This is a genomic window from Schinkia azotoformans LMG 9581 (assembly GCF_000307855.1).
GTDB lineage: Bacteria > Bacillota > Bacilli > Bacillales > Bacillaceae_J > Schinkia > Schinkia azotoformans.
Map to the genome: position 1 here is coordinate 1 of NZ_AJLR01000093.1, position 42,140 is coordinate 42,140.

A 42,140-nucleotide genomic window follows, 5' to 3' on the forward strand; every position below is an offset into this window, starting at 1 on the left:
GCCCGTCGCACAAAAAGCCAACACATGGTTGACTCTATTTGTTATATGCTATGCTATTCCCTTTTTTCTACCTTTTTAATCCTATTTCAGGCTATCTTATTTTCACCCACGCCCTCTCATTAATATTTTTCCAAATTACAATTACACAAAAAATGGCTGTCAAATTTATAATCGGTATAACAATGATCGCCGGACCGACTTCAGTTCCAAGAATGGACATTCCTATTATTTTTGCACTAAGTGCCGTCATTAATAAGGCTAAAAAATGCATATAGACCGGGACTAGCAAATACCCTAATAGTCTATCTTTCAACAACAAAACGCCCGCTACAAATGCAATTGGTAATAATAGTGCTAAATCCACGGCTTGCACAACAAGAGTTGTATAATGTTCTACTTGTAACGGTATGCTGCCATTCAAAAGTGGTGGAACGACTACACCTAGCCAAAGCAATCCCATGATTGTAGCATTGAAAATCAAAAAGCCGCTGACCCCCTTCATTGCCCTACCTTTGTTAAAACAAGTACGCAACATATCTAAATCAAAAGAAAATAATGTTAGTGATAAGGCAAAAAAACTTAGTGAAGTAAGAATGACGTATATTAGAAAAAAATTATTAAACATACACATTAGCATATATAATAGGTAAGTTACGAAAAAGTAGCCCAGTGTACCAGCAAGTAAGATTCTACCTCTTAGCCACCCTCTCCTCGTTAAGTAAAGAGCGATTAACAGGATCGGAACACCGATAAATAATGTTACCACATCCTGAGCTATCCCTTGTGGGGCAACCTCCAGAGACATATGCTGATATATTCCTTTTCCATAAATCATAACAGTCTCTCCACGGATCGTTTCATATTCGAATGGACCTGGACCTTCGGAAGAAAATATACCAGCTATTGTTGCCGCCGTTGATAGGACAACAATGAAGAAAACAAGAATAGATACTGTCCCTTTTGCTTTCATTACTTTAGCACCCCCATTTTCGCTCAAAGGAGTTATACATCACAAAGAATTTCCGAGTTAAATTGTCTAGCAAATTCCTTAATTAAATCTACATCAAGCTTCGATACATCATCAGTTTCACCGCTTACTTTTTTAACAATCATTTTTTCTAGGAAGTTCATTTTGGAGAATAGGAATTCTCCTCCAAACAAGCCACTTGTTAAGGCTTTGTCTCTTAATTTTTTCGGAAATGCATGTTCAAATTGTTCCACAGCGTCTTCCCCTTCCCGCATGCAGCAAAGGTAAAGACCGATTTTCTTTGAAGCTAACATGTCAATATTTTGAGAAATAAATTTTTTCTCTTTACGAGAAATGAAACCACCATGAATCGAAGCGCCGATAATAACACCGTCATACGGGGTTAAATCCGGGTGTGCATTCATATTCAAATCTAAAATTTTCACATTGCCTTCTAAGAAGTCAGATAACATGTGTGCAGCCTTTTCTGTAGTCCCATGAGAAGAAACAAAAACTATTAAAATCTTCATTCAAATTCTCCTCTCACACATTAATATCAAATGCAATATTACTTACTTCTATTTTACTACTGCTCTTTTCCATATTCTGTGATTTTTTTACGAAAAATTGAATGAATTGTGAATTTCACATTGTCAATGATATTTAAGTCCCAAATATTCGGAAATTATTAAAGTTTGGTGAATATTTACATTCAACTGTATCCTTGATGATATAATTATACATAATTTTACATAAATGGTTTTGTTTTAGGAAGGTGAGATAAAATGAACCGTAATATTAAGTTAATGATTTTGGATAATCACCCTTTCGTTGTGTGTGCAATTTGTGATTATCTTGATAAGGTAGATGACTTTGAAGTAATTGAAAAAACGAATGATGGTCAAAAAGTACTAACATCCATTGAAAAATGTAAACCTGATGTTATAATCATGGATCCTTTCTTAAAAAATGGAAAAGGGATAGAGTTAGTCAAAACTATTAAAAATACATACAAAGATTCTATAAAAATAATAATATTCACAGATTATAACTGTAATGAGTTTATTAAAATTGCTTATCAATTGGGCATCCACGCCTATTTATTGAAAGAAGAACCATTCAAAAAAGTAATTAATGCTATTCGACAAAGTTACCTTGGAAATGTGTTACTACCCCACCATTTAATAATGGCTGATAGTGCACCACACAATTTAACTATGACTGAAATAGAAATTTTACATCTTATTTCTAAAGAAAAAAATAATCAGGAGATCGCTAAAGACCTGCATATCAGCAAACGGACAGTGGAATATCATATCACTTCCATATACCAGAAGATGGGTGTTTATACACGGGTTGGCGCAATCATGAGAGGTATGGAGAAAGGCATTCTTTATCTATAAAATTATCAATATAAAGCAAAAGAGGCTGACAATTTCGGCCTCTTTTTTCAACAATTTTCTGCGTGATTCCGCAACTAAAATTGTGTGATTCTTCACTTATATTGTCGATATATACGGTTATTTAGAACAGCAAAATTGATTATGATTAATTTGTAGATTTCAATAAAACACTTTGTTAGGGTAGGAGGTGAACAATTTGATTAATTTAGGTTTAGCTCTAGGTTTATCTGTTGATGTATTATCAGGTCTTGGTAACTTACTAGGTGGCGTAGTTGGAGTTGTTGGCGGTCTTTTAGGCGGATTACTTTAATATGGAATTATAATATTTTTTTGAAAAAAGCTGTTGGGTAATCAACAGCTTTTTTATATATTATTTTTTATTTAACTTTAATAATGGCCTCGCAATAATCGGCGCAATAATAGCTGCAAGTACCGCTTCCGCTATTCCATTTGTTACAAGTATGTATAGAATAGCCGGCAATACTTCACTTACATCCATGTCCATTGCATTCGCATAGGGCTCTTTATAAAAAAGATAGGTTAATCCGAGTACTAATATCGTATTCGTCATTGTCCCCAATAATGCAGCGATTCTCATCGACCCGGCAGAACGTAGCTTCGTTTTTGAAAAAGCAATGAAAGCATAGCCGGCAATCACACCAATTAATATTCTCGGTACTACGGATATTAATGGATTCGTAAAAATAAGCGGTGCCAGTGGACTAGTCGGAGCTATAAACGCTCTGATAAAAGTGATCAAACCCCAAATTCCACCAACAATGGCTCCATTTTTAGGACCAAATACAAATGCTGTCACGATTACGGTAATGGGAATAATCGTTAAACTAAGCGGGCCAACTGGGATGTAACCGAGAAAAGGAATAAACGTTTGGATAATAACAATTGCAGTAAGTACACCTAATATCGCAAGTTTAAATGTTTTGTTTTCATTACGGGAACTCATCGAAATCTCCTAACTCAGTTTTTCTTTTAAATATAGCTAATTCGATTATACAAAAAAGATGCCCAAAAGCTAAACTTTTTTGGGCATCTTTGGGAACCTTTTTTATTTTTATCGATTCAACAAACTTCCAACATAACGTAATAACTCATTTGCAGATGTTGAATTATAGCCGTATTCATCAATAAGTGTTGCCACAACCTCATTGATTTTCTTAAGTTGCTGCTCATCCGGTGTCTTGGAGGAAGTTGTGATTTTAACAATATCTTTCAAGTCAGCAAATAGCTTTTTCTGGATTGCTTCACGCAATCTTTCGTGTGAATTGTAATCAAAGCGCTTTCCTTTACGAGCGTAGGCTGAAATTCTAATCAAAATTTCTTCACGGAATGCTTTTTTCGCATTTTCAGAGATTCCGATTTGCTCTTCAATGGAACGCATTAATTTTTCATCTGGATTCATTTCTTCACCCGTTAATGGGTCGCGAAGCTTATTCTTATTGCAGAATGCCTCGACATTATCAAGGTAATTATCCATTAACGTTTTAGCTGATTCCTCATATGAATAAACGAATGCTTTTTGTACTTCTTTCTTAGCGATTTCGTCATATTCTCTGCGGGCAACAGAAATGAAATTCATGAATCGTTCCCGATCCTCATTAGAAATGGAAGCATGCTGATCTAAACCATCCTTCAATGATCGCAATACATCCAGAGCATTAATCGATGGTGAATCCTTACGAATGATAGCTGAAGAAATCCGGTTGATAACATAACGCGGATCAATTCCTTTCATTCCTTCATCAATATGCTCCCTTCTCATTTCTTCCACATCAACATCATTAAAGCCTTCAAGAATTTCCCCGTCATACAGCCTCATCTTCTTCACATGGTCGACTCCCGCTTTTTTAGAATCTTTTAAACGGGTTAAAATGGTGAACATAGCCGCAACCTTTAGCGTGTGCGGCGCAATATGAACATGAGCCATCTCACTTTCATTGATCATCTTCTCGTAAATCCGCTCTTCCTCACTATAGCTTAAGTTGTAAGGAACAGGCATAACAATGATCCGAGAGTGCAATGCTTCGTTTTTCTTATTGGAAATAAACGATCGATATTCCGCTTCATTCGTATGGGCGATGATTAATTCATCTGCACTAATTAAAGCAAAGCGACCAGCTTTGAAATTGCCTTCTTGCGTTAAGGAAAGTAAATGCCATAGGAATTTCTCATCACATTTCAGCATTTCCTGGAATTCCATCATTCCACGGTTTGCTTTATTTAACTCACCGTCAAAGCGATAAGCACGAGGGTCAGATTCAGAGCCGAATTCGGCAATGGTTGAAAAGTCGATACTTCCTGTTAAATCAGCAATATCCTGTGATTTGGGATCAGATGGACTAAATGTTCCAATACCAACCCGCTTATTTTCCGAAAAGAAGATCCTTTCAACTATAACATCCTCAATCCGACCGCCATATTCTTCTTCAAGCCTCATCATATTTAATGGTGAAAGATTTCCTTCAATCCGGATTCCATATTCCTTATGAAAATCTTCGCGAAGATTGGGCGGAATCATGTGGAGGGGATCTTCATGCATTGGACAACCCTTGATTGCATAAACAGCACCTTTGTCAGTTCGTGAATATGCTTCCAAGCCTCTTTTGAGCATTGTAACAAGTGTAGATTTACCACCACTAACAGGTCCCATTAATAATAAAATTCGTTTTTTTACATCAAGCCTTTTAGCTGCAGGATGAAAGTATTCCTCTACTAACCGCTCAATGGCATCATCAATCCCAAACATTTGATTACGGAAAAATGAATATTTTTTTTCTCCTTCAATTTCCTCGACTCCAGCATCTTTAATCATATTATATACTCGGGAATGAGCTGTTTGCGCCACATACGGTCTTTCTTTCACAATGTCCAAATATTCAGCGAAGGTACCTTCCCACGCCAAACGTTCCTCTTCCTCACGGTGCATTTGAATCTTTTTTAAGATGTCCATAAGTACCTCCCTCTAAGTTGAGATTCAATTTAGTGGTTTATATCACTTTATGCTGTATTGTTGCTTAACATGTCTTTTATTCTTAAACAACTATTTAAAATAAATAGAATGCTTCCTACAGCCTATGCATCTAAAGTCATTTTGTCATTGATTCGTTGTACATAATAAAGTTAAATTTTCTTCATACTTTTCATTCACAGTTAGGACAAGTTGGGCTATAATAAAGCTATATTGTGTCTTAAGGAACTCTTACATAAGGGAGGAATTTCCATGGGTTTTATTTTAATAATGGTCGTTATCCTTGCATTCTTAACAGCTATTTTCACTTCTGGATACAATGATAAGCCGAACCAAAATTAATTCGAAAAGCGGAAGCGACCGTTTAGCGACGTAAGGACTGGAGCACATCGACTGAGATAAAGGAAACACGAAGAGCGCTAGCGATTCGATGTTGACTTATCGTAGGGAGGTGGGCGAAGTCCACTAGTCGCTGGTCGCTGGAGCTAGACACTGCTTCTTTTTTTAAAAATGACCTTAGCAAAGGAGTTGCTCCTAACTAAGGTCATTTTTTATGCTAAACCAGGGTAATTTTGTTGTCTTAGTGCTTCATAGACTATGATCGCAGCCGTATTCGATAAATTAAGCGATCTAACATTTTCAGTCATCGGCAGGCGTAAACAGTTTTCAGGATGCGCGGCGATCAAGTCCTTCGGCAATCCCGTTGTTTCTTTCCCGAATATAAAATATATTTCTTCCTCTATATTGCTTAAATCAAAATCTGTATGTTTGTTCTTTCCAAATTTCGTTATGAAATAATATTTTCCGCCTTTGTTTTGTTCAAAAAAAACATCCAATGAATCATAATTATGAATTTTTACAAACTCCCAATAATCCAGACCGGCTCTTTTTAAATATTTATCTTCAGTGGAAAATCCAAGTGGATGGATTAAGTGCAATGGTGTATTTGTAGCTGCACAAGTTCTCGCTATATTCCCCGTATTAGCTGGAATTTCTGGTTGATATAGTACGACATGTATCCCCATACTTTCACCCTCTAATTCTTTAAAAATTGAATTCAACCTTTATATTATAGCATACATCTATTTTCTATCTAGAATATGAAAAAACTTGTATTTAATATTGGGGGTATACGCACTGGAATCTTCATATGCCCAGTAGCGCATCCGACTATTATAGGTGTGGGCATTTACTAGCGGCTCATTATTTACATCCTTGGCTACAACAATAGTATTATGATTCCATCTCCCGTCACCTTCAAAATCATAACAAATTAAATCACCAATATTTAAGTGGCTGGGAGAAGGAACCTCTTGTGCTATAATTCCTTGTTTCGCACCACTTAAATGCCAACGAAAGGAATTAGCAACAGTCCAGCTATAGCTCCAAGAATGACCGCTAAACCACCATCCTTTATTTCGATTTCCAAATCCCACCATCGGAATCCCGCCCTCGTGTACGCATTGCGAAATAAAGTTTGTACAATCGTCTTTAAATTGTTTATATTTCGGATTGTAGCTATTCCACCATCTTTCAGCATATTGCACAGCTGCTCTTCGGTCATAATAATAGCTTTGCCTTGGGATGTCCTCGGAATGTTTATATTCTTCAAGCCTGATCGGTCCCTCTGTTTCCTCAATAGCGGTCGGTTCTTTCTTTATTGTGGAATCCATCATAATTTGGTTATTTTTAATGATTGCTTGTCTCTGTTCAATATTTTCTTCTATATAAAATTTATCTTTCGGTTGCTTAACCAAATACTGATGATGAAGTACATAATCTATATAGCGTACATCATCGATATTTTTTTCACTAATAATTTGGGCATTAGTAGTCGCTTTAACGATTTGAGATTTACGTTTTCTAAATTGATTTATTGTTTTTTCTATTAAAAGTTGATCGTCTTCATTAAGTTGAAGTGCGTTTCTATAGCCCACTTTGTTCCCAATTAACATATTAAGCCGGTGATTTACAAGCTGTTCTAGTTCCTCTAACCATGATGCCATATTTTCTCATCCTTTCTTCAGGAGGACATTCATGGTTATATGTATATGTATTAAAAAAGAATAAAGTGCCTATATGGGCTATAGGCACTTCATCTTTTCTAATTCTAACAGTTTTATTTTTTTATCAAGACCGCCGGTAAATCCCCCTAGTTTTCCGTTGGTATTAATAACACGGTGACACGGGATAATGATAGGTACCGGATTCTGCCCAATCGCGGTGCCAATCGCCCGAACTGCTTTCGGTGCAGAGATGGCTTCAGCAATGTCTTTATAGGATTTCGTTGAACCATATTCTATATTTAAAAGCTCGTTCCAGACTTTCTTTTGGAATGGAGTTCCGTGCAGCTTGATTGGTAAGTCAAAATTCTTTTGGTGATTTCCTTTAAAATAGTCGTCCAACGCTTGTACTACTGGGAGAAGTTCTTCATTACTGTATTTTAACTCGCCATCCGGCACGTGCTTTTTAAGCCAAGCCATAAGCTTGTCCCGGGCGTCCCCGATTGAACCGAATTCAATATTGCATAAACCGTTTTCTTTTGTCCCGATAATCGTTAACGGGCCAACAGGGCTGTCCATTTCTGTATAAAAAATTTCTCTTGCCATCCTCATCATGACCTTTCAATTGAAGTTTCCAATAATTTTAGACCCTTATCAATCTCATGTAAAACCTGTTCATCCTTCTCCTTTTCCTTAGCACGTTCCAATATAGACTTGCCTTCAGGAGCTCCAATTTTTCCAATCGCCCAAGCAGCTGTACCTCTTAAAACTGGACGTGTATCTTCAGACAAGACCTTCGCAAGATCATTGATAGCTGTTTCATCCTTATAATGGGCTAAGCCAATAATTGCATTTCTTTGGATTGGCTTCTTCCCTCTCCACGATCCAGCAAGCGGACCGAACTTTTCTTTAAACTCTTTATTGCTGATAAAAAGAAGTGATTTTAACTTAGGCTTCACAACCTCTGGATCCGGATCCATCTCAACATGGAAGTCGAAATTTTTCCCCTTATTATGAGGACAAACCATTTGACATGTATCGCAGCCATATACACGGTTCCCGATCTTGACCCGATATTCGTCCTCTATAAACCCTTTTGTTTGTGTTAAAAACCCAATACATTTCGTTGCATTTATTTGTCCCCCCTGCACTAACGCACCTGTTGGACAGGCTTCCAAACACTTCGTACATGTACCGCACATATCTTCAATTGGCTGATCTGATGGAAAGGGAATGGTTGTAATCATTTCACCTAAGTAGACATAGGAACCAAATTCCGGTGTTATGACCGCACAATTCTTTCCACTCCAACCTATTCCTGCTCTTTCAGCAACGGCCCGATCGGATAACTCACCTGTATCCACCATCGATTTAATTTGGGCATCAGGGATTTTTTCTAAAATAAACTCTTCTAATTTATTTAAACGATCTCGTAATATATGATGATAATCCGTACCCCATGAAGCACGGCAAAAAAGTCCACGCCGCTCTTCTCGTATACTTCGCGGAGCATCTTTCAATTTGGAAGGATAGGCAAGTGCTATCGAAATGATAGACTCGGCACCTGACAAAAGGAGTTTAGGATTTGTTCTTTTTTCGATATCACTTTCTTCAAAACCTGACTGGTAATTTAATTTTTGTTGGGTATATAAGCGTTGTTTCAACTCAACAAATGGATCTGCACTTGTAAAACCGACTTTTTCTATTCCAATTTCTTTACTATAGGCAATGATTTCATCTTTTAATTTTGCAATATCCATCTTTTCATTTCACCTCTTCCAAGAGGAAGTATTAAAAAACGCAATGCCTCGTTTATCTAAGAAACGAAACACTGCGTTGATAACAATTTTCAAAAAAATCTGAGGCATCCGCCGGAGGCTTTAACTTTATTCAGATGAATAAAGTTTTTTGCTCGATGTTTCACATTATATCATCGAGTTATCGTTCAATCAATAGTTTTATTGTAAAAAACATGTCGAAATTTCTCAGAAAAATATGTTGACAAATTAATTTTATTATTCCTTATTTGTAAAAATTCTATATTCAAGTTTCCCCTTCTTTTTCGCATCGTACAAGGCCTTATCTGCATATTTAACCAAAAGGCTTTTGTCAATTGCATGATCAGGATAAAAGGATACTCCTATTCCAACACCAAGCTGCAATTCATGCTCATTAATATAAAAAGGTGCTTCAAAAGATTCTAATACACGATTTGCAATAACCTCTGCCATCTCATTGGAATCTATATTAGCTATAATAATTCCCATTTCATCGCCGCCAAACCTTGCCACCGTATCGTTTTGTCTAACACAGCCTTTTATCCGAAAAGCCATTTCTTTAATAGCCATATCTCCTGCATCATGTCCATATTTATCATTGATCTTCTTTATGTTATAACCATCCAGCATCATGACCGCAATCTTCTTGTTTGTACGAGCCGCCTGATTAATAGCCTTAGTTAATCTATCCTCAAATGTACGTCGATTCGGCAACCCTGTTAAATAATCATAAAAAGCCATGTTGGCCAACTCAATCCGATGTCTTTCCCGCTCCGTTACATCTCTTACAATAGCTAAGATGTATTGACAGTCTCCTTCTTTATTTAAAATAGGATTTAATGAAGTCTCGCCGATAAATTCACGATTTGAGGGAAATAGGTTTGATTCAAACTCCAATGATTTTCCAGTTGTTACAACCTCTTTGTACTTACTAATTAAAAATGTGGACATTTCTTTTGGTAGAACGTATTGCATTTCTTTACCAATAATGTCTTGCTTTAAATCCATAACTTCGTATGCCGATTTATTCATATATAAATAACGAAAAGATTGATCACTAACTTCCATAACAAATACTAAATCTTTGATCAAATCAAAGATTCTTGCAAAGGATTTAGCATCCTGTCCAATATTTTTCAAAAAACGATCCATACAAATCTACCTCATACACCTTTGATATAAATATGGTTCACCTAAGAAATTAGTTTTAAACAAAATTTGTTCAACAATTATTCTTAAATTTCATAAAAATAAAATGCTAAAATATTATCAAAGGAAAAAAATGGCTTCACCTTCCAGAGGGGATGGTAACAATGGCAGGTAACGATTCCGTAAGACAAATTGACAAACAATTTATATCAAGCATTAAACCGTCTTCGGCTTTTGAATACTTGAACACAAAGGAATGCGGTCTATCTAACGTCGATGTGAAAGAAAGGGCTACTATCTACGGAAAAAATACTATTAAAACAAAAAAAGCCTTTCACCCTGTTCGTCGTTTTACAAAACAACTGTTCAATCTTTTAGCGATTATGCTATGGATTGCTAGCATTTTGGCAATTATTGCTGGCACCCCGTTGTTAAGTTATGTAATGTGGACAATCATCATTATTAATACCATTTTTTCATTTATACAAGAAAGAAAAGCAGATCAGGCTCTGCAAGCTTTAGAAAAGATGATCCCAAACAATGTGAAGGTTTACCGGGATGGAGAGCTGTCCGTGCTACCAGCTGACGAATTGGTACCCGGAGATGTTATTTCTTTAATGGCAGGCGATAAGGTCCCAGCTGATGTCCGAATTGTCTCCGCTGCCGGGCTATTCGTTGATAATTCGATGTTAACCGGGGAGTCAATACCTGTTGACCGCGACGGGGAGGGCGATCCGCTCGAAGGCAAATCAATCGTAAATAGTCGTAATCTATTATTTGCTGGAACAACTATTACGGGGGGCGAGGCAACAGCAATCGTCTATGCAACCGGAAAAAATACGCAAATTGGAAATATCACACAATCCACCGCCCAAATCAAAAGAAGAAAAAGTACATTGGAATATCAAATTCAAAAAATCACTAAAACACTTATCATCATTGCTCTTATTCTTGGATTATTGGCCTTTGTAATTTCAACATTCGTTACTGGTATCCATATTAATGCGGCACTAATTTTTGCCATCGGTATTATTGTTGCCAATATTCCTGAAGGTCTCATGCCTACAGTAAGTCTTTCATTGGCAATGGGAATGCAGCGCTTAGCTAAGAAAAATGCCCTCGTCAAAAAACAATCCGCAGTAGAAACACTAAGCAGTACCTCTGTCATCTGTACTGATAAAACCGGAACATTGACACAAAATATTATTTTTGCCAAAAAAATTTGGACGGCCAATGGTGTTGTTGACATTAGTGGTGAAGGATATGGAAAACAAGGAGAACTGATATCCGTTACTGATCAGAATAAACAAACACTGGAGCGGCTTTTTACAGCTTCAACGATTTGTGCCGATACTGTTCTCCATAGTGATGAAACTGAACCTAATAAATGGAAGGTTATCGGTGACCCAACTGAGGCTGCTATTTTAATTGCAGCACAGAAATTCGGCATTTGCGTTGATGATTTGGAAAAACAATTTGAACGAACGATTGTTATTCCTTTTAGTTCCGCTACAAAAACAATGTCTGTTTTGGCACGTAATAAACAAAATTCTTCTTTTGAAATAAATCATTTGCTGCAATTTACTAAAGGAGATCCCGCTAAAGTCATTGATCATTGTCGTTATATTTTTAAGGAGGGTCAAGCTGTTACGTTAACTCAAGAGGAAAAGTTACAAATAAATGCATACAAAGATGAAATGGCTGGAGAAGGATACCGGATAATAGCCATTGCTTATTCGGATCATATTGGTGATGTTGAAGCCATTTTCGGTGATTTGGTTCTTCTTGGATTGGTTATCATGTATGACCCGCCAAAGGAACGTGTAGCCGCTGCAATCGCCGATTGTTATCGGGCTGGTATCAAAGTAACAGTTGTAACTGGGGATTATAGTCTAACAGCCGCAGCTATTGCAAAACAAATTGGTATTATTAGAGATCAATATATTGCAATAACTGGGGCGGAGCTTGAGAAGATGAGCAAAGAAGAGCTAGGGAAAAAAATTGATACGGATATTCCCGTTATTTTTGCCCGTACGACCCCCAAGGATAAATTAAAGATTGTCGATGCTTATCAAAGTTTAGGTCATATTGTAGCAGCAACTGGGGATGGAATTAATGATGTTCTTGCGCTTCGAAAAGCTGATATCGGCATATCAATGGGGAAAAATGGATCAGACGCCGCCATTGAGTCATCGGATGTTGTCCTTTTAGATGATAATTTTGCCACAATCGTCGAAGCAGTAAAAGAAGGTCGAGCTATCTATAGCAATATCCAAAAATTTATTACGTATATACTAGCTTCTAACATACCGGAAGTGCTTCCTTTTTTAGCGATGGGAATTTTTAATATCCCGCTGGCCTTAACGGTTTTACTTGTCTTGGCCATTGATATTGGAACTGATTTGATACCAGCCATCTCCCTTGGACAAGAAATTCCGGATGATGACGTACTTGATCATCCGCCAAGAGATCCACATAAAAATATTTTAGATAAAAATGTATTGCTCCGTGCCTATGGTTTCCTTGGTGTCATTGAAGCTGGCATGTTATTTGTAATGTATTTGTTAACCTGGAACCACTTTGGCTTTACAGTAAGTGAACTTCGCTCATTCACAGCAGCGCTTGCAGACGGAACAGCCAGTGAACACATCATGTATGTTTATAAATATGCGATCACTTTATCATTTGGAGCCGTTGTCGCCTGTCAAATCGGCAATATTCTAGTATGTCGTTCAGCGCGGCAACCATTCTATAAATCTATGAAAAAGAAAAACCACTTAATGATTTGGGGGATTGTCATCGAAATCGGGCTTTTCTTATTGATTGCTTATACTCCGTTGTTTCAATTATTATTCGGCACAATCGCACCAAAAGTTGAGCATCTTTTAGTATTGTTGGTATGTCCAATTGTGCTTATTGGTGTTGAAGAGCTTCGGAAGTGGGCCGTTCGTAGGACAAGGAAGAGATTCGTTTAATATAGGCACGATAAAGTAGTTATCGTGCCCGTCATCCTTGTTTTTTTATTAATTTTCATTAGAAGCTGTTGGTAGTTCTTTTCTTTCTTCAACTGGAACAGTTGCCTCTATTAATGCATTTTCTAAAGCCCATGTGTACTTTTGTAATTCCTTTTCATCCCAGCTAAATTCGTCTTTCATATATTGAATAACCTTGTGGCTCCACTGTTTTACCGTTTTAATATCAAACAGAATGGCTCCAGTTCGGCGGTTGAAAAAGTCGATTGGTGTGACAGTCATTTCGTTTTGAATCGCATAGACAAGTTTAGCGAATAGTGGAAGCGGTAAACCATATTTTAATGCATCCATCTTCTTACTTTTCAAAAGCTCAAAGACTTCGGAAACGTTAGAACCATATCGTCTCGCAAGGTCTTTTGCTTCTTCTTTTGTTAAGCCGATAGCTACACCGGCCTTCACTTGTGAATTAACAAAAGCTTCAAGTTTACTTGATCCGCCCAAATCGCCGCCAGAAATTGGCATATGTTTTGTGTTACATGCTTTGAGATTTCGACCTTCACTTTCTTGGAATTTTTTAGCTAATAGGTCAACAATGGTTTCCGCCATTTTCCGGTAGCCTGTTAATTTTCCTCCTGCAATGGTTATAAGTCCTGATTGGGATTCCCAAATTTCATCCTTACGGGAAATTTCAGAAGCATTTTTCCCTTCTTCATAAATAAGCGGACGAACACCGGCCCAGCTTGATTCAATATCTTTTTCGGTAATCTTTACATCCGGGAACATGTAGTGAATCGCATTTATGATGTAGCTTCGGTCACTTAAAGTCACATTGGGATTGGCTTTATCTTGATCGTAAAATGTATCCGTTGTTCCCACATAGGCTTTGCCTTCACGTGGAATCGCAAACACCATTCGTCCATCTGGTGTGTCAAAGTAGACAGCTTGCTTTAATGGGAACTTAGATTGATCAATAACAAGATGGACACCCTTTGTTAATTGAAGCACTTTCCCGTTCTTTGATTTATCAAGATCACGAATTTCATCAACCCATGGGCCGGATGCATTAACGACCAATTTCGCATGAATTTCATATTGTTCACCTGTTAACTGGTCTTCGACTAAAGCACCAACCACTTTTCCGTTTTCATAGCTTAGCTTGATCACTTTTGTATAGTTACAAGCAACGGCACCTTTTTCGTGAGCTGCCTTCATGACTTCAATTGTAAGTCTGGCATCGTCGGTACGATATTCAACATAATAGCCGCCGCCTTTAAGACCTTCTTTCTTTACAAGCGGTGCTTTCTCGAGTGTTTGATCAGCAGAAAGCATGGAACGGCGCTCGCTTTTCTTTACACCAGCTAAATAATCATAAACTCGGAGCCCTATTGATGTACTAAATTTCCCGAACGTACCACCTTTATGCATCGGAAGCAACATCCACTCAGGTGTTGTTACATGTGGTCCGTTTTCATAAACAATAGCGCGTTCCTTCCCAACTTCAGCTACCATTTTTACTTCAAATTGTTTTAAATAACGAAGTCCGCCATGAACTAATTTCGTTGAACGACTTGATGTACCTGCTGCAAAATCCTGCATTTCAACAAGAGCTGTTTTTATTCCACGAGTTTGGGCGTCTAAGGCGATTCCCGCACCGGTAATCCCACCGCCAATAACTAAGACATCATATGTTTCATTTTTTAATTGTCCGATCATTTCTTTTCTATTTAGAGCTGAAAATTTCATAACAATATCCTCCTTTTAATATAAAAAGAGACCACAAAGACACTATCCCCAAAAGATAATGCTTTGTGGTCTCTCCAATTCTCCAACCAGTTTTATTAACTTAATATTATTTTACCATAACCTGCTTGACCTATGCTATAGAAAAAATTTACTTAAATGCCATTGTAGCTTGGATCGCTTTTTTCCAGCCATTATATAAATCTGTACGACGGTCTTCAACCATTTTTGGAACAAACTTTTTATCTATTGCCCATTGTGTTGAAATCTCATCAGGGCTTTCCCAAAACCCAACCGCAAGACCTGCTAAATAAGCAGCCCCAAGTGCCGTTGTTTCATTTATCGTTGGTCTCTCTACCGGAACATTAAGAATATCACTTTGGAATTCCATTAAGAAATTGTTCTTAACTGCACCACCGTCAACCCGCAATGTTTTCAGTTTAATACCGGAGTCCGCCTCCATTGCCGATAAAACATCCTTCGTTTGGTAAGCTAAAGACTCAAGTGTAGCGCGAATAAAATGTTCTTTTGAAGTACCCCGTGTTAGGCCAAAAACGGCACCACGGACATCACTATCCCAATATGGAGTTCCAAGTCCTACAAAGGCTGGTACGACATAGACGCCATCTGTAGAAGGGACCCTTGCTGCATATTCTTCACTATCTTTTGCATCTTTTAACATCCGAAGACCGTCCCTTAGCCATTGAATCGCTGATCCAGCAACAAAGATACTACCCTCTAGTGCATAGTTAACCTTTCCATTGATTCCCCATGCTATGGTAGTTAACAATCCATTTTCGGAACGCACAGCCTTTTCCCCTGTATTCATCAGCATAAAGCAGCCGGTGCCATATGTGTTTTTAGCCATTCCTTCACCAAAACATGCCTGACCAAACAACGCTGCCTGCTGGTCTCCAGCCACTCCCGCAATCGGAACCTCTTTACCAAAGAAGTGGTAATCAATCGTATTAGCATAAATTTCGGAGGAAGGACGAACTTCTGGCAGCATTGATTTTGGTACGCCTAAAATTCCTAAAAGCTCATCATCCCATTTTAGTTCATGAATATTATACAGTAACGTCCTTGAAGCATTAGAATAATCTGTGACATGGGCTCTTCCACCAGAAAGCTTCCAGATTAACCACGTATCCACTGTACCGAATAATAATTTCCCTTGTTCAGCCTTCTCATGGGCACCTTCGACATTTTCCAAAATCCATTTTACTTTGGTCCCTGAAAAATACGGATCAAGTAGCAATCCCGTCTTTTCTCGAAATAGTTCATTGTATCCTTTTTCTCTAAGCTCATCACATATTTCGCTTGTTTGACGAGATTGCCATACGATCGCATTGTAAATAGGCAATCCTGTTTCCTTATCCCAAACGACCGTTGTTTCCCGCTGGTTTGTGATGCCAATTCCAGCAATTTGCTCGGCCTTTGTACCAGAATCAGACAATACCTCAGCAATTACTGATAAAACAGAACCCCATATTTCATTGGCATTATGTTCGACCCATCCGGCTTTCGGAAAATATTGTGTAAATTCTTTTTGTGCAACATGAACGATTTCACCTTTTTTATTAAAAAGAATGGCGCGTGAACTTGTTGTTCCTTGATCTAAAGATAAAATATATTTTTCCATTCTAATCTCTCCCCATATACATGTAATCTAAAACTATATATGAACTGCCAGACTTTAGTTGATAAAATGCGGTCATTTTCCTAAGCAGCCTTTTCGACATCATCTACTGCATGTGATATTTTTTTGCTAAAAGAATAAGCAAGGATAAGAGCTATCAGATTTATAATAACGACTCCCCACAATGTTCCTGTCATTTCCCCTAGAAAAACAGCTCTATAAAATACTGCTCCTAAAGAACCTCCTAAAAACGGTCCAACAACCGGTATCCATGAATAACCCCAGTTGGAGCTGCCCTTTCCAGGAATCGGTAGCAAGAAATGGGCAATACGTGGTCCAAGGTCACGAGCCGGGTTAATCGCATAGCCCGTTGTTCCACCTAAAGACATCCCAATTACAACAATTAATAGCCCAACCGCTAATGGATTTAAACCTTCCGTAAACTCATTTGCTCCTATAAATAGTAACCCAAGTACAAGGACAAATGTACCAATCATTTCACTTAATAAATTAGAAAATGTATGTGGAATCGCAGGTGATGTTGCAAAAACTCCAAGCTTTGTTGCCGGGTCCTCAGTCACTGCCCAATGCGGTAAATATTGCAAGTAAACAATGGCAGCCCCTAACATAGCGCCTATCAATTGTGCAATAATATAGCCTGGAACCTGCGCCCATGGAAAACTTCCATTAATCGCAAGCGCTAACGTAACTGCCGGATTTAAGTGTGCACCACTAATCGAACCAACCGCAAACACCCCCATCGTTACAGCAAGTCCCCACGCAAGCGTAGTTACAATCCAGCCGGCATTTTGAGCATATGACTTTTTCAGTGAAGATCCTGCTCCAATCCCTGCTCCAAAAACAATCAAAATCATAGTTCCAATCATTTCTCCGATAAAAGGTGTCATAGTGTATCCCCTTTCTTATTAAAAAACATTAAAAGGCTTCTGACGAAAAAACAAAAAGAGATCACAACAGATAACCCTTTTAAACCCGGTTACTGTGTGATCTCCATTTCTCCGTCACAATTTATTAACTTACTTATATAATAAAACCCTTTGAAAACGTTGTCAACTAAAAATTTTATCCTTAATCTACTTATTTATTTCCAAATGCTTCCCAAAGCTCTCTACTTGATGTCGTTATGGCCGTTGCACCTGCATCTAGAGCATTACGAACATCTTCTGGAGTACGAATTAACCCACCAGCAAAAATAGGAACTTTTACCCGGTCCTTCACTTCCTTAATCAATGGGGGCATTGCCCCCGGTAGAACTTCAATAAAATCTGGCTGAGTTTTTTCTATCAGTTGATAACTCTTCTCAAGAGCATGAGAATCAATAAGGAATATCCTTTGTACAGCTATGACTCTTTTTTGCTTCGCTTTTAAAATCACACTCGACTTCGTAGAAATTAACCCATACGGTTTATATTCCTGACATATATACTCTGTTCCGTATTCATCATTTTTAAGACCATGAATCAAATCAACATGATAAATCATTTTTTTTCCATGCTCCTTTGCAAGCATATAAACATTTTTCAATTGACTAATATGCATATCTAGAAATACACCGATTTCATAGGAGCTTTTTAAAAAACGCTCAAATTCCTTCATATTTGTTGAAGCAGGTAGTATTTTCTGGTCCATTTATATATTTTCCTTTCTCAATATAGAGGGTTTACTGTTTTTTCTTGAAAATGGTTCGCCATACCTCTTCTATATTTTCAACAATTTTCAATTATTACCTTCTCTTTCCATCCATATTAATATAAATGATATTTATAAAAAAATAAAAAATCACCTTTCAAAAACTAACGAAAGGTGATTTTCTATTTTATAGTATGTTAGCTAATTTTTTTACCCGCCATTGGTCCTGGCTTTAAGCTATGGATTTCTTCGATATGTATTAATACTACAGCCTTTGGAGGACGCATTCCATTTTTTTCAGATAGAGCTGCGGCTTTGTCATAAATTTCGCCACTAGTTTGAACCTCAGGTTTGCCAATGAAACGGAAACCATCTGGTAGATCCCTATTTACAACAGCAATAACAACATTAGAGCCATCTAAAATATTTTGGTAAGTAGTGCCACCAGTGCCCTCATTAAAAATTAATGTCTCGTCATCTAAAACTCTTGTAGAACGTTTTGGTCCAATGTTTTGAACACCATCTTTACTGACAGTACCAATAAAGCATTGGAAATTAGCGACCATATCCTTCATTTCATTAGTAAGAATTGCCATGTTATTTGCCCCTCTCTTCTATTATTCTTTAATATTGCATACTTTATCAATTTATCGATTCAAGAAATGGACGTCAAAGAACTTTGTCACACTTTTGAAAATTTTTTGAGTCGCCGCAGACTGGGGTCGGTGTGGGACGTGGGGTCGGGAACTGTGGCTTACTGCTGTCCATTCAGTTATACTGAAATAAGCAAAAAGCGAAACGCGATTTATAGGAGGAAATTTTATGCATTGCCCTTGAGTAGTTAAAAGTGGACAGATCGTGTACGGTCTAACGGATGAACGATGGATAAAAAATAATAACCAAATTTGTAATTCTGAGAAGAAGGTACTATTAACTTTTGACGACGGTCCCAGCCGACAGCTTTCAAAGATTTTAGATATTTTAAATGAAAAAAATATTCCTGCCATGTTTTTCTGGCATTCAAATTTACTTTTCAAGGAAAGACCATGGAAAAGGGTGTTGGAGGAAGGACATATCATTGGGTCACATGCCGTTAATCATAAAAATCTTGCTAAGTTAACTAAAGACCAGCAATATAAACAGATTAAATACAGCATTGATAAAATAGAAGAGATTACGAGGACAAAGGTTCGTTATTTCCGCCCGCCATTCGGTCAATACAATGAAGATACGATATCAATCCTTTATGAACTCGACTTAGTCCCTGTTATGTGGGAAATAACATCTTTTGATTGGGAAAACAAAAGCACTCCTGAAAATATCATCAATAATGTTGTTGAACATGTTCAAGACGGCTCAATCATTTTGTTGCATGAATTAAAACAAACAGTTACAGTACTACCACAAATTATTGATGGTATTAGGGAAAAAGGATATGAATTTACACTATTGTAGTTTGGACATTTGCTAACCAAGAGATCATTCTTACTCAATGATTCCCGTTTTTGTGGATTCACCCCCATTCCGGGAATCAAACAATCACTCAACCCTATTATTCTTTGGATTCACTTTTTCCTATTCTGTTCAAAAGCTCATACGGTCGCACCTTAAATGCTTCATACGGAACGCAATTCCCTTCCATCGCATCTAATACTCGAGAAAAGAACTTTCCACGACGGATAAAGCAGTTCAAATTTGTTTTATCGATTTTTACAAAACGAACATCCTTCGTTTCATCCGAAACACTCAATTCACCGCCAGCACATGAACCCCGGAAAACAATCGAAATTGTGCTTCCATTGGAATAAACACCTGTTACCCCCTGAAGTTTAACTTTTATCCCTGTCTCTTCATAAATCTCCCGATAAAGCGCAGCGTCTAATGTTTCCCCCTCGTCAACTCTACCTCCAGGCAACTCCCAAGTATCTGCCCGCCAATACGTTTGTACTAAAAGAACCTCGCCTTTTTCATTTGTTATATAGCCGCTCACTGTCACAGATTGCATTGGTGAATTATAGATTCCTGTTGATTTTAAAAAGGCCTGAGAAAAGTCTTCAAATAGCGGTCCTATTTTCCGGAGTTGTTCTTCTGCCTGCTTATACATATCATCTTTTAAAACCCGCTCCTCAATCTTGAAGTACTCTTCAAAACTTGGATACTCCCACATTACTACAACCTCATCATTGCCCTCAGTTACCCACCGTCCAACAAGCCTTGCACCATTTTTCACCTGATTAGGTAGTACAAACTCACGGAAATATTTATTGAACCCATTCAATTTTTCCGGCCAAACACGGTACATTTCTCTTCTGTAAAACATTCTGATCCCCGTTTCTTTTCATTCTCAAATGTATTTTCCCTATTTTACGCTTAGACATTTAAGAATGTTCTGTCTACCCCTTTTCTTATCAAAAGTAATTTGCTACAATAAAAACAAACAAACGTTCTGTTATTCGAGGTGATCACTATGATTGAGATGAAGGATAAAGATTTGGTATGTCAGTTCATTGTATTAGACAACACATTAAAGCTTTTAACGAAAGAACTTGAAGCGGTTGAAAACTCAAAAATTAAAATCAAGAATCCTCATATTAATTTTATCCTTTTGAAAATAGACAACGCCCATAAAGAATTGCGGAATTTGCACAAACAATTAAAATGTAGGGGCATTCATATTCAAGAGATGAAAAGAGATGAGCTTAACGTAGAATATCCATTTACTTGCCGGGGTTACTTTGATATTCAAATCATGAAGAAGAATGTGCTGAAGAATAATGTTATCACTAAAATAATTGAATTATACAAATTAGGGTACTGAGTAACAAATATTCCCGTTGCTAACCAAAAATTCTGTTTAAGAAAGGGCTACGGATTATAGTGGCACACGAAATTTGAATGTAACTTTTATTAAATCCTTAAAAGTAAGGGATATTAACTATTAAAAGGTCGAAGTGCTTCACCTTCGACCTTTTGGTTACTATTTATCTTCCCTCAATATATATTCGTTTCCATCCTGATCATAGAAAGTGAACATAGTTCCAAACGGCATTCTTTGCATTTCCTCCACTTTTACTCCATTTCCCTTCATTTTCTCATAGGCCGATTCAATATCGGTTGTTCCAACTTTAAAACAAACCCCATTTTATTTATCCAAAAATCTTTTGCCTGCTCTTGGTCTTGAACGTATATCGTAATTTTTCCAATTTTATTTATCATTTTATATATCTCCTTTTAACCTAAAGGCTCTATTTTGCGTTCTCATCTGGTTGATGAATACCAAAAATATTTCCTTCGGTATCAATATAATATCCTTGCCATGCCATGCCTGGTAGAGCATGTTTTGACAACGCAACCTTGCCTCCATTATTAATAATTTTAGCCTCAATAGAATCGTAATCTTCCACTCCCATTGTACAGGCATAGCCATTTAAAGCTTGGTTTTTTTCCGGAGGAGGACCTTGACGTTGCATTAGAGCACCGTTGATTCCCGGCTCGCTTTCATCGCCAGTCACAGCGCCAAAATAAGGCATTCCAGCATAATCGCTCCAATCTTGAAACGTCCAGCCAAACACCTCCCCATAAAATCTCTTAGCCCGCTCCATGTCATCCACATGAATCTCGAAATGAATTAATCTTCCCATAAGTAACCTCCTGTTCTTTTACAAATAATTGCTTTCCCTTAAAACCAACATCTAGTATGTATTGACCTTTAATAGTCTTTGGTATTACCTCTTCATTATTGCATTAAAGATGGAAGTTTAATACAAAAAAGCAGGAGTATTCATCAACAAATTTTCCTGCTTATACTCTTTAAACTTTAAAAAACATACTTAATCACAAAATTACTAATAAACAGGATAGCAATCATATAGAGTGCAGGGTGAACTTCTCTCCCTTTCCCCATTAAAAGCTTCATCAATGGGTATAAAATAAAGCCGATCGCCATGCCATCTGCTATGCTATACGTTAAAGGAATTAATACAATAATTAATAGTGCCGGAAAGCTTTCCGTTAAGTCGTCCATTGAAATATGAACTATGTTTTGTAGCATAAGGACCCCGATTAAAATTAGAATGGGGGATACCGCACTTGCGGGAACCACTTTAATAACAGGAATAAACAATAATGAAATAAGAAACAGAAACCCGGTTACAATGCTCGTTAATCCAGTTCGTCCACCTGCGGTAATGCCTGCCGCTGTTTCCACTGATGCAACGGTTGGACTTGTTCCAAAAATCCCGGAAGATAACACTGATACCGCTGTAGCTTGAAGTGATTTCTTGCTAGTATCCGGGCGTTTTAACATATTGCTATGTCCATGAATTAAACCGATATTTTCAAATACAACCACCATCGCTAAAGAAATTGAAGTGAGCCAGAAGACGCTATTACCCGCTTGTGCCCATGAAACCTTCCCAAACACGCCAAGGTACTCTTGAAAAGATGGCATTGAAAGAGAAATTCCCTCGAAGGTATCTCCCCCGAACCAAATCGATAACAACGATGTAATCAAAATACTTAATAAAAGATTTCCAGGTACATTTTTAACAAATAATAACACCGTAATAATCAGACCAATAAATGTTGTGAGAGCACGGGGGCTGCTTAAATCACCGATTGCAAGCAACGTGTGCTCTGAACTTGTAATAATACCCGCATTGTCAAATCCAATTAAAATCAATAAGATTCCAATCCCAATCGTTATAGCTTCCTTTAAGGAATCAGGAATGGAGGTCGTTATCATTTTCGCTAGTGGCGTAAAAGTGATACAAACAAAGATCAGTCCCGAAACGAAAACCATCGCCAGCGCTTCCTGCCAACTAAATCCACCAGATTGCACGATGGTATAAGTAAACATCGCATTAATACCCATTCCAGGAATAAGCAGAATAGGTGTATTACTCCATAAACCGATGATTAAACATCCAAAAAAACTAGTTAAAATAGTCGCAATAATTCCCGCTTCCAACGGAATTCCTGCAACTGCCAAAATCGTAGCATTAACAATAATAATATAAACCACAGTTATATATGAAATAAAACCCGCAGATAATTCTTTTGCAATTGTTGTACCATGTTGTTCTAATTTAAAAAAACGTTCCATATTGTTCACCTTTTCTATCTGCTGTTTAAAAACGATACTTATCATAACATGGACTTCTATTATATGAAAAATATATAATTTATATCTGTCTCGGGATTTTCCGAAATGCTTCAGTCCTTCACAAAAAATTTCCATTAGTTTCTTTGAAAATGATATGCATGTATTAATGGAGATGGTAAAAGGCGGAATGGACGCAACAATCGTGCCAAAATCTGTTCTAGACGTCTATGGGAACAAAAGTCTCTATTCGACACCGATTAGGGACGCCAATATGATCTCTTCTTTAGGAATTGTTTGGCTTGAGCATCATTTTTTAACTACACCTGCTAAAAATTTCATAAAGTTAGTTACGGAAATTTCTCATCTGCTTAATAAAAATATTTTCCCTATAATTCTTGGTGGAGGACATGAAACCTTTTTTGGACATTACCTTGGTGTTAGACATCATATTGGTTCAGAAGCAAGGTTAGGAATTATAAATATGGATGCACATTTTGATATGAGACCCTATGATAGTGGCATCTTTACTGAATGATGCTCTCCTGCATATGAATTAAACATCAAAAAAGGCAACAAACCATATGGAGTGTTGCCTTTTTTTAGATCCTATTACTGTTTGGACTGTTTCACAAAATCAATAAACCCGTCTACTTTACTATCTAAGAATTTAAGTGTTTCTTCGTCAACCAACTGACCTGTTGGTTCTTCAAACTTCTGATTCGCAAAATTAATCAGAACCTCATTGCCGGCCCCTGGTGGAAGAATCTTGGCTTGAATACCAGAGGATGCAAGTATTTCACGTAAATGGGCTTGGGCACGAATCGTACCGAGCATTCCAAGCGTAACGCCTAGAGGCATAACCGGTTTACCGATAAACACCTTATCCACCCGTGATGCCCAATCTAAGGCATTCTTTAAGACGCCTGGTACTGACCAGTTATATTCAGGTGTAATAATGATGACCCCATCAGCATTTGAAACTGCATCTTTGAAATCCTTAACAGCTTGTGGCGGGTTATTTTCCTCATCTTGATCATAATGAGGCAAAGAACGGATATCGGCAATTTGCATGTTAAACTTATCCTTATATCGTTCTTCCATAGTTTTAGCCAGCCGCCTATTATAGGAATTTTTCCTTAAACTACCTACGATTGTTACGATATTCATCCACTTACCTCCAAAATTTCAAATTAAATACAATTCCCTTCCTTAACGTTATGGTAAGGCTAATTCCCCTGTCAATTTTTCTGCTCTCGCCATTTTTTTGGTTAAAATTCTCTAAAAAAAATCATAGTGATATTGTTGCCAATTAAGAGGATAATTTAGTATGCTTTGTAAGTACGAAAGCTTTTTTTATTATACTTTTATAAAAAATATTGAAACCTTGCCTATACTAGACTCGTAAATACAAATAAAAGCTAAGCTAGACAAAAGGATGGAGTGTTTTCCTTTGTTTGAAATAGTTGAAATTCTTGATATTATTAATGCTTATCCCCTATATGCCGGTATCTTGCTAGGCTGGTTTTTTGTCCATTTGTACTTCTCCGACAATAAACAAAAGTTCAGCAAAGATCATGCACTTTTCAGCAATAAAGTAAGATTACAAACTGAAACTTTACAAATAAAACTTGAAGTAAGAATAAATCCGGTGATTACCTGGTTATTTAAAGCGATTAAAAAATATGAACGTGACGGAGATGATGATAATATTATTTCTTCCTTTATTTATATTTAAATAAAATAATAGGAGGAATTAATATTGTTCCAAACTCTACTTGTTAACCCATTTTTACAGGCAATTCACGGGATTGCTGTCTTGTTTAATGATAACTATGGGATTTCAATTATCGTCATAACACTAATAATCAGGCTGGTCTTAATGCCATTTATGCTAAAACAATATAAAAATCAACAATTGCTAAAATCAAAAATAGAAAGTATTAAGCCTGAAATGGATAAAATTCAAGAAAAAATAAAGAATTCAAAAGATAAAGAGGAACAGCAAAAATTTCAGCAGGAAATATTTGCACTTTATCGGCAGCATGGGGTTAATCCATTAAATATGGGATGTCTGCCCCTTCTTATTCAAATGCCAATCCTAATGGGATTGTATTATGCCATCCGAGGTTCTCATGAGATCGCAACCCATTCCTTCTTGTGGTTCAGTCTCGGACAACCGAATCTAGGTATTACTTTAATTGCTGGCATCGTTTACTATATTCAGATTAAAGTAACACAACATTCTTTACCGGAGCAGCAGCAAAAGCAGATGAAGATTATGGGGTTGCTTTCTCCAATCATGATTATTATTTTTTCTATTAACTCTCCAGCTGCTTTACCATTATACTGGGCTGTTGGCGGAATATTTTTAGTGTTTCAGTCATTCCTAAGCAGAAAAATATATAATCCGGATAGAAGTATGAAAGACCTTGGTAATGAAATTGGTTAAAAAATAATATTAACGACATATAAAGCCGATTCCACTAGTGGAGGTCGGCTTTTATATGTAAGTTACTGCCCTTGCATTAATTGTGATTTAAGCTGTTGAATCACTTGATCAGAAGCAGGTGCAGCAGGCTTGTAATAACCCTTCTGAAGTGCATAACTATATAGTGTTCTTTGCCTTGATTCGTCTTGATTCCTCATTTGAATTAATGTTTGTCGTAATTCTGAATTGTTAGATTCACTAATCATATGGGCATATCCTGTTAAGCTTGCGTTTAAACCCGCTAAATAATCGCTTACCATTTCTTTATCCTGAAACATCCTGAACCCCTCCTACCCTAAAAATGTCATTAATTGTTGTTGTGATTGTTTGGCTGCTTGGGCATCCCTTTGTAAAATTTCTTTCAATTCAGGGTCTGCACAATTTTGGGCATACGTTTCTAGTTTTTTCGCAACCAAACCATGACCACCAATAAGATGACGCAAATGCTCTACTTCTAGTTCTGTAAGATTGTTCATAACACGCAAAACCTCCTTAAGAAATTTCATGCTTATTTTTGCCTTTTATTAAATATATATACGACTACCCGACTCTTTTAAAAGAATGTACTGCTTTTATCATCCTAGCTTCTTTGTACCAGCTATACAAGAAATACAGAATTGGGAAAACATAGAGATAAAAAGCATATGGCACAAAACCGTACATACTAACATTTAGCGTTGTGGTACAAATCAAGGCAGCAATATTCCATGGAATGAGTGCCGATGTAAGGATACATGAATTTTCAATGTCTAAAGCGAACTGATAGTTTTCTTCTTTCTTGTAGCAATCCCTCATAATTTCATCTGTCATAACAACTGCTATAGATTGTGAACAACCGAATGCAGCAGTCAGTGTGCTTATGAAAGTAGTCAATCCGTAACGCTTATGTTGATTTAATCTCATATTTAATAGATGCTGTTTAATGCCGCTAAATACACGTATTCCTTCAAGAATCCCCGCAAGAGCACAGGCAGCGAAAACGACAAAGCTCGCCTTAAGCATCGAGAAAACACCACCACCCTCAAGAATTGCGAGAAGAGGGCTAGGAGTGTCTAGGCTGAAACCAAAAAATATGGCGCGAAGGACTTGTACTGGCTCTTGTCCCTGAAAGAATACAGCCATACCAGATGCGTGGAAAGGACTGAAAAAGAACTAAAAGATTTACGGGAGGGACTTCAAGGTACTCTCGCCATTGGTACAATCTCTTCGGCGGAAGAAATGTTGCTCCCAGAAAAAATACAAGCTTTTCACAAGAAGTATCCTGGCGTCGATTTCCGTATCAAAGAAAGTAGTACATTTGAAATTCTCGAATTGGTCAAGGCTGGAGTTGTAGAAATTGGGATCATTCGTACACCATTCAATCAGGATATCTTTGAGAATATTAGCCTATCGGATGAGCCGATGATGGCTGGCGCATTAGACTTTTTCTGGAATAATGAAACAGAGTATATTGACCTTAAAGGGCTTGAAGGTAAACCGTTACTTATATACAACCGGTACGCAAACAACATAGAAGAAGCTTGTAGAAAGGCAGGTTTTGAACCAAGGGTTATATGTAGAATAGATGATACAAGAACGATGCTGAAGTGGGCAAGTGACGGCATGGGAATTACCATGATCCCTAGAGACATGATTTCATTGGTACCGGATTTGAACCTTCATTTCAGAGAAATAAAGGAGGAATCCCTTGTTACGAGAGTCATCATAATATGGAAGAAGAACCATTACTTATCCACTCCAGCAAGACACTTTTTAGAGGTTTTTAGGGGATAGGAACGTTAGACAAAAAAAGTCCTCACAGACGCGGTTTTAACAACATCTGTGAGGAGTAGGAATTTTTAAAAATATACGTTCTTCTAAAGATCAATTCCCAGCTATTCCGCTTATTTTTTCAAAAACAAACGTATTATCCTCATTTGAAATACATTTCACCTTATCATTAATCTCTACCTTTTCCATAATCCGTCCAGTCAATCGCACACCATCCTGTAAATCAACTAATGCTACTGAATATGGAGTTAGGTGCGAGAACTCTTGGGATGACACATGTATTGTTGTAAACGAAAATACCTTTCCTTCACCACTTACTTCCTTTATATGAAATTCAGTATTTTTACATTTTGGACAGATCCATTTTTGCTGAGCAAACTTTTTTTCACATTGAGTACATTCATACACTTGAACCATTGCCATCCTTACTTCACCCCTTCGAATATATGAACCGTTGAGTAGGCACCTGTTCCACCTAAGTTTTGGGCTAATCCAATTTTAGCGCCATCCACTTGATTACAACTGTTTCCATGAAGTTGGGAGACAATTTGAATAATTTGCGCTAGGCCGGTTGCCCCAATTGGATGTCCTTTGGAAAGAAGTCCACCGCTCGTATTAACTGGAACTTTTCCTCCATGCTTTGTTAATCCTTGGGCGACGGCTTCCCAACCGGTACCTTTTTCGAAAAAACCAAGTTCTTCAATTGATAGTATTTCTGTCATTGTGAAACAATCATGTAACTCAACTACATCAATCTCTTCGGGGCCTACACCTGCCATTTGATAAGCTTGCTCTGCAGAGGCTCTAACCGCAGGTAAACTTAATAAATCTTCGGCTTCCTGCATTTGAGTTGGTCCTGAAGCCTGAGCGGAGGCTCTGACTACTACACCTTTATCTCCTTTAGAAAGGACAACGGCTGCAGCACCATCTGTAGTCGGGGAGCAGTCGAACAGTCCTAAAGGCTCGGTGATCATTCGTGCTTCCATAATTTCTTCCAGCGTTGCTGGTTTTCGGAATTGTGCTTTGGGATTGTTTACTGCATACTCTCGATTTTTTAGAGCAACCATGGCTAAATGCTTTTTGGATGCCCCTGTTTCATAAAAATACCGATTTGCAACTGTTCCGAAAAATCCTGGAAAGGTTAAGCCGGCAAGTATTTCATTTGAATCATTATCCATTGCAGCATTGATTGCTCTAGTAGTTTCTTCTGTTGTGGCGTGTTTCATTTTTTCAACACCAGCAATTAGCACATTTTCATACCCGCCATTTTGAATGTTAAGGAATCCTTGTCTAAAGGCAATCCCTCCTGATGCACATGCCCCTTCAACTTTAAAAGCTGGAACTGTACCCAAACCAAGTTCATTGGCAACAATAGCCCCTAAAATTTCTTGATTAACCAAAGATCCAGCCATGAAATTCCCTATATAAATAGCATCAATCTTAGGAAAATTGGCTTCACGGAGCGCTTCCAAACATGCATCCATAAGCAATGTTTTTAATGAAGCCTCCTTTTTTCCAAATGCAGTCATTCCAATACCAGTAACACTGACTTTATTCATATTGAGTCTCCTTAATAGAGTATTTTTGTGCCGGTGGACCTGTCCCTGCGCCCTCTATCCACATTGCCATTAGATTGCTTTTTCATCTGCTACTGGGTCCACATTATCCTCATATTTTGATATTTTTCTAGTGTCTGGTACAAATAGAGAGAGTACTAGAGAAATAGTGATACCCGCCATCATAAATCCTCCAAATACGATAGGTGATGGACCGAATTTTTCAGCCATTGGTGTCCAAATCATTGGACCGAAACCTACAATTGCTGCTGCAATTTGATAACCGAATGATAGACCTGTATAGCGGACTTTGGCTGGGAACAATTCTGAGAATATTGTCCCTTGTGTAGCAAAAATAGAAGCCCAAATAATACCGAGCATGACAGCTTGCATAATGTAGAGCCATGATGGACTTTGTCCGACCATCGTAAAGTATGGTATTGCAAGGAGGAACAACAGCGCTAATCCACAAATATAGATAATTTTTCTGCCAATGAAATCTGATAGATATCCTACAACCGGAATAGTAATAATCATTGTTGCACAGCCAATTGTTAAAGCGGTCAGTGCTACTTCGTAGGAGTAACCCAAATGCTTAGTAGCAAAGACAAGCACAAACGACATTAGAAATACGTTAAAGAAACCGTCACCTAGCTTCAGACCAATTACGTGAAATACACTTTTTGAGTTGGTACGGAATGTTTCTACAATTGGTACCGCTGCAAGCTCACCTTTTTCCTTCTGTTCTTTAAATGCTGGAGTTTCCTCAATTCCATTACGAATCCATAATGCTAAACCGATAAGTAGAGCACTAAATAGGAAGGGTATTCTCCACCCCCATGCCAAAAATTGAGCTTCAGTTGTTAAATAACTAATAAAAGTTAAACTAAAAGATCCCAATACTAAGCCTAATGGAACTCCTAATTGCGGAATTGAACCATAAAGTCCACGAAGCCCTTTTGGTGCATATTCAGTAGCTAATAAAACAGCACCGCCCCATTCACCACCAAGAGCAATACCTTGAATAAGTCTAAGAAACACTAGTAAAAGAGGAGCTGCTACACCAATTTGTGCATAGGTCGGGAGGCAACCAATCAGAAAGGAGCTTCCCCCCATACCAACCAACGTTAACATCAAGCTTGCTTTCCGCCCTAACTTATCCCCAAAATGCCCAAAGATAATACTCCCAATCGGCCTTGCTGCATACCCGATACCAAAAGTAGCAAAAGCAAGTAAAAGTGCAATAGCGGGGTCAGTATTTGGAAAGAAAAGAGACGAAAACACTAAACCAGTGGCCGTTCCATATAAATAAAAGTCATACCATTCAATAACAGAACCGGAGACACTTGCGAACAACACACGACTTTTTTTCATAAATAAACCCCTTTCGATTTGTAATTAACGATATTTATATAACTGATCAAAGGGACGGGTACTGTGTCCCTTGTTCTCTATATCCCAAATACCATCACCCTACGCCTTTTGTATTCTTTCGTTATGCATTTGCCGTAGAATATGTTTTTGTATTTTTCCAACAGCAGTACGTGGAAATTCGGATACAAATTCGATTGCATCTGGAACTTTAAATTTAGCCAAACGCTCTCGGCAGTATTGAATAAGTTCCTCTTCTGTAATTGTTTCATTTTCATGTAAGATAACGTAGGCTTTAATCGCTTCATCCCGCATGTCATCGGGAATACCGATTACAGCTGATTCATAAACACTGTGATGATCACAAAGAACACTTTCCACTTCGTTAGCAGCAACATTTTCACCGGCTCGTTTAATCATATCCTTCACCCGGTCAACAAAGTAGAAGTAACCGTCAGCTCCCAATCGGGCATTGTCGCCTGTATATAGCCAGCCATCTATCAATGTTTCAGCTGTTGCCTGTGGATTTTTGAAATAGCCCTTCATCAATGTCCGACCTGGAACTCCTTTTACAACAATTTGACCCGATAGTCCATTTGGTACTTCATCGCCATCCTCGTCAACAATTTTCACTTCATAACCAATTGTTGGTCTCCCAATGCTCATATTTTTTCGAATTCCATCAATTGGATTCATAAGTGGTACGCCAACTGTCTCCGTCATCCCATACATTTGTAATAACGGAACATCAAACTTCTCTTCAAAATCCTTGAGTTGTTCTTCTGATACCGATTGAGCGAACCAGATGACTCTCATGTCATTATTTTTGTCATCTGAACAGTACTCTTGTGCCAAAATCATCCGAATCGGTGCCGCAAACAAGGAGCCAACGGTCACCTTGAAATTTTTAGCTTGTTTAAAGTAACGTGATGCACTAAAACGCTCTGTTATGGCGATGCTTGCCCCAACTACTAAGGCTGACATGGTTGAATAATATTGGGCATTACCATGGAAGAGGGGAAGTACAATGAATTGCCGATCGTCAGGTGTTAAGCGAATAGATTTTGACATGACTTCCCCTGTGAAAAGATAATTCGCATGGGTAATCTGCACACCTTTTGGTTTCGATGTCGTGCCTGATGTATAGAGCATGGCTGCAACGTCCTCCGCATCCAAAGGAACAGTTGGTATTTGGTTGTTAGCGTTTGCAATTAAGGCTTTTAAATCTTGATTTTCGTAAGCATCCCCCTCATAACGTGCTAACAAGATTTCTTTTAAATTCGGAAGATTCCGACGGGTGTTGGCAAACTTTCCTAAATATTCTTCTTCCGTAATAAGTAGAACGGACTCAGAGTGATTCAATATATATTCCATTTCGTCTGAAGTCGATAAAACATTCGTCGGTACCATGATTGCACCAATATTAGCTAACGCAAACCATGAAATCATAAACTCTAAATTATTGGGAAGATGCAATGTCACATGCTCACCTTTTGTGACGCCTAAATCGAGAAAAACGTTACTTAAACGATTTACCTGGTCGGCAAATTCTTTATAGGTAAGTTCAAATCTTCGCTGCTCCCGATCTTCAAAAAGCAGGAATTTTTTATCAAAATGCTTTTCAGTTTTCTCCATTAATAAATCTCGCAACGTTCTGTTTCCGACAATATCCATATCTCTCACATAACCTCCTCGTCGTGAATATGGTAGGCACCATACTAAGTTTGTTGTCAATTAGTTGTTATCTTTCACTTTGGCACCTTGACTTTAATGATATTAAAACGCTTACAAATTGAATCTAGAATGAAACCATGATAAAATTTCTATACGGACTGCAGTCACAGACCATGGTCACAAACCGTAGTCTTTGAATTTATTTTAGGTAAATTATTGGGTTTAGTCAACAAAAATTTATAAGGATTTTTAAATAATTTAGTCTAACTATGCAATTGTGCATAGTTCTAGGTTAGAATTGTGAAAAGGGAAGTAATTGATTTATCAAGAAAGGAGAATTTTAAAATTGCCACCTATGACTCCACGACAGATAAAAGCCCAACAAACTAAAAAGAAGATTCTAGAGGTTGCTTTGGATCTTTTTAGCAAAAAGGGATTTGACCAGGTTACAGTCGATGAAATTGTAAATGTATCAAACACTTCAAAGGGCGCATTCTATGTACACTTTAATTCGAAATACGAAATCTTCTTGGAGAAGTTCAAGGAAATTGATGATTTTTATGAAACTTTTACCGAAACCTTGCCTAGTAAAATGAGTTATAGCGAAAAAATTATCAATCTTACAAAATCACAAATGGTATATTTGAAAGATTGTTTGGGAAAAGACCTGATGAGAACTGTTTATATAAGTGCTCTAACTCCGAACCAACCTAAAACACTCTCAAATACCGATAGGACTCTTTATAAAATTATCCATTCATTTGTTAAGCAAGGACAAGAACAAGGGGAGTTTAAAGATTACATTCCAGCTAAAGAAATTACGATGTTGATTACCCGCTGTATGCGTGGAACGCTTTATGATTGGTTATTGTTTGATGAAGAGAGTTTTGATCTTGTAGAGGAAAGTCAGAAATTTATCGGACCGATTATTGCTAGTTTGTCAAAGTAAAAATTTATGGGTGCCTGTGCGTTGTGATCCCGTAAGTTGACAAAATTCATTCTTGGTGGGACATAGGGACGGGAAGAGACCCTGTGTCCCAATCCATTACTTCCCCTTCAAAAAACTCCCTGCCATTGCAGGAAAACGCTTAAATTCCTTCTTCATTTCTCGAAACGAAAGCACCTCTTTTCCTCTAGTAATCTCGAATTCTAGCGGATATTCATGACAGTTCAAGGGGTAGCTATGAAACGACTTGATAAAGAATTGGATGGCCTCTTCCTGACTGCGGGCATAGATAAAGACAAAAGCCGTCTGGTCCATCTTCAGGGAGTAAAGACCCACCTTGTGAAAACCTAATACATTCTTTTGAAACATTTCTGCTACCTTTTCATGATCTGCTTGATTTAAGTCTATTTTGGAGATATCGTCATCTAGTGAAATTTTCTTTTCCTCTAATAAATGATATAGGCAATGGGCCAAAGCGGATTCCTCAAAAATTATACAATCCATGTACAAATCTCTCACCAACATATGATCACTCCTCTATATTAGATTTTTTTCAACCGTGGATCTCTTTTTAATGGGTTACATTTTCATCTTCAATCGCTCCTGTATGCTCGTTATAATTTACAGCAATGGTACCAACTGGACCATTTCGGTTCTTTGAGACAATGATTTCAAGGGAATGATCCTCGGAATCCCTGTCATAATACGCTTCGCGGTACAAAAACAAAATGACATCGGCATCCTGTTCAACACTGCCCGATTCGCGTATATCAGACATCATCGGACGTTTATTGGCTCTTGATTCAACCGATCGATTTAGCTGTGCCAAGCAAACGACGGGGCAATCGAAATCCTTCGCCATCGTTTTGAGGGATTTCGATATTTCCGTTACCTGCATGTGGGCATTTCCTCCAAAAAATTGAGTCGTTTGAATGAGTGTCAAGTAATCTATAAAAATAATCGGTTTCCTGTGCGGGAATTGATGCATGAGCTTTCTTGTTTTTGCTCTCATTTCGGCAACCGTTTGCCCAGCCCCATCAAAGATTTGCATATGGGTTTCATCGAGATTCCCCATGACATCCGCCCATTTATTTTTTTGACTTTCGGTTAGCATTCTTTTCGGATCCCGCATTTTGGCTCGGTTGAACCCGCCTGTCGAAGCTATCAGTCGCGAGGTTATGAGCTTTTCAGGCATTTCTAAGGAAAAAATGAGTGGCAGAAACCCAGCTCAACCCGATATTTTTGCAAAATGAAGCATCACATCGGTTTTCCCCATCGAAGGCCTTGCTGCTAGAATCGTCACTTCCCCGCTCTGAAAGCCTCCCGTCACGAGATCAAGCTTTTGGATCCCCGTTGTCACACCTTTCGAATGAGGTTGATCCTCCCACGGCACTTCATAGACTCTCTCCAACGCTTGATGTATCGAGGTGTGATCCTCCATTTTCGATTGGTTAATTTTATCCAATTCAGCAATGACTTTCGCAATCTCCCAATCATTCATAGCCGCTCGCGTTAGGATATTTCTCTTTTCCCGTTCCTTCCACAGTTCAAGAATGAGCTTCTCCGTTCCATCGAATTTCTCAAGATCCGCATACGATAATAGCTCCGCAAGATATGACATTCCACCGAATGATTCGAGGTCAGGTAAGGTCGTTAATGAAATCAAATCAATATTCTTACCCGCCCGCTTTAGTTCCACCATTCTTCGCATTAATTCTTGATGCCGTGTACATTCCAGCTGTTCAGGTTGAATCAAGGTATCCTTCAATAAATAATCCGCTTTGATCAAGCTTCCTAAGAACGACTTTTCCGCCAAATTCATCCCTTTTCACCTGCCGTTAGGTCAAGTTCAAATCCTCTTGGAATCGCTCTTCCAGCAGGATTCGATTCGTTAGCTGGTCGATTCTTTACTACAGGCTTTTGTTTCTCCTCATACGAATCAACTTCTTCTACGGTTAGTAAAGATTCATTTTCCCAGTTTTTCAGAATCCCGATAATATAATTCAGCCTTCGCTTGTTATTGGCACACGCAATATTCATCGCTTTTAGAATCATTTCTTTCGGTTGTAAAAAACTAGAATCGTCTAACCAAGCTAACAGCTGCTGTTTCGCATTTACGTTCGAAAAGCCAAATCCATTTGCATCCCAAAACTCTATTATTTCTTTCACATCATCTGTGTTGGGTAGGTTCTCTATCTTTGATCGGAGAGCTTTTTGTTGTTGTTTTTCTTTTTCATTTTCTTTTTGTTTTTCTTTTTGCCCACGTATCGTATCACGACACGGGAACGTATCGTCAGATTCATCATCATCGGTGATAGAAGAATCTATTTCATCCTCGCTGCAGAATGATTCATATAAGCTCCTAATCTCTTCTTTATGTATGGATTCCAAAACATATTGTACAAGAGTTAGATCCTCAACCTCTTTCAATTCGGAAGCAATACAATCCATAACCGGTTTTCCGCCTTTATGGAGGTTTTCTTTCCCCCAGTTCTTAATCGCGAGTTCTCTTGTTTCAGGATTGTAACGAATCAACCTATGGTGCTTCTCGAATCGCTCCATTAACGAATGAACACTTTCAATCGAATAGCCCAAATCAAAAGCCATTTGTTTTTTCGTAATTCGATAGATTCCAATCTGAGTAGTTTGCGGATTCGTCAGCAGATAAAGATAAAAATACTTATCCTCTGGAGTCATTTCTTCTAAAACAATCGGACTCTTCCAAAATTCAGTACGCACCATTCTATATTTTGCCATCCTCATCACTGCCCTTTCTTCACAAAAAGTTCTTTCAAAATATAGATAGGGATTTATGGAGAAAAAGGGACATTCAATTTTGTAAAAATAAAAGAGTAGACCATAACATAAGTTATTGGCCTACTCCAACAGCAAAATTAATTGTGATTTCGTAACTGTAAAATTTCTTGTTCACTTAGTTCTGTTATTCCAGAAATGATTGCAATATCATAACCATCTTCAAGCATTTTTAATGCAATTTCTTGTTTTCCGTTTAATATACCTTCCTTTATCCCTTCATTTCTGGCTTCTTCTTTCCCTACTCGTCTTTCTCCTTCAAAATTGCTTAACAAATCACGCAACTCCTTTGCCTTTGCTTCATAAATGACACGATTTTCTTTATTGGCGCTTAACGTTTCCCATTCGATAAGAGCTTCCCTAACTTGTTCACGATCCATCGCCCATTCCTCCCATTCGGACAATATTGTGATCAATTAAAATTCGAATAAAATCCGTTAATGGGACACAGTTCCCGACCCTGTGTCCAACTATATTTTAATCTAATCGACAAGTGAATGACTGGTAAGGATTTCCCTATTATTCAAACCAATCTTCATCGAAAAAGTACTGCTCAGGCCCCTCCCCTTTACTTTCCTTCAAATACGGCTGAAACGACTCCGGATTCGTTTCCTTTATATCTTCTACCTCTATTAAAAACTGCCACTCATCACCATAATCATACAAGTATAAAAAACGTTGCCCCGTAATGAACCCTAAATCACCAACTTGTACTTTATCTGCTTTTGGACCTTCTGAATCATCATCTGGAGAAGAGATACAGTCCATTGACCATTTTTCTCCGTCCATAAAAAAAGAATAAAGGTGATCATTATCAAAGTCATATGCCTCAAGAATGATATCATGTAAATCTTCCATTGTGTGTTGACTTGATAAGATGACCTTTCGCCAAATGTTTTTCTCAAATGTAACTTTAAATGTATAAATTCCCTTCGTAAACCGCCTCTTATTTCTTGGTAAAGTACTTTGTAAGGATTCCTTTGGAAAAAGCTGTTGAAACGGCAAGAAAAATGGTTGTGAGCTTTGATCTTCATTCATTTTTTTAAGTATTATGTTTCTTTCTTTTTTTGGTAAATCAATATACCCTATTTCGTTTAATTTTGATCCGGGAATGGGATTTATTTCACCATGAATCCTTCTTTCCGATACATTCCATATTTGGATATAACGGTCAAGGAGCAGGATTGGGATGAGCTTTGTCCCCAAGAACGTTAATTTTATTGATTTTGCGAAATAATTACTTTTATTACCAAATGAATCTACACTTTCTTGGTCTATTTCGCATTGCCAAAAGCCAAACCATTCAAAGTAAAGATAAAAAAAATTCCAATCATATAGCCGATATGGTAATTTCCATCTATTATTATTTCGCAATGAAATAACTTTACCAGCCTTTTCTTGTGTACAAATAAAAAACAATTCATGAAGTGAATCGATAAGCGGATTATCAGACCTATCCAATAATTTTGCCCAATTCACATCAACCCAAAAAGTTTCTAGTAAAAAGAAATATTTTTCAATATCCGTTAATTTTTTGTACAACGCTATCCTTTCTGTTGGATGCAGTATCATTTTCCCGCCTTTCCCTAAGACCTTTTCAAATAATCGTCCGCTAAGGGCAAGAAAATAAAAGAAATGAATATATGGATAATATATCTGTTCGGTATAGGCTGTTGCGGTTTCATTTCTTACCGTTATCCGTTTATTAATTTCCGGCAAATGCTTTCTAGAGATATGTTCCATCTTATTTGTTAGCTGTATGGAATGAGCGCTTAAATAATCGATAAAAGTCTCAAAATCTTGTACTAATGTTCCCGGAACAATTCCATTTATTGAGGAACATTGGTACTCTAAATTATTGGCGTCTTCTTTTACTAAATTATGCTGATTGCCACTGACTTCTGACTCATTCCATAATTCCCCAAAGGATAGCTGAATTTCCTTATTACTGGTTTTATTATATATTGGATTAATATCTTTCATCGAATTCTCCCTTGATCATTAATTTGATTTATAGACGCATAGTTCTGTATCTTCTTAAATGGGACACAGTTCCCGACCCTGTGTCACCCAATAATCTTTTCCCAAGTAATATTGAAAGCTAATTTCCAAATAGTAGCCAAACAAATAATGGTAATCACAAAATATAGATAAATCCCGTATGAGAACAAGGTGCTGACAAAATGTAGACCAGCAAACAATCCAACAAACAGCATTAAACCGAATACAATCGCACCGTTGCTGTTTTGATTGTACTGATCGAAAGACTCTGAGAAAGGAATTGACTTTTTAAGAATCATAAAACAAATGACAGCATAAGTGCAGGCATTTAAAAATACAACTACAAGATCTGGTAAAACTCCTACTCCAAATAATACAATAAATACTGCGCTTAAAACCAAGTAAACTGGTAAATATAACTTAAAGATAAACGCCTTTATCGTACCACTAAATATCGGCTTTAGTTGTTGTATAGGAGCAACCCTGTAAATCCACGCCCCCTTATATTTTCCTGAAAACTTCAGAAGGATCATGATGGTCGGGATGATGATTAAGCTAAAGTAAATTGTTAAATATAATTTGCTAGTCGATAAATGATCTAGATTGGTATCAAAGCCATTCATGATAAAAATAAAAGGAATCACAATGGAAAAGCCCAAAGATGGATACACCTTTAATTTAAAATCTCGTTCATTTTTCATCATGGAACTGGCAAATCGGAAAAAGGCTTTTTCTTCATTTGAGTGGCAAATGACTCTAAGGAACAAAGACCTTAGCTTACTATGTTTATTTTCCTTTGCTTTCCCATGATAAGTGAGCTTTTGAAGGTTTTGTTCAAAAACATGATTACATTTCATATAAATCCAAATGGATAGGAGAGGAATCAGGATTCCTAAGGCTAAAAAGACAAGGTAAAACAACTGAAAGGCCCCATTCATCAGCATTTCCATACTTGCTCCATACCACATCGGAAAGATAAATATTTGCCACCATTGCGGTTCAAGCGATACGGTTAAGTCCATAAACTGAAAAGAGCGAACAAGCAATTGGTACCCAATCATAATCATAAGTGATAACCCAATTTGGACATAATTAATAATATCTTTTAATTTTTCTCCATCAAAGAATCGTAAAATAAATAAATAGATAAGAGCAGTTAGCCCGACGATCAACAGGTCAATTAGGATAATATTTACAACTAAAACTAAGAAAAACAAGAAGCCATTTTTGACAAGCCCCACAATCAAAGGGATACTGACAAGCGCTATCGTAAGGAAAAACAAATATATAACAACATGCACCATTTTCGCGGTGCTAATCGTTTTTCGATCAACTGGCTTTGGAAACAGGATGTTTCGATCACGGACGTCTAATAAAACAGAAGAAAAATCGGCAATCATGGAGGTCATGACAAAAAAGGTGAAAATTCCAAAGAAGAAACTCATTTGAAAAAGATAATTGTCACCCATAAGTACAAATGGAAGCATAAACAGACTAAATAACACGTAAATCCATAAGGATTTTATATACTGATTGTTAGTTTCCTTGTCTTTCTTTTTCGCATTTTGTGAGAAAATGGTAGGCACACGCCGGCCATCCATCGTTAACTTGACCTGTAAAATTCTTCTCATTATCTTGTAATCTACGCCAAAGCTACTAAATACTTTCTCAAAACGATCCAATAGTTTCAGCGTGTGAAAGTCCTGCATTCTTACATCTCCCTTACAACCGATACAAATTTTGCACCAAGTTCTTTATGTTCATTAAATCCTGTAAGTTGGTTAAAAATTTGTTCAAGTGACCCCTTCGTATTTTGCCGCTTTAACTCTTCAAATGTTCCATCTGCAGCAATTTTACCGTCATGCAGGAGAATGATGCGGCTGCTTATTTTTTCGACCACATCCATAATATGAGAAGAGTAGAAAATCGTTTTTCCTTGTTCGGAAAGTTGTGTCATGATTTCTTTAAAAATCATCACGCTGTTTGCATCCAAACCATTGATAGGTTCATCAAAAAATAATAACTCTGGATTATGTAGTAAGCTCGAGATAATTAACAGCTTTTGACGCATTCCTTTTGAGTAAGATGCAATTCGAGAATAATAAACTTCACCTATCCCGAATAGTTCCATTAGGCTTTTTGCCTTATAATCAGCGAGGTCAAGGTCGAGACCATACAATTCGCCAATAAAGGTTAAATATTCTTGGCCGGTTAAATTGTCGTAAACTTCAGCGATTTCCGGCACATAACCAATTTTTTTTTTATATTCGATATTTCCATCAGAAATATCTTGACCGAAGATTTTGATCTCACCGAAATACTTGTCTTCAATGCCAAGTATGATTTTAACAGTGGTACTTTTCCCAGCTCCATTCGGTCCAATATACCCAATGATCTCTCCTTTTTTCACTTGAAGAGAAACACCATTTAAGACTGACTTTGATCCATAATTCTTTTTCAAATCAGTGATTTCTAATATAACTTCTTCCTTCATCTTAATTCTTAATCCTCCATTTTTGGATTATATATCCATTTAATCTATTTCTAGTGTACCATTAACTCCTTTACTTAACGAACAGTAACAGTGACTGTTTGCAAACATTTGTGAAAAGCTTGATCATTTCCTGTCAAACTGATGATTTTACAAAATCATGATCCGCTTGAACTCTCGGACTAGCTGTCCAATTAACCATGAATATGCCGGTAAATATACAAATGCCTCCGAGTATTACGTACCAATTAATCACTTCATCTAACAATAGCCAGCCTGTTAGAACACCGAAAAATGGTGCTAAAAACAAGAATGCACTTGTCTTTCCGGGATCGCCCTTTTGTAAAAGGTAAAACCAGACAGCAAATTGTACGATCGAAGCCATTAGAGCCAGCCATACTAAAATGGTAATCGATAAAGTAGTGATTTGAACTGAGGGATTTTCTAATATAAAACTGCCAATAAATAATATCAAACCGCCAAACAACATTTGATAAGCGGTTAAAACCCATGTATTGATTCTGGTACCCCACTTTTTGATCAATAGTGTTCCGATCGCCCACGAAACGGCTGAGAGAAAACCTAAAAGAGTTCCAATTTGAAAGTCTACCTGTGCACCAAGTGTAATAAATACGCCTACAAAACCTAAAATAACACCAATCCACTGTTGCAATCTATAAGTCATTTTCATGAACAGTGTTCCAAATAAAACAACTAAAAGGGGGTTCATAAAGGTTAATATAGAAGATTGTCCCGCTGTTATCGTACGTAAACTGACAAAAATACAGCCCATGACACCAGCCGTTTGAAAGAAGCCAATGAGGGCTACTTTTATCCAATCTGAAGCCTCCCTTGGATGAGGAAGACTTAAATATTTTACAGCTATCGCCATGACGACTCCTGCTAGAAGGAATCGCAGCGCAACCAACAGGATCGGTGTCACGTAAGCTAATCCAATCTTTCCAACTGCAAAAGAAGATCCCATTAAAGCCGTTGTCAATACAACTAAAAATCCAAAAAGCCATTTGTTCATTTTGTATACTCCTTCATGACAATTCTTCTAACTTTTTTACCAAGTATATTTATTGTAATCTTTTTATAATTTGATTATTGTCGAAAAATGGAATACATAATAAATCGGAGGTGTTTTTGAGTAAAGACAAATGCCCATGTAGCAAAAGTTGCAAGACTTGTATCATTACTGTCCGAAGTATTCAAATTCAAACTCACCATTTTTACTCCAACACAAAAAATGCTTACAAACGTTGTAATCAACATTTGTAAGCATTATGAAGTCTTAAATCAATTCAGTTCTTCTAAAGATACCGGTGGTCGGGGTCGAACCGACACTCCTTTTGGGAACACGATTTTGAGTCGTGCGCGTCTGCCAATTCCGCCACACCGGCATAGGCAATAATAGTATAAAGTTAAAATGGTGCCGAGGACCGGAATCGAACCGGTACGGTAGTCACCTACCGCAGGATTTTAAGTCCTGTGCGTCTGCCAGTTCCGCCACCCCGGCAAAGGGTTATAAAATTAAATTGGAGGCGGCAACCGGATTCGAACCGGTGGATAAAGGTTTTGCAGACCTTGGCCTTACCACTTGGCTATGCCGCCGTTGGAGCGGAAGACGGGATT

The 42,140-nt window shown here is 37.5% G+C and carries 42 protein-coding genes, 3 tRNA genes and 2 pseudogenes; 9 read left to right on the plus strand and 38 right to left on the minus strand.

The window, feature by feature from the left end:
* Positions 1–91 precede the first annotated feature (91 nt).
* On the minus strand, positions 92–970 hold the full coding sequence (locus BAZO_RS11045) for a hypothetical protein (protein WP_003331597.1): 879 nt from the start codon (positions 968–970) through the stop codon (positions 92–94).
* Between the two features lie 32 nt (positions 971–1,002).
* Positions 1,003–1,497, minus strand: coding sequence for a flavodoxin domain-containing protein (locus BAZO_RS11050; protein ID WP_003331598.1), 495 nt, complete (start codon positions 1,495–1,497; stop codon positions 1,003–1,005).
* A 255-nt stretch (positions 1,498–1,752) separates the two neighbouring features.
* On the opposite strand from BAZO_RS11050, the gene BAZO_RS11055 reads away from it, so the two are divergent.
* Positions 1,753–2,370: a response regulator transcription factor gene (locus BAZO_RS11055; RefSeq protein ID WP_003331599.1), complete on the plus strand. Its 618-nt coding sequence runs from the start codon at positions 1,753–1,755 to the stop codon at positions 2,368–2,370.
* Between the two features lie 370 nt (positions 2,371–2,740).
* On the opposite strand, the gene BAZO_RS11060 is transcribed toward BAZO_RS11055, so the two are convergent.
* The 7 genes from BAZO_RS11060 to BAZO_RS11090 all read right to left on the minus strand — a co-directional run bounded on the left by BAZO_RS11060 (position 2,741) and on the right by BAZO_RS11090 (position 10,289).
* Positions 2,741–3,334 (minus strand): ECF transporter S component, encoded by a 594-nt coding sequence (locus BAZO_RS11060; RefSeq protein WP_003331600.1) that lies wholly within the window; start codon positions 3,332–3,334, stop codon positions 2,741–2,743.
* Positions 3,335–3,442: 108 nt separating this feature from the next.
* Positions 3,443–5,338 carry a PrkA family serine protein kinase gene (locus BAZO_RS11065; protein ID WP_003331601.1) on the minus strand — a complete coding sequence of 632 codons (1,896 nt, stop codon included), beginning with the start codon at positions 5,336–5,338 and terminating at the stop codon, positions 3,443–3,445.
* Between the two features lie 569 nt (positions 5,339–5,907).
* The gene (trmL, locus tag BAZO_RS11070) at positions 5,908–6,381 is read right to left on the minus strand and encodes a tRNA (uridine(34)/cytosine(34)/5-carboxymethylaminomethyluridine(34)-2'-O)-methyltransferase TrmL (RefSeq protein ID WP_003331602.1); all 474 of its coding nucleotides are present in this window, start codon (positions 6,379–6,381) and stop codon (positions 5,908–5,910) included.
* A gap of 57 nt (positions 6,382–6,438) precedes the next feature.
* Positions 6,439–7,362 carry an amidase domain-containing protein gene (locus BAZO_RS11075; protein WP_003331603.1) on the minus strand — a complete coding sequence of 308 codons (924 nt, stop codon included), beginning with the start codon at positions 7,360–7,362 and terminating at the stop codon, positions 6,439–6,441.
* Positions 7,363–7,440: 78 nt separating this feature from the next.
* Positions 7,441–7,971, minus strand: a complete 531-nt coding sequence (locus BAZO_RS11080) for a methylated-DNA--[protein]-cysteine S-methyltransferase (protein ID WP_003331604.1) — start codon at positions 7,969–7,971, stop codon at positions 7,441–7,443.
* Positions 7,971–9,119, minus strand: a complete 1,149-nt coding sequence (queG, locus tag BAZO_RS11085) for a tRNA epoxyqueuosine(34) reductase QueG (protein ID WP_003331605.1) — start codon at positions 9,117–9,119, stop codon at positions 7,971–7,973. The genes BAZO_RS11080 and queG overlap by 1 nt, the downstream gene beginning before the upstream one ends.
* 255 nt (positions 9,120–9,374) lie before the next feature.
* Positions 9,375–10,289 carry a diguanylate cyclase domain-containing protein gene (locus tag BAZO_RS11090; RefSeq protein ID WP_003331606.1) on the minus strand — a complete coding sequence of 305 codons (915 nt, stop codon included), beginning with the start codon at positions 10,287–10,289 and terminating at the stop codon, positions 9,375–9,377.
* A 161-nt stretch (positions 10,290–10,450) separates the two neighbouring features.
* Here BAZO_RS11090 and BAZO_RS11095 point away from each other — a divergent pair, with 161 nt between their 5' ends.
* On the plus strand, positions 10,451–13,261 hold the full coding sequence (locus tag BAZO_RS11095) for a cation-translocating P-type ATPase (protein WP_003331607.1): 2,811 nt from the start codon (positions 10,451–10,453) through the stop codon (positions 13,259–13,261).
* A 48-nt stretch (positions 13,262–13,309) separates the two neighbouring features.
* On the opposite strand, the gene BAZO_RS11100 is transcribed toward BAZO_RS11095, so the two are convergent.
* The 5 genes from BAZO_RS11100 to BAZO_RS11120 form a co-directional block, all read right to left on the minus strand.
* On the minus strand, positions 13,310–15,001 hold the full coding sequence (locus tag BAZO_RS11100; RefSeq protein ID WP_003331609.1) for a glycerol-3-phosphate dehydrogenase/oxidase: 1,692 nt from the start codon (positions 14,999–15,001) through the stop codon (positions 13,310–13,312).
* Between the two features lie 148 nt (positions 15,002–15,149).
* On the minus strand, positions 15,150–16,640 hold the full coding sequence (gene glpK / locus BAZO_RS11105; RefSeq protein ID WP_003331610.1) for a glycerol kinase GlpK: 1,491 nt from the start codon (positions 16,638–16,640) through the stop codon (positions 15,150–15,152).
* A gap of 80 nt (positions 16,641–16,720) precedes the next feature.
* On the minus strand, positions 16,721–17,545 hold the full coding sequence (locus tag BAZO_RS11110; RefSeq protein ID WP_003331611.1) for an MIP/aquaporin family protein: 825 nt from the start codon (positions 17,543–17,545) through the stop codon (positions 16,721–16,723).
* 190 nt (positions 17,546–17,735) lie between these two features.
* Positions 17,736–18,287: a glycerol-3-phosphate responsive antiterminator gene (locus BAZO_RS11115; protein WP_003331612.1), complete on the minus strand. Its 552-nt coding sequence runs from the start codon at positions 18,285–18,287 to the stop codon at positions 17,736–17,738.
* A gap of 197 nt (positions 18,288–18,484) precedes the next feature.
* Entirely contained in the window at positions 18,485–18,883 is a 399-nt protein-coding gene (locus BAZO_RS11120) for a pyridoxamine 5'-phosphate oxidase family protein (protein WP_003331613.1), read from the minus strand.
* Between the two features lie 262 nt (positions 18,884–19,145).
* Between BAZO_RS11120 and BAZO_RS11125 the strand changes: the two genes are divergently transcribed.
* Positions 19,146–19,742, plus strand: a complete 597-nt coding sequence (locus tag BAZO_RS11125; protein WP_003331614.1) for a polysaccharide deacetylase family protein — start codon at positions 19,146–19,148, stop codon at positions 19,740–19,742.
* A gap of 97 nt (positions 19,743–19,839) precedes the next feature.
* Here the strand turns inward: BAZO_RS11125 and BAZO_RS11130 are convergent, their stop codons facing one another.
* The gene (locus BAZO_RS11130; protein WP_003331615.1) at positions 19,840–20,607 is read right to left on the minus strand and encodes an NUDIX domain-containing protein; all 768 of its coding nucleotides are present in this window, start codon (positions 20,605–20,607) and stop codon (positions 19,840–19,842) included.
* 147 nt (positions 20,608–20,754) lie between these two features.
* Between BAZO_RS11130 and BAZO_RS11135 the strand changes: the two genes are divergently transcribed.
* Positions 20,755–21,105 carry a YhjD family protein gene (locus BAZO_RS11135; protein ID WP_003331616.1) on the plus strand — a complete coding sequence of 117 codons (351 nt, stop codon included), beginning with the start codon at positions 20,755–20,757 and terminating at the stop codon, positions 21,103–21,105.
* Positions 21,106–21,264: 159 nt separating this feature from the next.
* On the opposite strand, the gene BAZO_RS23040 is transcribed toward BAZO_RS11135, so the two are convergent.
* From BAZO_RS23040 to BAZO_RS11150, 4 genes are all read right to left on the minus strand, one after another.
* Complete coding sequence (locus BAZO_RS23040; protein ID WP_003331617.1) at positions 21,265–21,375, minus strand: hypothetical protein; 111 nt, start codon at positions 21,373–21,375, stop codon at positions 21,265–21,267.
* The gene (locus BAZO_RS23215; protein WP_003331619.1) at positions 21,372–21,503 is read right to left on the minus strand and encodes a VOC family protein; all 132 of its coding nucleotides are present in this window, start codon (positions 21,501–21,503) and stop codon (positions 21,372–21,374) included. Before BAZO_RS23215 ends, BAZO_RS23040 begins: the two co-directional genes overlap by 4 nt.
* Positions 21,504–21,532: 29 nt before the next feature.
* Positions 21,533–21,928 (minus strand): VOC family protein, encoded by a 396-nt coding sequence (locus BAZO_RS11145; RefSeq protein WP_003331620.1) that lies wholly within the window; start codon positions 21,926–21,928, stop codon positions 21,533–21,535.
* Positions 21,929–22,104: 176 nt separating this feature from the next.
* Entirely contained in the window at positions 22,105–23,391 is a 1,287-nt protein-coding gene (locus tag BAZO_RS11150) for an NCS2 family permease (RefSeq protein WP_003331621.1), read from the minus strand.
* A gap of 271 nt (positions 23,392–23,662) precedes the next feature.
* On the opposite strand from BAZO_RS11150, the pseudogene BAZO_RS23045 reads away from it, so the two are divergent.
* Positions 23,663–23,908 (plus strand): annotated as a pseudogene (locus BAZO_RS23045) (arginase family protein); the annotation flags it as partial.
* 92 nt (positions 23,909–24,000) lie between these two features.
* On the opposite strand, the gene BAZO_RS11160 reads toward BAZO_RS23045, so the two are convergent.
* Positions 24,001–24,558 carry an NADPH-dependent FMN reductase gene (locus BAZO_RS11160; RefSeq protein ID WP_003331623.1) on the minus strand — a complete coding sequence of 186 codons (558 nt, stop codon included), beginning with the start codon at positions 24,556–24,558 and terminating at the stop codon, positions 24,001–24,003.
* Between the two features lie 283 nt (positions 24,559–24,841).
* On the opposite strand from BAZO_RS11160, the gene BAZO_RS11165 reads away from it, so the two are divergent.
* Together BAZO_RS11165 and yidC are read left to right on the plus strand one after the other, a co-directional pair.
* Positions 24,842–25,126, plus strand: a complete 285-nt coding sequence (locus tag BAZO_RS11165; protein WP_003331624.1) for a hypothetical protein — start codon at positions 24,842–24,844, stop codon at positions 25,124–25,126.
* A gap of 24 nt (positions 25,127–25,150) precedes the next feature.
* Positions 25,151–25,840 carry a membrane protein insertase YidC gene (yidC, locus tag BAZO_RS11170; protein ID WP_003331625.1) on the plus strand — a complete coding sequence of 230 codons (690 nt, stop codon included), beginning with the start codon at positions 25,151–25,153 and terminating at the stop codon, positions 25,838–25,840.
* 62 nt (positions 25,841–25,902) lie between these two features.
* Here the strand turns inward: yidC and BAZO_RS11175 are convergent, their stop codons facing one another.
* The 3 genes from BAZO_RS11175 to BAZO_RS11185 all read right to left on the minus strand — a co-directional run bounded on the left by BAZO_RS11175 (position 25,903) and on the right by BAZO_RS11185 (position 27,001).
* Entirely contained in the window at positions 25,903–26,157 is a 255-nt protein-coding gene (locus BAZO_RS11175) for a spore coat protein (RefSeq protein WP_003331626.1), read from the minus strand.
* Positions 26,158–26,169: 12 nt separating this feature from the next.
* Positions 26,170–26,355, minus strand: coding sequence for a hypothetical protein (locus tag BAZO_RS11180; RefSeq protein WP_003331627.1), 186 nt, complete (start codon positions 26,353–26,355; stop codon positions 26,170–26,172).
* A gap of 64 nt (positions 26,356–26,419) precedes the next feature.
* Positions 26,420–27,001, minus strand: coding sequence for a Na+/H+ antiporter NhaC family protein (locus BAZO_RS11185; protein ID WP_081585690.1), 582 nt, complete (start codon positions 26,999–27,001; stop codon positions 26,420–26,422).
* A 9-nt stretch (positions 27,002–27,010) separates the two neighbouring features.
* Between BAZO_RS11185 and BAZO_RS11190 the strand changes: the two genes are divergently transcribed.
* Positions 27,011–27,652 carry a LysR family transcriptional regulator substrate-binding protein gene (locus tag BAZO_RS11190; protein ID WP_003331629.1) on the plus strand — a complete coding sequence of 214 codons (642 nt, stop codon included), beginning with the start codon at positions 27,011–27,013 and terminating at the stop codon, positions 27,650–27,652.
* A 90-nt stretch (positions 27,653–27,742) separates the two neighbouring features.
* Here BAZO_RS11190 and BAZO_RS11195 read toward each other — a convergent pair whose 3' ends face one another.
* The 4 genes from BAZO_RS11195 to BAZO_RS11210 all read right to left on the minus strand — a co-directional run bounded on the left by BAZO_RS11195 (position 27,743) and on the right by BAZO_RS11210 (position 32,250).
* On the minus strand, positions 27,743–28,072 hold the full coding sequence (locus BAZO_RS11195; RefSeq protein WP_003331631.1) for a Zn-ribbon domain-containing OB-fold protein: 330 nt from the start codon (positions 28,070–28,072) through the stop codon (positions 27,743–27,745).
* A 2-nt stretch (positions 28,073–28,074) separates the two neighbouring features.
* Positions 28,075–29,208: a thiolase C-terminal domain-containing protein gene (locus BAZO_RS11200; protein WP_003331632.1), complete on the minus strand. Its 1,134-nt coding sequence runs from the start codon at positions 29,206–29,208 to the stop codon at positions 28,075–28,077.
* A gap of 69 nt (positions 29,209–29,277) precedes the next feature.
* A complete protein-coding gene (locus tag BAZO_RS11205) occupies positions 29,278–30,579 on the minus strand; it encodes an MFS transporter (RefSeq protein WP_003331633.1) in 1,302 nt (433 codons plus the stop codon).
* 99 nt (positions 30,580–30,678) lie between these two features.
* Positions 30,679–32,250, minus strand: coding sequence for an AMP-binding protein (locus tag BAZO_RS11210; protein WP_003331634.1), 1,572 nt, complete (start codon positions 32,248–32,250; stop codon positions 30,679–30,681).
* A gap of 316 nt (positions 32,251–32,566) precedes the next feature.
* Between BAZO_RS11210 and BAZO_RS11215 the strand changes: the two genes are divergently transcribed.
* Positions 32,567–33,199: a TetR/AcrR family transcriptional regulator gene (locus BAZO_RS11215; RefSeq protein ID WP_157382120.1), complete on the plus strand. Its 633-nt coding sequence runs from the start codon at positions 32,567–32,569 to the stop codon at positions 33,197–33,199.
* Positions 33,200–33,295: 96 nt separating this feature from the next.
* Here BAZO_RS11215 and BAZO_RS11220 read toward each other — a convergent pair whose 3' ends face one another.
* The 11 genes and pseudogenes from BAZO_RS11220 to BAZO_RS11270 form a co-directional block, all read right to left on the minus strand.
* The gene (locus BAZO_RS11220) at positions 33,296–33,700 is read right to left on the minus strand and encodes a hypothetical protein (protein WP_235786729.1); all 405 of its coding nucleotides are present in this window, start codon (positions 33,698–33,700) and stop codon (positions 33,296–33,298) included.
* A 67-nt stretch (positions 33,701–33,767) separates the two neighbouring features.
* Positions 33,768–35,018: pseudogene (locus BAZO_RS11225) on the minus strand (replicative DNA helicase).
* A complete protein-coding gene (locus tag BAZO_RS11230; protein ID WP_235786730.1) occupies positions 35,015–35,953 on the minus strand; it encodes a DnaD domain protein in 939 nt (312 codons plus the stop codon). Before BAZO_RS11230 ends, BAZO_RS11225 begins: the two are co-directional and overlap by 4 nt.
* A 137-nt stretch (positions 35,954–36,090) precedes the next feature.
* Positions 36,091–36,390, minus strand: coding sequence for a hypothetical protein (locus tag BAZO_RS11235; RefSeq protein WP_003331638.1), 300 nt, complete (start codon positions 36,388–36,390; stop codon positions 36,091–36,093).
* A 139-nt stretch (positions 36,391–36,529) separates the two neighbouring features.
* Complete coding sequence (locus tag BAZO_RS11240) at positions 36,530–37,993, minus strand: plasmid pRiA4b ORF-3 family protein (RefSeq protein ID WP_003331639.1); 1,464 nt, start codon at positions 37,991–37,993, stop codon at positions 36,530–36,532.
* Positions 37,994–38,076: 83 nt separating this feature from the next.
* The gene (locus BAZO_RS11245; protein WP_003331640.1) at positions 38,077–39,720 is read right to left on the minus strand and encodes a hypothetical protein; all 1,644 of its coding nucleotides are present in this window, start codon (positions 39,718–39,720) and stop codon (positions 38,077–38,079) included.
* 2 nt (positions 39,721–39,722) lie between these two features.
* Positions 39,723–40,505: an ABC transporter ATP-binding protein gene (locus BAZO_RS11250; protein ID WP_003331641.1), complete on the minus strand. Its 783-nt coding sequence runs from the start codon at positions 40,503–40,505 to the stop codon at positions 39,723–39,725.
* Positions 40,506–40,638: 133 nt separating this feature from the next.
* Positions 40,639–41,535 carry a DMT family transporter gene (locus tag BAZO_RS11255; protein ID WP_003331642.1) on the minus strand — a complete coding sequence of 299 codons (897 nt, stop codon included), beginning with the start codon at positions 41,533–41,535 and terminating at the stop codon, positions 40,639–40,641.
* A 290-nt stretch (positions 41,536–41,825) separates the two neighbouring features.
* Positions 41,826–41,908: transfer RNA gene (locus BAZO_RS11260), tRNA-Leu, on the minus strand.
* Positions 41,909–41,935: 27 nt separating this feature from the next.
* Positions 41,936–42,024: transfer RNA gene (locus BAZO_RS11265), tRNA-Leu, on the minus strand.
* A gap of 20 nt (positions 42,025–42,044) precedes the next feature.
* Positions 42,045–42,119: transfer RNA gene (locus tag BAZO_RS11270), tRNA-Cys, on the minus strand.
* Positions 42,120–42,140 lie beyond the last annotated feature (21 nt).

Excerpts from the sequence above, each read along its gene's own strand:
- BAZO_RS11050 (WP_003331598.1), bottom strand. The coding sequence starts at position 1,497 with ATGAAGATTTTAATAGTTTTTGTTTCTTCTCATGGGACTACAGAAAAG.
- BAZO_RS11130 (WP_003331615.1), bottom strand. The coding sequence starts at position 20,607 with ATGTTTTACAGAAGAGAAATGTACCGTGTTTGGCCGGAAAAATTGAAT.
- BAZO_RS23040 (WP_003331617.1), bottom strand. The coding sequence starts at position 21,375 with ATGAAGGGAAATGGAGTAAAAGTGGAGGAAATGCAAAGAATGCCGTTT.
- BAZO_RS11160 (WP_003331623.1), bottom strand. The coding sequence starts at position 24,558 with ATGAATATCGTAACAATCGTAGGTAGTTTAAGGAAAAATTCCTATAAT.
- BAZO_RS11240 (WP_003331639.1), bottom strand. The coding sequence starts at position 37,993 with ATGAAAGATATTAATCCAATATATAATAAAACCAGTAATAAGGAAATT.
- glpK (WP_003331610.1), bottom strand. The coding sequence starts at position 16,640 with ATGGAAAAATATATTTTATCTTTAGATCAAGGAACAACAAGTTCACGC.
- BAZO_RS11220 (WP_235786729.1), bottom strand. The coding sequence starts at position 33,700 with ATGGATTGTATAATTTTTGAGGAATCCGCTTTGGCCCATTGCCTATAT.
- BAZO_RS11185 (WP_081585690.1), bottom strand. The coding sequence starts at position 27,001 with ATGGCTGTATTCTTTCAGGGACAAGAGCCAGTACAAGTCCTTCGCGCC.
- BAZO_RS11115 (WP_003331612.1), bottom strand. The coding sequence starts at position 18,287 with ATGGACCAGAAAATACTACCTGCTTCAACAAATATGAAGGAATTTGAG.
- BAZO_RS11235 (WP_003331638.1), bottom strand. The coding sequence starts at position 36,390 with ATGGATCGTGAACAAGTTAGGGAAGCTCTTATCGAATGGGAAACGTTA.
- queG (WP_003331605.1), bottom strand. The coding sequence starts at position 9,119 with ATGGATATTGCAAAATTAAAAGATGAAATCATTGCCTATAGTAAAGAA.
- BAZO_RS23215 (WP_003331619.1), bottom strand. The coding sequence starts at position 21,503 with ATGATAAATAAAATTGGAAAAATTACGATATACGTTCAAGACCAAGAG.
- BAZO_RS11200 (WP_003331632.1), bottom strand. The coding sequence starts at position 29,208 with ATGAATAAAGTCAGTGTTACTGGTATTGGAATGACTGCATTTGGAAAA.
- BAZO_RS11095 (WP_003331607.1), top strand. The coding sequence starts at position 10,451 with ATGGCAGGTAACGATTCCGTAAGACAAATTGACAAACAATTTATATCA.
- BAZO_RS11210 (WP_003331634.1), bottom strand. The coding sequence starts at position 32,250 with ATGGATATTGTCGGAAACAGAACGTTGCGAGATTTATTAATGGAGAAA.
- BAZO_RS11175 (WP_003331626.1), bottom strand. The coding sequence starts at position 26,157 with ATGTTTCAGGATAAAGAAATGGTAAGCGATTATTTAGCGGGTTTAAAC.
- BAZO_RS11075 (WP_003331603.1), bottom strand. The coding sequence starts at position 7,362 with ATGGCATCATGGTTAGAGGAACTAGAACAGCTTGTAAATCACCGGCTT.
- BAZO_RS11205 (WP_003331633.1), bottom strand. The coding sequence starts at position 30,579 with ATGAAAAAAAGTCGTGTGTTGTTCGCAAGTGTCTCCGGTTCTGTTATT.
- BAZO_RS11255 (WP_003331642.1), bottom strand. The coding sequence starts at position 41,535 with ATGAACAAATGGCTTTTTGGATTTTTAGTTGTATTGACAACGGCTTTA.
- BAZO_RS11120 (WP_003331613.1), bottom strand. The coding sequence starts at position 18,883 with ATGGCAATTCTTACTAATGAAATGAAGGATATGGTCGCTAATTTCCAA.
- BAZO_RS11150 (WP_003331621.1), bottom strand. The coding sequence starts at position 23,391 with ATGGAACGTTTTTTTAAATTAGAACAACATGGTACAACAATTGCAAAA.
- BAZO_RS11180 (WP_003331627.1), bottom strand. The coding sequence starts at position 26,355 with ATGAACAATCTTACAGAACTAGAAGTAGAGCATTTGCGTCATCTTATT.
- BAZO_RS11045 (WP_003331597.1), bottom strand. The coding sequence starts at position 970 with ATGAAAGCAAAAGGGACAGTATCTATTCTTGTTTTCTTCATTGTTGTC.
- BAZO_RS11230 (WP_235786730.1), bottom strand. The coding sequence starts at position 35,953 with ATGGCAAAATATAGAATGGTGCGTACTGAATTTTGGAAGAGTCCGATT.
- BAZO_RS11055 (WP_003331599.1), top strand. The coding sequence starts at position 1,753 with ATGAACCGTAATATTAAGTTAATGATTTTGGATAATCACCCTTTCGTT.
- BAZO_RS11195 (WP_003331631.1), bottom strand. The coding sequence starts at position 28,072 with ATGGCAATGGTTCAAGTGTATGAATGTACTCAATGTGAAAAAAAGTTT.
- BAZO_RS11090 (WP_003331606.1), bottom strand. The coding sequence starts at position 10,289 with ATGGATCGTTTTTTGAAAAATATTGGACAGGATGCTAAATCCTTTGCA.
- BAZO_RS11250 (WP_003331641.1), bottom strand. The coding sequence starts at position 40,505 with ATGAAGGAAGAAGTTATATTAGAAATCACTGATTTGAAAAAGAATTAT.
- BAZO_RS11135 (WP_003331616.1), top strand. The coding sequence starts at position 20,755 with ATGATTGAGATGAAGGATAAAGATTTGGTATGTCAGTTCATTGTATTA.
- BAZO_RS11245 (WP_003331640.1), bottom strand. The coding sequence starts at position 39,720 with ATGCAGGACTTTCACACGCTGAAACTATTGGATCGTTTTGAGAAAGTA.
- BAZO_RS11110 (WP_003331611.1), bottom strand. The coding sequence starts at position 17,545 with ATGACACCTTTTATCGGAGAAATGATTGGAACTATGATTTTGATTGTT.
- BAZO_RS11060 (WP_003331600.1), bottom strand. The coding sequence starts at position 3,334 with ATGAGTTCCCGTAATGAAAACAAAACATTTAAACTTGCGATATTAGGT.
- BAZO_RS11100 (WP_003331609.1), bottom strand. The coding sequence starts at position 15,001 with ATGAAATTTTCAGCTCTAAATAGAAAAGAAATGATCGGACAATTAAAA.
- BAZO_RS11065 (WP_003331601.1), bottom strand. The coding sequence starts at position 5,338 with ATGGACATCTTAAAAAAGATTCAAATGCACCGTGAGGAAGAGGAACGT.
- BAZO_RS11145 (WP_003331620.1), bottom strand. The coding sequence starts at position 21,928 with ATGGGAAGATTAATTCATTTCGAGATTCATGTGGATGACATGGAGCGG.
- trmL (WP_003331602.1), bottom strand. The coding sequence starts at position 6,381 with ATGGGGATACATGTCGTACTATATCAACCAGAAATTCCAGCTAATACG.
- BAZO_RS11080 (WP_003331604.1), bottom strand. The coding sequence starts at position 7,971 with ATGAGGATGGCAAGAGAAATTTTTTATACAGAAATGGACAGCCCTGTT.